Source organism: Ideonella flava (assembly GCF_051857595.1).
Classification (GTDB): Bacteria; Pseudomonadota; Gammaproteobacteria; order Burkholderiales; family Burkholderiaceae_C; genus Ideonella.
Genome location: NZ_JBPZHD010000002.1, coordinates 394,189 through 449,332 on the forward strand (window position 1 = coordinate 394,189; position 55,144 = coordinate 449,332).

The 55,144-nt window shown below is 69.9% G+C and carries 54 protein-coding genes (2 of these 54 running past the window's edge); 33 read left to right on the plus strand and 21 right to left on the minus strand.

Annotated elements, in window-relative coordinates:
* From ACS5PM_RS05500 to ACS5PM_RS05510, 3 genes are all read left to right on the plus strand, one after another.
* A protein-coding gene (locus tag ACS5PM_RS05500; protein ID WP_439386307.1) for a Spy/CpxP family protein refolding chaperone crosses the window boundary here: on the plus strand, window positions 1-475 show its 3' portion. It extends 89 nt beyond the left edge of the window; only the last 475 of its 564 coding nucleotides appear in the window; its start codon lies beyond the left edge, outside the window; its stop codon occupies window positions 473-475.
* 83 nt (window positions 476-558) lie between these two features.
* The gene (locus tag ACS5PM_RS05505; protein WP_439386848.1) at window positions 559-1,281 is read left to right on the plus strand and encodes a winged helix-turn-helix domain-containing protein; all 723 of its coding nucleotides are present in this window, start codon (window positions 559-561) and stop codon (window positions 1,279-1,281) included.
* 7 nt (window positions 1,282-1,288) lie between these two features.
* A complete protein-coding gene (locus tag ACS5PM_RS05510; RefSeq protein ID WP_439386310.1) occupies window positions 1,289-2,890 on the plus strand; it encodes a sensor histidine kinase in 1,602 nt (533 codons plus the stop codon).
* Here ACS5PM_RS05510 and ACS5PM_RS05515 read toward each other — a convergent pair.
* Genes ACS5PM_RS05515 through ACS5PM_RS05525 form a run of 3 tightly spaced genes read right to left on the minus strand, consistent with a single transcriptional unit; the run spans window position 2,808 to window position 5,334 of the window.
* Window positions 2,808-4,247: an MATE family efflux transporter gene (locus ACS5PM_RS05515; protein ID WP_439386312.1), complete on the minus strand. Its 1,440-nt coding sequence runs from the start codon at window positions 4,245-4,247 to the stop codon at window positions 2,808-2,810. The genes ACS5PM_RS05510 and ACS5PM_RS05515 overlap by 83 nt on opposite strands.
* Entirely contained in the window at window positions 4,244-4,714 is a 471-nt protein-coding gene (locus tag ACS5PM_RS05520) for a DUF3717 domain-containing protein (protein ID WP_439386314.1), read from the minus strand. The genes ACS5PM_RS05515 and ACS5PM_RS05520 overlap by 4 nt, the downstream gene beginning before the upstream one ends.
* A gap of 50 nt (window positions 4,715-4,764) precedes the next feature.
* Window positions 4,765-5,334 carry a PaaI family thioesterase gene (locus ACS5PM_RS05525; protein WP_439386316.1) on the minus strand — a complete coding sequence of 190 codons (570 nt, stop codon included), beginning with the start codon at window positions 5,332-5,334 and terminating at the stop codon, window positions 4,765-4,767.
* 55 nt (window positions 5,335-5,389) lie between these two features.
* Here ACS5PM_RS05525 and ACS5PM_RS05530 point away from each other — a divergent pair, with 55 nt between their 5' ends.
* Together ACS5PM_RS05530 and ACS5PM_RS05535 are read left to right on the plus strand one after the other, a co-directional pair.
* The gene (locus tag ACS5PM_RS05530) at window positions 5,390-5,869 is read left to right on the plus strand and encodes a MarR family winged helix-turn-helix transcriptional regulator (RefSeq protein WP_439386318.1); all 480 of its coding nucleotides are present in this window, start codon (window positions 5,390-5,392) and stop codon (window positions 5,867-5,869) included.
* Window positions 5,862-7,097 carry an MFS transporter gene (locus tag ACS5PM_RS05535; RefSeq protein WP_439386320.1) on the plus strand — a complete coding sequence of 412 codons (1,236 nt, stop codon included), beginning with the start codon at window positions 5,862-5,864 and terminating at the stop codon, window positions 7,095-7,097. Before ACS5PM_RS05530 ends, ACS5PM_RS05535 begins: the two co-directional genes overlap by 8 nt.
* On the opposite strand, the gene ACS5PM_RS05540 is transcribed toward ACS5PM_RS05535, so the two are convergent.
* The 3 genes from ACS5PM_RS05540 to bufA2 are packed head-to-tail and all read right to left on the minus strand — an operon-like array spanning window position 7,087 to window position 8,984.
* Complete coding sequence (locus tag ACS5PM_RS05540; protein WP_439386322.1) at window positions 7,087-7,851, minus strand: HvfC/BufC family peptide modification chaperone; 765 nt, start codon at window positions 7,849-7,851, stop codon at window positions 7,087-7,089. The genes ACS5PM_RS05535 and ACS5PM_RS05540 overlap by 11 nt on opposite strands.
* On the minus strand, window positions 7,848-8,696 hold the full coding sequence (bufB, locus tag ACS5PM_RS05545; RefSeq protein ID WP_439386325.1) for an MNIO family bufferin maturase: 849 nt from the start codon (window positions 8,694-8,696) through the stop codon (window positions 7,848-7,850). The genes ACS5PM_RS05540 and bufB overlap by 4 nt, the downstream gene beginning before the upstream one ends.
* An 18-nt stretch (window positions 8,697-8,714) precedes the next feature.
* Window positions 8,715-8,984 carry a BufA2 family periplasmic bufferin-type metallophore gene (gene bufA2 / locus ACS5PM_RS05550; RefSeq protein ID WP_439386327.1) on the minus strand — a complete coding sequence of 90 codons (270 nt, stop codon included), beginning with the start codon at window positions 8,982-8,984 and terminating at the stop codon, window positions 8,715-8,717.
* Window positions 8,985-9,235: 251 nt separating this feature from the next.
* Here bufA2 and ACS5PM_RS05555 point away from each other — a divergent pair, with 251 nt between their 5' ends.
* On the plus strand, window positions 9,236-9,748 hold the full coding sequence (locus tag ACS5PM_RS05555; RefSeq protein WP_439386328.1) for a cupin domain-containing protein: 513 nt from the start codon (window positions 9,236-9,238) through the stop codon (window positions 9,746-9,748).
* 1 nt (window position 9,749) lies between these two features.
* On the opposite strand, the gene ACS5PM_RS05560 is transcribed toward ACS5PM_RS05555, so the two are convergent.
* The gene (locus ACS5PM_RS05560; protein WP_439386330.1) at window positions 9,750-10,874 is read right to left on the minus strand and encodes an aromatic ring-hydroxylating oxygenase subunit alpha; all 1,125 of its coding nucleotides are present in this window, start codon (window positions 10,872-10,874) and stop codon (window positions 9,750-9,752) included.
* Window positions 10,875-11,121: 247 nt separating this feature from the next.
* On the opposite strand from ACS5PM_RS05560, the gene xseB reads away from it, so the two are divergent.
* From xseB to aroQ, 13 genes are all read left to right on the plus strand, one after another.
* Complete coding sequence (xseB, locus tag ACS5PM_RS05565) at window positions 11,122-11,370, plus strand: exodeoxyribonuclease VII small subunit (RefSeq protein ID WP_439386333.1); 249 nt, start codon at window positions 11,122-11,124, stop codon at window positions 11,368-11,370.
* The gene (locus tag ACS5PM_RS05570; RefSeq protein ID WP_439386335.1) at window positions 11,367-12,254 is read left to right on the plus strand and encodes a polyprenyl synthetase family protein; all 888 of its coding nucleotides are present in this window, start codon (window positions 11,367-11,369) and stop codon (window positions 12,252-12,254) included. The genes xseB and ACS5PM_RS05570 overlap by 4 nt, the downstream gene beginning before the upstream one ends.
* A 105-nt stretch (window positions 12,255-12,359) precedes the next feature.
* Complete coding sequence (dxs, locus tag ACS5PM_RS05575; protein WP_439386337.1) at window positions 12,360-14,249, plus strand: 1-deoxy-D-xylulose-5-phosphate synthase; 1,890 nt, start codon at window positions 12,360-12,362, stop codon at window positions 14,247-14,249.
* A 111-nt stretch (window positions 14,250-14,360) separates the two neighbouring features.
* Entirely contained in the window at window positions 14,361-15,164 is an 804-nt protein-coding gene (folE2, locus tag ACS5PM_RS05580) for a GTP cyclohydrolase FolE2 (RefSeq protein ID WP_439386339.1), read from the plus strand.
* Between the two features lie 51 nt (window positions 15,165-15,215).
* Complete coding sequence (locus tag ACS5PM_RS05585) at window positions 15,216-15,911, plus strand: TetR/AcrR family transcriptional regulator (protein ID WP_439386342.1); 696 nt, start codon at window positions 15,216-15,218, stop codon at window positions 15,909-15,911.
* A 128-nt stretch (window positions 15,912-16,039) separates the two neighbouring features.
* Window positions 16,040-16,624, plus strand: a complete 585-nt coding sequence (locus tag ACS5PM_RS05590) for a TRAP transporter small permease (RefSeq protein WP_439386344.1) — start codon at window positions 16,040-16,042, stop codon at window positions 16,622-16,624.
* A gap of 21 nt (window positions 16,625-16,645) precedes the next feature.
* A complete protein-coding gene (locus ACS5PM_RS05595; RefSeq protein ID WP_439386346.1) occupies window positions 16,646-17,926 on the plus strand; it encodes a TRAP transporter large permease in 1,281 nt (426 codons plus the stop codon).
* 41 nt (window positions 17,927-17,967) lie between these two features.
* Window positions 17,968-18,981 carry a TRAP transporter substrate-binding protein gene (locus ACS5PM_RS05600; protein ID WP_439386348.1) on the plus strand — a complete coding sequence of 338 codons (1,014 nt, stop codon included), beginning with the start codon at window positions 17,968-17,970 and terminating at the stop codon, window positions 18,979-18,981.
* Window positions 18,978-19,850: a shikimate dehydrogenase gene (locus tag ACS5PM_RS05605; RefSeq protein ID WP_439386351.1), complete on the plus strand. Its 873-nt coding sequence runs from the start codon at window positions 18,978-18,980 to the stop codon at window positions 19,848-19,850. The genes ACS5PM_RS05600 and ACS5PM_RS05605 overlap by 4 nt, the downstream gene beginning before the upstream one ends.
* Before the next feature lie 24 nt (window positions 19,851-19,874).
* Window positions 19,875-20,756: a 4-hydroxyphenylpyruvate dioxygenase gene (locus ACS5PM_RS05610; RefSeq protein ID WP_439386353.1), complete on the plus strand. Its 882-nt coding sequence runs from the start codon at window positions 19,875-19,877 to the stop codon at window positions 20,754-20,756.
* 121 nt (window positions 20,757-20,877) lie between these two features.
* The gene (locus tag ACS5PM_RS05615) at window positions 20,878-21,951 is read left to right on the plus strand and encodes a porin (RefSeq protein WP_439386355.1); all 1,074 of its coding nucleotides are present in this window, start codon (window positions 20,878-20,880) and stop codon (window positions 21,949-21,951) included.
* 26 nt (window positions 21,952-21,977) lie between these two features.
* Window positions 21,978-22,898 (plus strand): sugar phosphate isomerase/epimerase family protein, encoded by a 921-nt coding sequence (locus tag ACS5PM_RS05620; protein WP_439386357.1) that lies wholly within the window; start codon window positions 21,978-21,980, stop codon window positions 22,896-22,898.
* Window positions 22,895-23,332 carry a type II 3-dehydroquinate dehydratase gene (aroQ, locus tag ACS5PM_RS05625; protein ID WP_439386359.1) on the plus strand — a complete coding sequence of 146 codons (438 nt, stop codon included), beginning with the start codon at window positions 22,895-22,897 and terminating at the stop codon, window positions 23,330-23,332. Before ACS5PM_RS05620 ends, aroQ begins: the two co-directional genes overlap by 4 nt.
* A 1-nt stretch (window position 23,333) precedes the next feature.
* On the opposite strand, the gene ACS5PM_RS05630 is transcribed toward aroQ, so the two are convergent.
* The 8 genes from ACS5PM_RS05630 to ACS5PM_RS05665 all read right to left on the minus strand — a co-directional run bounded on the left by ACS5PM_RS05630 (window position 23,334) and on the right by ACS5PM_RS05665 (window position 30,735).
* Window positions 23,334-24,068 carry a general secretion pathway protein GspB gene (locus ACS5PM_RS05630; protein WP_439386361.1) on the minus strand — a complete coding sequence of 245 codons (735 nt, stop codon included), beginning with the start codon at window positions 24,066-24,068 and terminating at the stop codon, window positions 23,334-23,336.
* 13 nt (window positions 24,069-24,081) lie between these two features.
* Window positions 24,082-25,812 (minus strand): ExeA family protein, encoded by a 1,731-nt coding sequence (locus tag ACS5PM_RS05635; RefSeq protein WP_439386363.1) that lies wholly within the window; start codon window positions 25,810-25,812, stop codon window positions 24,082-24,084.
* A gap of 124 nt (window positions 25,813-25,936) precedes the next feature.
* The gene (locus ACS5PM_RS05640; RefSeq protein ID WP_439386366.1) at window positions 25,937-26,713 is read right to left on the minus strand and encodes a slipin family protein; all 777 of its coding nucleotides are present in this window, start codon (window positions 26,711-26,713) and stop codon (window positions 25,937-25,939) included.
* Window positions 26,710-28,131, minus strand: coding sequence for an NfeD family protein (locus ACS5PM_RS05645; RefSeq protein WP_439386368.1), 1,422 nt, complete (start codon window positions 28,129-28,131; stop codon window positions 26,710-26,712). Before ACS5PM_RS05645 ends, ACS5PM_RS05640 begins: the two co-directional genes overlap by 4 nt.
* An 8-nt stretch (window positions 28,132-28,139) precedes the next feature.
* A complete protein-coding gene (locus tag ACS5PM_RS05650; RefSeq protein WP_439386370.1) occupies window positions 28,140-28,349 on the minus strand; it encodes a dodecin in 210 nt (69 codons plus the stop codon).
* An 88-nt stretch (window positions 28,350-28,437) separates the two neighbouring features.
* The gene (locus tag ACS5PM_RS05655; protein WP_439386372.1) at window positions 28,438-29,208 is read right to left on the minus strand and encodes a VOC family protein; all 771 of its coding nucleotides are present in this window, start codon (window positions 29,206-29,208) and stop codon (window positions 28,438-28,440) included.
* A 31-nt stretch (window positions 29,209-29,239) separates the two neighbouring features.
* Window positions 29,240-30,319 carry an SRPBCC domain-containing protein gene (locus ACS5PM_RS05660; RefSeq protein ID WP_439386374.1) on the minus strand — a complete coding sequence of 360 codons (1,080 nt, stop codon included), beginning with the start codon at window positions 30,317-30,319 and terminating at the stop codon, window positions 29,240-29,242.
* Window positions 30,316-30,735 (minus strand): ArsR/SmtB family transcription factor, encoded by a 420-nt coding sequence (locus ACS5PM_RS05665; RefSeq protein WP_439386377.1) that lies wholly within the window; start codon window positions 30,733-30,735, stop codon window positions 30,316-30,318. The genes ACS5PM_RS05660 and ACS5PM_RS05665 overlap by 4 nt, the downstream gene beginning before the upstream one ends.
* 142 nt (window positions 30,736-30,877) lie before the next feature.
* On the opposite strand from ACS5PM_RS05665, the gene ACS5PM_RS05670 reads away from it, so the two are divergent.
* Both ACS5PM_RS05670 and pbpC read left to right on the plus strand, forming a co-directional pair.
* Window positions 30,878-37,003, plus strand: a complete 6,126-nt coding sequence (locus ACS5PM_RS05670; protein ID WP_439386379.1) for an alpha-2-macroglobulin family protein — start codon at window positions 30,878-30,880, stop codon at window positions 37,001-37,003.
* Window positions 37,000-39,201, plus strand: coding sequence for a penicillin-binding protein 1C (pbpC, locus tag ACS5PM_RS05675; RefSeq protein WP_439386381.1), 2,202 nt, complete (start codon window positions 37,000-37,002; stop codon window positions 39,199-39,201). Before ACS5PM_RS05670 ends, pbpC begins: the two co-directional genes overlap by 4 nt.
* Before the next feature lie 23 nt (window positions 39,202-39,224).
* Here the strand turns inward: pbpC and ACS5PM_RS05680 are convergent, their stop codons facing one another.
* Complete coding sequence (locus ACS5PM_RS05680) at window positions 39,225-40,532, minus strand: ATP-binding protein (protein WP_439386383.1); 1,308 nt, start codon at window positions 40,530-40,532, stop codon at window positions 39,225-39,227.
* A gap of 156 nt (window positions 40,533-40,688) precedes the next feature.
* Entirely contained in the window at window positions 40,689-41,183 is a 495-nt protein-coding gene (locus ACS5PM_RS05685) for a M48 metallopeptidase family protein (RefSeq protein ID WP_439386386.1), read from the minus strand.
* 85 nt (window positions 41,184-41,268) lie between these two features.
* On the opposite strand from ACS5PM_RS05685, the gene ACS5PM_RS05690 reads away from it, so the two are divergent.
* Window positions 41,269-41,922 carry a hypothetical protein gene (locus tag ACS5PM_RS05690; RefSeq protein WP_439386388.1) on the plus strand — a complete coding sequence of 218 codons (654 nt, stop codon included), beginning with the start codon at window positions 41,269-41,271 and terminating at the stop codon, window positions 41,920-41,922.
* 1 nt (window position 41,923) lies between these two features.
* On the opposite strand, the gene ACS5PM_RS05695 is transcribed toward ACS5PM_RS05690, so the two are convergent.
* The 3 genes from ACS5PM_RS05695 to ACS5PM_RS05705 all read right to left on the minus strand — a co-directional run bounded on the left by ACS5PM_RS05695 (window position 41,924) and on the right by ACS5PM_RS05705 (window position 43,356).
* Window positions 41,924-42,277: a DUF1488 family protein gene (locus tag ACS5PM_RS05695; RefSeq protein ID WP_439386390.1), complete on the minus strand. Its 354-nt coding sequence runs from the start codon at window positions 42,275-42,277 to the stop codon at window positions 41,924-41,926.
* A complete protein-coding gene (locus ACS5PM_RS05700) occupies window positions 42,274-42,459 on the minus strand; it encodes a hypothetical protein (RefSeq protein WP_439386393.1) in 186 nt (61 codons plus the stop codon). Before ACS5PM_RS05700 ends, ACS5PM_RS05695 begins: the two co-directional genes overlap by 4 nt.
* 177 nt (window positions 42,460-42,636) lie before the next feature.
* Window positions 42,637-43,356 (minus strand): Crp/Fnr family transcriptional regulator, encoded by a 720-nt coding sequence (locus ACS5PM_RS05705; RefSeq protein ID WP_439386395.1) that lies wholly within the window; start codon window positions 43,354-43,356, stop codon window positions 42,637-42,639.
* Window positions 43,357-43,674: 318 nt separating this feature from the next.
* Here ACS5PM_RS05705 and ACS5PM_RS05710 point away from each other — a divergent pair, with 318 nt between their 5' ends.
* The 6 genes from ACS5PM_RS05710 (at window position 43,675) to ACS5PM_RS05735 (ending at window position 47,329) form a co-directional block, all read left to right on the plus strand.
* Window positions 43,675-44,646, plus strand: coding sequence for a sensor histidine kinase (locus tag ACS5PM_RS05710; RefSeq protein WP_439386397.1), 972 nt, complete (start codon window positions 43,675-43,677; stop codon window positions 44,644-44,646).
* Between the two features lie 243 nt (window positions 44,647-44,889).
* Complete coding sequence (locus ACS5PM_RS05715; protein WP_439386399.1) at window positions 44,890-45,285, plus strand: DUF4398 domain-containing protein; 396 nt, start codon at window positions 44,890-44,892, stop codon at window positions 45,283-45,285.
* Window positions 45,282-46,160: an OmpA family protein gene (locus ACS5PM_RS05720; protein ID WP_439386401.1), complete on the plus strand. Its 879-nt coding sequence runs from the start codon at window positions 45,282-45,284 to the stop codon at window positions 46,158-46,160. The genes ACS5PM_RS05715 and ACS5PM_RS05720 overlap by 4 nt, the downstream gene beginning before the upstream one ends.
* 80 nt (window positions 46,161-46,240) lie before the next feature.
* A complete protein-coding gene (locus tag ACS5PM_RS05725) occupies window positions 46,241-46,576 on the plus strand; it encodes a BON domain-containing protein (RefSeq protein WP_439386403.1) in 336 nt (111 codons plus the stop codon).
* 7 nt (window positions 46,577-46,583) lie between these two features.
* Complete coding sequence (locus tag ACS5PM_RS05730; protein WP_439386405.1) at window positions 46,584-46,805, plus strand: glycine zipper domain-containing protein; 222 nt, start codon at window positions 46,584-46,586, stop codon at window positions 46,803-46,805.
* Between the two features lie 185 nt (window positions 46,806-46,990).
* Window positions 46,991-47,329 carry a hypothetical protein gene (locus ACS5PM_RS05735; RefSeq protein ID WP_439386407.1) on the plus strand — a complete coding sequence of 113 codons (339 nt, stop codon included), beginning with the start codon at window positions 46,991-46,993 and terminating at the stop codon, window positions 47,327-47,329.
* Here the strand turns inward: ACS5PM_RS05735 and ACS5PM_RS05740 are convergent.
* Window positions 47,299-47,760, minus strand: a complete 462-nt coding sequence (locus ACS5PM_RS05740) for a CE1 family esterase (protein WP_439386409.1) — start codon at window positions 47,758-47,760, stop codon at window positions 47,299-47,301. The two genes, ACS5PM_RS05735 and ACS5PM_RS05740, sit on opposite strands and share 31 nt — an antisense overlap.
* Window positions 47,761-48,279: 519 nt before the next feature.
* Here ACS5PM_RS05740 and ACS5PM_RS05745 point away from each other — a divergent pair.
* The 5 genes in view from ACS5PM_RS05745 to ACS5PM_RS05765 are tightly spaced (at most 17 nt apart) and all read left to right on the plus strand, a layout consistent with a single transcriptional unit that may run on beyond the window.
* Window positions 48,280-49,899, plus strand: coding sequence for a DUF1302 domain-containing protein (locus ACS5PM_RS05745; RefSeq protein WP_439386411.1), 1,620 nt, complete (start codon window positions 48,280-48,282; stop codon window positions 49,897-49,899).
* A 16-nt stretch (window positions 49,900-49,915) separates the two neighbouring features.
* Window positions 49,916-51,292, plus strand: a complete 1,377-nt coding sequence (locus tag ACS5PM_RS05750) for a DUF1329 domain-containing protein (protein ID WP_439386413.1) — start codon at window positions 49,916-49,918, stop codon at window positions 51,290-51,292.
* Entirely contained in the window at window positions 51,282-52,322 is a 1,041-nt protein-coding gene (locus ACS5PM_RS05755; protein WP_439386415.1) for a WD40/YVTN/BNR-like repeat-containing protein, read from the plus strand. The genes ACS5PM_RS05750 and ACS5PM_RS05755 overlap by 11 nt, the downstream gene beginning before the upstream one ends.
* Window positions 52,319-54,772, plus strand: coding sequence for an efflux RND transporter permease subunit (locus ACS5PM_RS05760; RefSeq protein ID WP_439386417.1), 2,454 nt, complete (start codon window positions 52,319-52,321; stop codon window positions 54,770-54,772). Before ACS5PM_RS05755 ends, ACS5PM_RS05760 begins: the two co-directional genes overlap by 4 nt.
* A gap of 17 nt (window positions 54,773-54,789) precedes the next feature.
* Window positions 54,790-55,144 carry the 5' portion of a VOC family protein gene (locus tag ACS5PM_RS05765; RefSeq protein ID WP_439386419.1) on the plus strand. 182 nt of this gene lie beyond the right edge of the window, so only the first 355 of its 537 coding nucleotides appear in the window; its start codon is at window positions 54,790-54,792; its stop codon lies beyond the right edge, outside the window.

The window sequence follows — 55,144 nt, forward strand, 5'->3', positions numbered from 1 at the left end:
GGCCTCGGCCCACAGCCGCCCCGACATGCCGCCCGCGGGCACCTGGCGCGGCGGGCCGGGCATGGGCATGGCCGGGGCCGGGCTGCCGCTGGGCGGCCCCATGCTCGACCGCCTGCTGGACGACGTGCAGGCGAGCGATGCCCAGCGCGATCAGCTGCACCGCATCGCCGAAACCGCGCAGGCCGACCTGAAGCCCACGGCCGACGCCGCCCGGGCCGACCACGCCCGCATGGTGGAACTGTTCGCCCAGCCCAGTGTCGATGCCGCGGCGGTGGAGAGCCTGCGCCAGAAGATGCTGGCCCGGCACGACCAGGTCACCCGGCGCGTCAATGTCGCGATGCTCGACGCCGCGAAGGTGCTGACGCCCGAGCAGCGCCAGCAGATGGCCGAGCGCATGCGCCAGTTCGAGCAGCGCCGTTCCGAGCGAGGCGATCGCGACGGCGAGCGCGCACGCCCCGACATGCCGCCGCGCTGAACCGGAGGACCGCCATGACGTATCCTCTTCTCTCGGCCCGGTCGGCGCGTTCGGTGCGCGAGAGCCCCGGCGCCGTTGCTGACATGACCCCTGCCAAGCTGTTGCTGATCGACGACGACTCCCGGCTCACCTCGATGGTCGGGGATTACCTGCGCGGACACGGCTTCGATGTCGACACGGCGGGCTCGCTCAACGCCGGCCGCGACCGCCTTCGAGGCGGCCTGTACGACGCCCTGGTGCTCGACCTGATGCTGCCCGACGGAGACGGCCTGGAGATGACCCGCGAGCTGCGCGGCGATCCGCGCACCCGGCGGCTGCCGCTGCTGATGCTGACCGCGCGCGGGGAGCCGATGGACAGGATCATCGGCCTGGAGATCGGGGCCGACGACTACCTGCCCAAGCCCTTCGAGCCGCGAGAGCTGCTGGCTCGCATCAAGGCCCTGCTGCGCCGCGCGGCGCCCGAGCCGTCGAGCGATGAAGTGCTGCGTTTCGGCCGGCTGGAAATCGACCTCGGCGCCCGCGAAGCGCGGCTGGACGGCAAGCGCTGCGACCTCACCGGCCACCAGTTCGAGCTGCTGACGGTCCTGGCCGGCAGCCCGGGCCGCGTACTCAGCCGCGACCAGATCATGGACGCGCTCAAGGGCCACCCGATGGAGGCCTTCGACCGCTCCATCGACGTTCATGTCTCGCGCATCCGCGCGGTGATCGAGGACGACCCCAAGAACCCCAAGCGCGTGCTCACGGTGCGAGGCACCGGGTACGTGTTCGCCCGCAAGCAGGACCAGGAATCCGCCGGCGAGGAATAGGCGACCGTTGAAGTCGCTCTACCTCCGCATCTGGCTGACCGTGGTGACGGCGCTGGCGCTGTTCGCGCTGGCGTCGGGCTGGCTGCTGAACCGCCACCTCGACCAGGAGCGCCAGCGGGCCGAGGCCCTGCTGACCGAGCGCATGGCCGCCTGGGGCGACCTGATCCAGAACTCCATCCCGGGCCCCGGCGCGCCCGCCGAGGAGCAGACGGCCGCGTTGCGTGAATGGTCGCGGCGGCTGCGGGTGCCGCTGGCCCTGCACGACGCGCAGGGGCAGCGCATCGGCGCCTCGGAGTCCTATCTCCGGCGAGAAGCCGAAGGTCCGGGCGGGCCCCGGCGGCCGTTTTCCATCCACCTCGAGGACGGCCGGACGCTGTGGCTGATGCGGCCCAACATCGTGCGCTTCCAGCGCGGCGAGGTGGGAGGGGAGGCGCCGCCTCCGGCGCTGGCGGGTTCGGCGCCCGATCGACTGGCCGGCGCAGCGGGCACCGGCGGTCCGCGTTCCTTCGAGGAGCGGCCCGACCTGCAAGCCGGCGTTCCGCCCGAGCCGCCGCCCAACGGCGTGCCGGGACTGGGGCCGGGTGGCCCGGGAGGCCCGCCGCCGGACGCAGGCCGACCTCCCGAAGCTTCGGCCCTGACCCTGGCGCTGCCGCCCAAGCCGCCGGAGTGGCTGACCAGTCTCGGCCTGGTGGCGTTGTTGCTGCTGCTGTTCCTGGCGGTGGCGGGCGGTGCGTTCCCGGTGGTTCGCCGACTGACTCGCCGGCTGGAGCAGCTCAAGCGCGGCGTCGAGACCTTCGGTGCGGGGGCGCTGGACCACCGGGTCAATACCGAAGGCAAGGACGAGGTGGCCGCGGTGGCCGCCAGCTTCAACCGGGCGGCCGAGCGCATCGAAGCGCTGGTCAAGTCCAACCAGAGCCTGTTGGCGAATGCCAGCCACGAGCTGCGCTCGCCGCTGGCCCGGCTGAAGATGGCGGTGGCCCTGCTGGGCGATGCGCCGCCGTCCATGCAGGCCTCGCTGCGACGGGAGATCGACACCAACATCGGAGAGCTCGACGCGCTGGTGGAGGAGGTTCTGCTGTCCAGTCGCCTCGATGCGGGCGCCGTGCATGACATGGGGGAGCCCGTCGACCTGGCGGGCGCGGTGGCCGAAGAGGCGGCTCGTGTCGGTGCCGAGCTGGCGGCCTCGCCGGAGAGCGCGAGCCTGCGTGTGCGGGGCAGCGAGCGCTTGCTGCGCCGGGCCGCGCGCAACCTGCTGGAGAACGCCCGCCGCTACGGCGGTGACGACATCAGCGTGGAGCTGGTCGTGGAGCCGCGCGGTACCGTACAGCTGAAGGTGTCCGACCGCGGACCGGGCGTGCCACAGGCGGAGCGCGAGCGCATCTTCGAGCCGTTCTACCGCTTGCCCGGCCACGCCGAGCGCGAGGGCGGCGTCGGGCTGGGCCTGGCCCTGGTGCGGCAGATTGCCGCGGCCCACCAGGGGCAGGTGCATTGCGAGGCCCGGCCGGGCGGCGGCAGTGTCTTCGTGATCACGCTGCCGGCTGCCCTGCCGCCTGTCCAGCGGCCCGCTGCTGCAGCTCTTCGGCCTTCGCCTTCAGCACGAGGCGCATGAAGAGGGTGAGCGCCACGCCGGCAACCACCAGGCCCGCGGTGCTCGCGGCCCAGAAACCGGGGGCACCGCGAAGGGCCGGCGGCGTGGCGCCGGTCAGGTCGAAGCCCAGCGTATAGCCGCCCACCAGGCCGATGCCCCAGAGGGAGCCGGCGTAGATGAACATCGGCAGCGTCGCGATGCGCCAGGCGCGCAGCACGAAGGCCGCGACCGTCTGCAGGGCGTCGGCGAGGTGGAAGACGACGACCCAGGCCAGCAGCGGGAAAGCCGCCGCAGCCACCGCTGCATCGCGGGTGTACAGCGCGATGACCGGCTCGCGCGTCGCGAACATCACCATGCCCAGCACCGCGGCCAGCAGGCCGCCCAGCAGCAGGCCGTGCCAGCCGAGGCGACGCGCGTCGGCCAGGTCGCCCGCGCCAATGCGCTGCGCCACCAGCGTGCCGCTCGCGTTGGCCAGCCCGAGCGGCAGCATGAACATCAGCGAGACGATGTTGACGGCGATCTGGTGGCCGGCGACCGGCAGCGTGCCCAGGCGCGAGATCAGCAGCGCCATCATGCTGAAGCCGGTCACCTCGATCAGGATGGCGGCGCCCATGGGCACGCCCAGCCTGAGCAGGCCCCATAGCGCCTGGCGGTTCGGTGCGTGCAGCCCGCGGCCCCAGAGGCGGAAGCGGTCGTAGAACGCATCGCGCCGCATCATCACGCAGGCCAGCAACAGCTGGATCCACAGCGCCACGGCGGTGGCGATGCCGGCGCCGGTGACCCCCAGCTCGGGGATGCCCCACGCGGGGACTCCGAAGACCAGGGCTATCGACAAGGGCAGCTTGGCGACCAGGCCGCCAATCTGCAGCAGCATCACGACCTTGGGCCGCGAAACGGCCGTGTTGAAGCCGCGGAAGGCGGTGAACAGCAGCGAGGCCGGCAGCGCGACGGCGAGCGCTCGCAGGTAGCCGTGCACCCGCTCGGCGATGTCCGGCCCGGCCTTGGCGATCCACAGGAAGGGCTGCGGGAAAAGCAGCAGCACGATGCCGAGGACTGACAGCGCGAGCGCCAGCCACACCGCCTGATGCATTTCGTCGCCGGCGGCCTCTAGCCGCCCCGCGCCGAAGAGCTGGCCGACGATGGGCGAAACCGCCAGCACGATGCCCATGAAGCCGACGAACACGGTGACATACGCAGCCGCACCTACGGCGAAGGCGGCCAGGTCGGCCGGCGAGTGGCGGCCCACCAGCACGGTGTCTATGGTGTTGAAGGCCAGCACGGCCACCTGGCCGATGACGACCGGCCAGGCCAGAGGCGCGATGCGCCGCACGTCCTCAGCAAAGCCGTGGGCACGGCCCGGCAACGCCGGTGCCGTCATGTTCGTGTACCGCCTGCCGGATGCGGCGCAAGGGTCTCCGGCGCGGGGTGGTCGGCGCCCGTCGCGGCGCGGGCGCGCTCGGCGTAGCGGTTGAAGCGCCAGGCCTTGGCCTCGATCGTGATCCGCCGCCACACGGCGCGCTTCTCGCCGGGGGTCATCACCGGCCAGTGCTGCACTTCATCCTCGGTGCGGCCACAGCCCTTGCAAACCGCGTCGCCCTGCGCGGTGGAGCAGATGGCGATGCACGGGGCGTCCGGGGTTCGGGCGTACCACTGCAGCCAGGCCGCGTGGGCCTTGGGCGGCATGCTGTCCTCGTCGGCCTCGACCTCGCGGTAATAGACCATCAGCGCGTAGACCTCGGCCAGCGCGCGCACCTCGGGGCAGGCGGTCACGCCATCAGGCGAGGGGGAGCTCTCGCGCCACCAGTTGATGGCCAGCTCGATATCGTGGATGTGGATGCCGGCCATGCGTGGACGATCGGGAGGGGCGGCGATTCTATCGACCGCCCGGCACCCGTTCAGCCCGCAGGGGAAGGCGCGCCGGGCACCGGGAACACCAGGCAGGTCGTGGTGCCGTGCGCGTAGAGCTTGCCGTCCGGCCCGACGATGCGGGCCTCGGCCGTGGCGAGTTGCCGGCCGCTGTGCACGATGTGGCCGATGGCACGCAACGGGCCGGTCTTTGCCGTGGCGGCCCGCACGATGTTCACGCTGACTTCGGCGGTGGTGTAGGCCATCCCGGGCGGCAGGGTGGTGTGAACGGCGCAGCCCAGCGCCGAATCCAGCAGCGTGGCATACCAGCCGCCGTGCACCGAGCCCAGCGGGTTGTAGTGCTTCAGCTGCGGGGTGCCCTGGAACACGGCCTGGCCGTAGGCCACCTCGACGAGCTGGAAATCCAGGGTGTCGGCGATGTGCGGGTAGGGCAGGTCGCCCGCGAGCATGGCGTGCAGGGTCTGCAGGCCGGACAGCCCGGCCACCTGGGCCGGTGCAGCCAGGCCGGCACCACGGCCGCCCGCCAGGCGCTTGCTCACTTCGGCCACCTGCTGGCTCCACTGCGACAGGGTTTCTTCGGCGCTCGGTTCGGTGTGCACTCGACGGACTCCATCAGTTGTAGATACAATGATTGCAGATGCAACTAACAGGATCATGACACAAGCGACCCGCTCCGCGCCAGCACGCATCGGCCCTTGCACGCACGATGCGCTGCGGCGCCTGATGCGTCGCCTGTCCGCCCACTACGACGCCCGCCTGCGCCCGGTGGGGCTGAAGACCACCCAGTACTCGCTGCTGGCTCGAGTCGGCTGGCTCGGGCCGGTCCGGCCGGTGGACCTGGCCGAGGCGATGGGACTGGACGCTTCCACCCTGACCCGCAACCTGAAGCCCCTGGCCCAGGCGGGCTGGCTGGTGCAGACGCCGGGCGCCGACGCCCGCAGCCGCCTGGTCAGCCTGACCGACGAGGGGCGCGCCAAGCTGGCCGAAGCGCGTGTGCTGTGGCGCAAGGCTCAGTCGGGCCTGAACGAGATCCTGGGCACGCAGCGGGTAGCGGCGCTGCACGCCATGCTCGAGGAGTCCCTCGACCTGCTGCCCCACGAATCCACCACCGACACCGGAGCGACCGATGACTGAATCCGCATCTCCTGCCCGAATCGCCTGGGGCTGGGTCCTGCTGGCCGCAGCCGGCACCTTCGCGCTGACGATGGGCGTGCGCCAGTCGATGGGCCTGTTCCTGGGCGCACTCAACACCGCCACCGCGCTCGGCCTGGCGAACATCAGCCTGGCCTTCGCCTTCGGCCAGCTCTGGTGGGGCCTGACCCAGCCTTTCGCCGGAGCGCTCGCCGACAAGCTCGGTGCCGGCCGCGTCCTGGTGACGGGCGTGGCGCTGGTGGCGCTCGGCACGGTGCTGACGCCCTTCATGCACAGCACGGCCGGCCTGATCTTCGCCGTCGGCGTGCTCGCAGCCGGTGGCGCCGGGATGGCCGGCCCCGCGGTGCTGATGTCGGCCGCCTCGCGCCTGATCCCGCCCGAGCGGCGCGGACTGGCGACCGGCGTGGTCAATGCCGGCGGGTCCTTCGGCCAGTTCATGATGGCGCCGCTCGCCGGCGCGCTCACCCTGGGCCTGGGCTGGGACCATGCGATGCAGGTGATGGGCCTGCTGGTCTTGCTGGCCTTGCCGGCGGCCTGGGTGCTGCGGGGCAATTCGGTGCATGCGGCCGGTGGCGCATCGGGCAAGCCGGTGAGCACCCGAGATGCGATTAGCGCCGCGCTGCGCACGCCGAGCTACCTGCTACTGGCGGGCGGCTTCTTCGTCTGCGGCTTCCACGTGGCCTTCCTGGCCACCCACCTGCCGGGGGTGGTGGCGGCCTGCGGGCTGCCGCTGCAGTACGGCGCCTGGGCGCTGGCGGTGCTGGGGCTGTTCAACATCATCGGCAGCCTGGCCATGGGCTGGGCGGTGGGGCGCTGGCGGATGAAGTCGCTGCTGTCGCTGGTCTACGCGGCGCGGGGTGTCGCGGTGCTGGTCTTCCTGCTGGTGCCCAAGAGCGGGGTGGTGGTGCTGGTGTTCGCCGGCTTCATGGGCCTGACGTTTCTCTCGACCGTGCCGCCCACCGCCGGCCTGGTTGCCAAGTTCTTCGGCATCGGGAACATGGCGACGCTGTTCGGCCTGGTGATGCTGTCGCACCAGGTCGGCGGCTTCCTGGGTGCCTGGCTGGGTGGCCGTGTGTTCCAGAGCACCGGCAGCTACGACCTGGTCTGGATCGTCGACATCGCCCTGGCCGCCGGAGCGGCCTTGATCCACCTGCCCATCCGCGAGGCACCGCTGAAGCGCGCGCCTGCCCTCGCCGGCGCTACCGCCTGACGAGCAGCCCGTCGTCGACCCAGCGGCGCAGGGCACTGGCCACCCAGGCGGGTGCCGCGTCGCCCTGGAGGGCGGCGGCGTGGGCGCAGAGGGCGGCAAACGGCTCGCCGCCCAGGCAGGCGGCCAGTGCATCGGCCTCTTCGGGTTCGACCGAGCGCCAGCGGGTCTCCAGGCCTTGCCGCCAGACGAGCAGCGTGTGGGCGTGCGCCTGGGGCTCTTCGCTGGCGGCCTCCTCGTCGTCCGTCAGGGCGCGCCAGATCGGCTCGACGGCCCATTCCAGGTTCAGCAGCCCGACCGATGGATGGGCGGCGAAGCTGGCCCCGGGCCAATCCTCGGCGGGCAGTGTCGCCAGTTCGGCGAAGGTGGCAGGCCGCGCGTCGGCGGCGTCGAAGCTCAGCCCCAGGGCCCATTCCATCGCCGCCAGGTCGGCCAGCGCCGGATGCGGCAGGGCCTCGTGCTGCCGCGAGGCCCAGGCGGGCAACTCGTCTCCGAACCATCGGATGGAGGGCCTGCGCGAAGGATGATCCGCCAGGTAGGCCAGCGCGAGGTCGCGGAAGGCCTCGTCGCCCAGCACGTGGTGCAGGACCGGGTAGTTGCTGCGAAGCGCCGCGACGAGGCGGGCGCGGTACGCGTGGTGATAGACGTCGAGCCGGGCCGGGCGGCCGGCCGAGCCACGCAGCAGGTCACCGTCGGGCGCGGGCTCGGCCGCGTCGAGCAGGGCCGCGAAGGCTCGCTGTTGGTCGGCCAGGCTCACGCTGGGACCTCCGCGGTGGCCAATGCCTGCTCAGCCTCCCGGCGGGCTCGGGCGAGCTCGGCCACCAGCTCGCCCAGCGGCGGGATCCTGTCGTCACGTTCGATCATGGTGGGGACGGTGCCGAATCGCATGATGGCGTGGCGGTACAGGCTCCACACCGCCTCGCACACGGGGTGGTCGTGGGTGTCGACGAGAAAGCCGTCCTCGTTCTTCTCGTGGCCGGCGAGGTGGATCTGGCGCACTCGCCCTGAAGGTATTGCGTCGATGAAGCGGCAGGGATCGAAGCCGTGGTTGATGGCGCTGACGTAGACGTTGTTCACGTCCAGCAGGAGCTCGCAGTCGGCGCGGCTCGCGAGCTCGGCGATGAACTGCCATTCGGCCATCTCGTCGGCCACCCAGCCCACGTAGCTCGACACGTTCTCCAGCACGAGCCGGCGGCCCAGCAGGTCCTGCACGCGCATCACGCGTTCGGCCACTTGGCGCATCGTCGCTTCGGTGTAGGGAAGGGGCAGCAGGTCGTGCAGGTTGCGGCCGTCGACGCCGGTCCAGCACAGGTGGTCCGAGATCCACGCGGGCTCGAGGCGGTTGGCCAGGGCCTTCAGCTCGCGCAGATAGCCGAGGTCCAGCGGATCGGTGCCGCCGATCGACATCGATACCCCGTGCATGACCATGGGCGCGTCGCGACGGATGGCCAGCAGATGCGCCAGCGGCTTGCCGCCCGGCACCAGGTAGTTCTCGCTGACGACCTCGAGCCAGTCGACGCCGAGCTGCCGCGCCGGCGTGGCGCGGAACTCGGCGTAGTGATCGGTTCGCAGGCCCAGTCCGAAGCCGGAAAGGGTGCTCATTCGCGACCGTCGCCGGCTTCAGCCCTTGACGACGGTGCCGCCCGCCTTGGTGCATTCATCGCTGGTCTTCTTGGACACCCAGCCCTGGCCCTTGCAGCCGTTCTGGCCCTTGCATTCGCTCTTGGCGGTCTTGCATTCCGACGTGCCCTTGCAGCCGTTGATGCCGGCGCACTTGACACCTGCATCCTCGGCGTGGGCGGCCATGGGAGCGGCGCCGAGGGCGAACAGGGCGGCAGCGGCGGCGGCGACGGAAACGGCAAGGCTGGACTTGGTGGTGATGGCGTTCATGGTTGGCTCCTGAGTGATGGAAAGGGATGACGTGAAGGGCGGACGCCCGGTCGAAGCCCGGCCCCGTGGCCCGCCGCGGGTGGCAGCAGCCCAGGGACCTTGCCGCCGTTCGTCGTGCCGGCGGCCGGGTTCTTACAGCACATACGCACTGACCCTCGAAGTGGACGCAGCAACCTCGTGCTGGAACTGTTTCACGCCATGCGCAGATTCGTCACTCGCCCGGCGATGCCATGACACCAGAATCCCCGCTCATGACGAGACGGACCTTGATCGGCGTGACGGCCGGAGTCTTGCTGGCCCTGGCGGGCATGGCGGCGGTCGACTCCATCCGATACCACCGGGGCGCACCGCCCGCTTCGATCCGGGCGGTGGAGCGTCCGCTGGGCGTGTTCGAGGTGGATCCAAGCTGGATCCTGTCGGGCAAGCCGGTCTTCCGCGGGGCCGAGACCATGCGCTCGCCCGATGGCCGCGTGGTCAGCGGCCTGTGGGCCTGCGATGGGCCCACCTCCTTCGTCTGGCACTTCAGCCATGACGAGACGGTGCACCTGCTCGAAGGCCGCGTGGAAGTGGAATACCAGGGCCGGCGCTTCGTCATCGCGCCGGGCGACACCGCCAGCTTCCATGCGGGCACGCAGGCCGTCTGGCACATTCCCGAGCACGCGAAGAAGGCCTACACGCTGCACCAGCCGGGCTGGCTGGTGCGGGCGTGGCGGAAGCTGGGCAGGCTGTGGGCGGGGCAGGTGAGCGGGCACCAGCCCGCGTAGTTCACCAGCTGGCGCGGCCCAGCCCCATGACGCGCCGGTACCACTCGTGGAAATGGCGCATGCCGTCTTCCATCGGGCTCTGGTACGGGCCGGCCTCGTCGTCGCCACGGTCGAACAGCGCCTTGCGGCCGGCGTCCATCCGCTCGGCGATCTCGTCGTCCTCCAGGCAGGTCTCCATGTAGGCGGCGCGCTGGGCTTCGACGAACTCGCGCTCGAAGGCGGCGATCTCCTCGGGGTAGTAGAACTCGACGACGTTCAGCGTCTTCTGCGGCCCTTGCGGGTACAGCGTCGACACCGTCAGCACGTGCGGGTACCACTCGATCATGATGTTCGGGTAGTACGTGAGCCAGATCGCGCCATGCCGCGGCGGCTGGCCGTCGCCGAGCTTGAGCACCTGGTCCTGCAGGCGGCGGTAGGTGGGTGACCCCGCGCGCTCCAGGCCCTTGTGCACCCCGACCGTCTGCACCGAGTAGTGCTTGCCGAACTCCCAGCGCAGGTCGTCGCAGGTGACGAAGTTCCCGAGGCCGGGATGGAAGGGGCCGACGTGGTAGTCCTCGAGGTAGACCTCGATGAAGGTCTTCCAGTTGTAGGCGCACTCGTGCATCTCGACGTGGTCGAGCACGAAGCCCGAGAAGTCGAGCTGGGCACGCGGGCCGAGGTGGGCCAGGTCGGCGGCGATGTCGCGCCCGTTGTCCTCGAACACCAGGCCGTTCCACTGTCGCACCGGATAGTTGTTCAGGTGCAGACACGGGTCCTGCTTGAAGTGCGGCGCGCCCACGAGTTGCCCGGACAGGTCGTACGTCCAGCGGTGAAGCGGGCAGACGATGTTCGAGCGCGTATGGCCGCGCCCACGCAGCATCACCGCCTGCCGGTGACGGCACACGTTCGAGACGAGCTCCACCCCTTCGCGGGTGCGCACGAGGGCGCGGCCCTCGCCTTCCTGCGGCAGCGCGTAGTAGTCGCCTACCTCCGGCACGGACAGTTCGTGCGCGAGGTAGCGCGGTCCGTGCTGGAAGATGAGTTCCTGCTCCCTGCGGAGCAAGCCCTCGTCGAAGTAGGTGGAGACAGAGAGTTGAGAGCGCGCAGTGCGCTCCAGAGCTTCCAGCGTGATGCTCAGGTCCGACATGATCCCCAGGATCTCCTGCAAACCCCCCACCCGGTGGCCCCGCGGATGGGTTTCAGACAAATGAAACCCCGCTGCATCCGGGTAGGACGCGAGCGGGGGCAGTGATTGTAGCCCGGGGGCGTCGGTTCAGGCGCGAACGGCATCAATTTGCAGCGGGAATTGCGTCCTTTCGATGACAGTCTCAGGCCGATACGGGTTAACGCGAGCCATCGCTGACTACAATCCGCCTTTGATTTCACGAACCGGAATGTCCAGCGACGACACCCCCGCTGCACCGGCCGCCGAGAAGCCGGCAAGCTACGAAGCTGCCCTGGCCGAGCTGGACGCACTCGTGCAAGCCATGGAAGGCGGGCAGCTGCCGCTGGATCGATTGCTCGAAGGTTATAGGCGCGGCGCGCGGCTGCTCGAGTTCTGCCGCGAGCGCTTGGCGGCCGTGGAGACACAAGTGAAGGTCCTGGAGGAAGGGCTGCAAAAGCCCTGGACGAACACACCATGAAGCCAGACGACTTTGACGCCTGGGTTCGGCTGGAGCTGGCCGCCATCGAATCGGCCCTCGACCGGCTCGTGCCCATAGACCCGCCGGCCGGCCTGGGCGATGCCATGCGCTACGCCGTGCTGGACGGCGGCAAGCGGCTGCGCCCGTTGCTGGTGCTGGCCGCCTGCGAGGCGGTCGACGGCCAGTCCGAGGCCGCGATGCGCGCGGCTGCGGCCGTGGAGCTGATCCACGCCTACTCGCTGGTGCACGACGACATGCCCTGCATGGATGACGATGCATTGCGGCGCGGCAAGCCCACGGTGCACGTCAAGTATGGCGAAGCCCAGGCCATGCTGGCCGGCGATGCCATGCAGGCCCTGGCCTTCGAGGTGCTCACCCCGGAAGAGGGGATGGCCCCGGCGCTCCAGGCCCGGCTGGTCGGCTTGCTGGCCCGCGCGGCGGGGCACGAGGGCATGGCCGGCGGGCAGGCGATCGATCTCGCCAGCATCGGCCTGTCGCTCGACGAAGCCGCCCTGCGCGAGATGCATCGCCGCAAGACCGGCACCCTGCTGCAGGCCAGCGTGCTGATGGGCGCGGCCTGCGGCAAGACCACGCCCCAGGCCTGGCAGGCACTGTCCGACTACGGCGCGGCGATCGGCCTGGCCTTCCAGGTCGTCGACGACATCCTGGACGTGACCCAGGCCTCCGAGACCCTGGGCAAGACGGCCGGCAAGGATCTCGAGAACAACAAGCCGACCTACGTGACCGTCCTTGGCCTGGAAGCTGCCCGCCGCCACGCCGCCGAGCTGCACCGGCAAGCCCAGCAGGCATTGGCCCGCAGCGGCCTGTCGCGCACCGGTCGCCTGGCCTGGCTGGCCGACAAGGTGGTCGACCGCCATCACTGAAGAAATGACGCCCCCACGCTCCCTCCCGGCCGCAGCACACCAGGTGTTCCCATGCGGCAGTCCGGCGAAGCGGCGGACGCGAAAGAACCCTGGTTGGAAGGCACCATGACCTATTCCCTGCTGAACACCGTCCGGTCGTCGGCGGATGTGCGCTCGCTGAGCCGCACGCAGCTCAAGACGCTGGCCGGCGAACTGCGGGATTTCCTTCTCGAGAGCGTCAGCCGCACGGGTGGTCACCTGTCGTCCAACCTCGGCACGGTGGAACTGACGGTGGCGCTGCACCATGTCTTCAACACGCCCTACGACCGGCTGGTCTGGGACGTGGGCCACCAGTCCTACCCGCACAAGATCCTCACCGGCCGGCGCGACGCCATGGCCACGCTGAAGCAGCTGGGCGGCATCAGCGGATTCCCGCGCCGCTGCGAAAGCGAATACGACGCCTTCGGCGTCGGCCACTCGTCGACCTCCATCTCGGCCGCGCTCGGCATGGCCCACGCCGCCAAGCTCAAGGGCGAGAACCGCAGGGCGGTGGCCATCATCGGCGATGGCGCGCTGACCGGCGGCATGGCCTTCGAGGCGCTGAACCACGGCGGTTATGCCGGGGGCCACGGCCTGCCCGACATGCTGGTCATCCTGAACGACAACGACATGTCGATCAGCCCGCCGGTGGGGGCGCTCAACCGCTACCTCGCGCGCCTGATGAGCGGCAAGTTCTACGCCGCGGCCCGCGAAGGCGCCAAGAGCGTGCTCAAGCACACGCCGCTGTACGAGTTCGCCAAGCGCTTCGAGGAGCACACCAAGGGCATGGTCGTGCCCGGCACCATCTTCGAGGAATTCGGCTTCAACTACGTCGGCCCGATCGATGGCCACGACCTCGATTCGCTGGTGCCCACGCTGGAGAACCTGCGCGAGGCCAAGGGCCCGCAGTTCCTGCACGTGGTCACCAAGAAGGGCTATGGCTACAAGCTGGCCGAGGCCGACCCGATCAACTACCACGGCCCCGGCAAGTTCGACCCGGCCGTCGGCCTGACCAAGCCGGCGAGCCCGCCCAAGGCGACCTTCACCCAGGTCTTCGGCCAGTGGCTGTGCGACATGGCCGAGGCCGACGAGCGGCTGGTGGGCATCACCCCGGCCATGCGCGAGGGATCGGGCCTCGTCGAGTTCGAGCGCCGCTTTCCCAAGCGCTACCACGACGTCGGCATCGCCGAGCAGCACGCGGTGACCTTCGGCGCGGGCCTGGCCTGCGAGGGCCTGAAGCCGGTGGTGGCGATCTATTCGACCTTCCTGCAGCGCGGCTACGACCAGCTCATCCACGACGTGGCCATCCAGAACCTGCCGGTGCTGTTCGCGCTGGACCGTGCGGGCATCGTGGGGGCCGACGGGGCCACCCACTGCGGTGCCTACGACATCGCCTACGTGCGCTGCGTGCCCAACCTGGCCATGCTCACGCCCGCCGACGAGAACGAATGCCGCATGGCGCTGACCACGGGATTCCGCCATGACGGGCCGGTGGCCGTGCGCTATCCGCGGGGCAGCGGCGCGGGGGTCGCGGTGCAGCCGGGGTTCTCCACGCTGCCGTGGGGGCAGGGCGAGGTCCGCCGCCAGGGCCGGCGCATCGCGATGCTGGCCTTCGGCACGGTGCTGTATCCGGCGCTGTCGGCCGCCGACAAGCTGGATGCCACGGTGGCCAACATGCGCTTTGCCAAGCCGCTGGACACCGAGCTCGTCCTTCAGCTGGCCCGCAGCCACGAGGCGCTGGTGACCATCGAGGAAGGCTGCCTGCCCGGCGGCGCCGGCAGCGCGGTGCTGGAGACGCTGGCCGCTGCAGGCCTTTCCACGCCGGTGTTGCGCCTGGGCCTGCCGGACGAGTTCATCGAGCATGGCGACCCGGCCAGGCTGCTGGCCCTGTGCGGCCTGGATGCGGCGGGCATAGAGCAGTCGGTGCTCAAGCGCTTCGGGGCGCCCTTGTCGCTGGTCAAGCCCGCTGCCGCCTAGAAACGAAACCCTAATTCGTCTAGCACACTGACGATTCACCCCGGCGACAGCAAGTGTCGCCAAAAGCTGCGAAGCTTCGCGGCTGTAGAGCTGAACCTCCCGCGCATTTCGATGAACCACCTGACCGACGCGCTGCACATCCCCGACACCCAGAGCGAACGCGACGAGCGTCACCTGGCGATCCAGCGTGTCGGCGTGAAGGACGTGCGCTATCCGCTCACGCTGAAAGTGGCGGGCGCCCCGCAAAGCATGGCCGCCTTGTGGACCCTCGACGTCGCCCTGCCGGCGGAGCAGAAGGGCACCCACATGTCGCGCTTCGTGGCCTGGCTCGATGCCCGGACCGAGGCGCTCGACCCGGCCGGGCTGCTCCGCGGGCTGGACGAGATGCTCGAGAAGCTGCACGCCGCCGAAGGCCGCATCGAGGCGAAGTTCTCGTTCTTCCTGCGCAAGCGGGCGCCGGTGTCGGGTTTGCAGAGCCTGCTCGACTACCAGGGTGCGCTGGTGGCCGAGCGCCGCGACGGCCGCTCCTCGGTCTGGGCCGAGGTGGGCGTGCCGGTCAAGAGCCTGTGCCCCTGCTCGAAGGAGATCTCCGATTACGGGGCGCACAACCAGCGCTCGCTGGTCACCATCCGGGTCGAGGTCAGGCAGCCCGATTCGGCGCCCATCGAATGGCACCAGCTCGTCCGCTTCGCCGAGGATGCGGCGTCCAGCGAGATCTGGCCCATGCTCAAGCGCGCCGACGAGAAGTGGGTGACCGAGCGAGCCTACGAGAACCCGAAGTTCGTCGAGGACCTGGTCCGCGACGTGGCGCTGGCGCTGAACGCCGATGCGCGCGTGGGCCGCTACTCGGTGGACGTGGAGAACTTCGAGTCCATCCACAATCATTCCGCCTGGGCCCGCATAGAGCGGTCGTAAGCGCGCCGAAACGGTCCGCGTCTGCCGCGCGGCGGCGTATGCTTCCGCACAATGAACCAGACCGTACAAAGTCCCAAGCCGCGGCGCGGGCGGCCGCCGAAGCAGGTGGTGGAGGAGGCGGCCGACGGCGCGCGGACCAACGATCCTGAACGCACGATGGCGGACATCCTGGAGGTGGCCACCGCCGAGTTCGCCGACAAGGGCCTGGCCGGCGCGCGCATCGACGAGATCGCCGCGCTGACGCGCACCAGCAAGCGGATGATCTATTACTACTTCGAGAGCAAGGAGGGGCTGTACGTCCGCGTGCTCGAAGAGGCCTATCGCCGCATCCGCCGCATCGAGGCCGAGCTCCACCTCGAGGACCTGCCGCCGGAGCATGCGCTTCGCGTCCTCGTCGGCTTCACCTTCGACTACCAGCTGGGCAACCCCGATTTCATCCGCCTGGTGATGAACGAGAACATGCACCGGGGCGAGTTCCTGACGCGCTCCAAGACCATCCAGGAACTGAACGTTCCGGTGATCAATGCCGTGCGCTCGGTCTACGAGCGCGGCGTCGCCGCCGGGGTCTTCCGGCCCGACGTCGACCCCATCGACCTGCACATGTCGATCTCGGCGCTGTGCTTCTTCAACGTGTCCAACCGGCACACCTTCTCGCTCATCTTCAAGCGCGAGCTGGACACCCCCGCGGCCATCGCCGCGCGCCGCGAAAGCATCATCGAGATGGTGGTGCGCTTCGTCCGGCGCTGACCCGAACCCTCCCCGGAATCCGCCCCGGATCCGCCGCCGCCGGCGTCTTTCCGGCCGATCAGGGTTTTTGCTCATATAAAAACTAACCAGTTCGTACATTATTCGGTCCACACAACAGGAGACACGTGATGGACCGGGTGCTGGACGGCTATTGCCGCTTGCTCGAATGGCTGCTGGTCGGCCTGCTGGCCCTGATGGTGGTGCTGGTCTTCGGCAACGTCGTCATGCGCTACGCCTTCAACTCCGGAATCACGCTGAGCGAAGAGCTCAGCCGGTGGCTCTTCGTGTGGATGACCTTCCTGGGAGCCATCGTCGCGCTGCGCGAGCGCGGCCACCTCGGGTCGGACATGCTCGTCTCGCGCCTGGGCCCCAAGGGCAAGCGCCTGTGCCTGGCCATCGGACAGCTGCTGATGCTGTACGCCACCTGGTTGTTGCTGTCGGGCTCCTGGGCGCAGACCCGCATCAACGCCGACGTCGAGGCTCCGGTGACGGGCGCTTCGGTGGGGATCTTCTATGCCAGCGGCGTGGTGTTCGCGCTGTCCTCCGGGCTGCTGCTGGTCCTGGACCTGTGGCGCACGCTCACCGGCCGCCTGCGTGACGAAGAGCTGGTGATGGTGCAGGAGTCGGAGGACCTGGCCCAGGTCGAGGCCCTGCACATCGACCAGACGCCGCCGATCGGGCAGGGCCCGCACTCGATGCCGTTCCGCCGCTGACCAGACCCGGGAGTCACCGCCATGACCGTTTTCGTCTTCCTCGGCTCGCTGCTCGCCGTGATGGCCCTCGGCGTGCCCATTGCCTACGCGCTGCTGCTTTCCGGCGTCACGCTCATGTGGCACCTGGACATGTTCGACGCCCAGATCCTGGCCCAGAACGTGATCAACGGGGCGGACAGCTTCCCGCTGCTGGCCGTGCCCTTCTTCATGCTGGCCGGCGAGATCATGAACGTCGGCGGCCTGTCGCGCCGCATCGTCAAGCTGGCCCTCACGCTGGTGGGACACCGGCGCGGCGGCCTGGGCTTCGTCGCCATCGTCGCGGCCTGCCTGCTGGCCGCACTGTCCGGCTCGGCCGTGGCCGACACGGCGGCGCTGGCCTCGCTGCTGCTGCCGATGATGGTGGCCGCGGGCCACGACAAGGCGCGCGCCGGCGGCCTCATCGCCTCGGCCGGCATCATCGCGCCGGTCATCCCGCCGTCGATCGGCTTCGTGGTCTTCGGCGTCGCGGCCAACGTGTCCATCAGCAAGCTTTTCCTGGCCGGCATCGTGCCCGGGCTGCTGATGGGCCTGTCGATAGCGCTGGCCTGGTGGTTCGTGGCCAAGCGCGAGAAGGTGGTGCCGCCGCCCAAGGCCAGCGCCGCCGAGCGGATGAAGGCGCTGAGGGACTCGACCTGGGCCCTGCTGCTGCCCGTCATCGTGGTCGTGGGCCTGAAGCTGGGCGTGTTCACGCCGACCGAGGCCGCGGTCGTGGCCGCTGTCTACGCGCTGCTGGTGTCCACGCTGGTGTATCGCGAACTGAACTGGAAGCAGTTGCACGAGGTCTTCGTCAGCGCGGCCAAGACCACCGCGGTGATCATGTTCCTGGTGGCCGCCGCCATGGTCAGCGCCTGGCTCATCACCGTGGCCGACATCCCCAGCAAGATGATCGAGCTGCTGCAACCCTTCATGGGCAACCAGACCCTCTTGCTGATCGCGATCATGGTGCTGGTGATGGCCGTCGGCACCGCGATGGACATGACGCCGACCATCCTGATCATGACGCCGGTGCTGATGCCGGTGGTCAAGGCCGCGGGCATAGACCCGGTCTACTTCGGCGTGCTGTTCATCATCAACAACGCCATCGGCCTCATCACGCCGCCGGTGGGCACCGTGCTCAACGTCGTGGCCGGCGTGGGGCGCATGAGGATGGACGAAGTCACCCGGGGCGTCCTGCCGTTCATGGCCGCCGAGTTCGGCGTGATGTTCCTCATGGTGGCCTTCCCCTGGCTGGTCACCGGGCCGGCGAAGTGGTTCGCCGCCTGAGCCGATTCCCCGCACGCACAACCCCTACCGTGGAGACACGAATGCATCCGTTCACCCGTCGCACCCTGCTCGCCTGCACCGCCTTCGCCGCCCTGGCCGGCACGGCCCAGGCCCAGGTCAGCGAGCGCACCATCAAGTTCGCCTTCCAGAACCAGGCCGATCACCCGCAGGCGCAGGGAGCGAAGAAGTTCGCCGACCTGGTCGCCGCCAAGAGCGGCGGCAAGATCACCGTGAAGCTGTTTGCCGGCGGCACGCTGGGCGGAGACCTGCAGACCGTGTCTGCGCTGCAGGGCGGCACGATAGAGATGACGGTGCTCAACGCCGGCATCCTCTCCGCGCAGGCCCGCGAGTTCGGCATTTTCGATTTCCCGTTCCTGTTCAACAGTCCGCAGGAGGCCGATGCCATCACCGACGGCCCCTTCGGCCAGAAGCTGCTGGCCAGGCTGGCCGAGAAGAACCTGGTGGGGCTGGGCTACTGGGAGCTGGGCTTTCGCGACCTCACCAACAGCAAGCGGCCGATCGCCAAGGCAGAGGACATCACGGGCCTGAAGGTCCGCGTGATCCAGTCGCCGATCTACATCGACCTGTTCAACGCGCTGGGCGCGAACGCGGTGCCCATGCCCTTCCCCGAGCTGTACCCCGCGCTGGAGCAGAAGGCGGTGGACGGCCAGGAGAACCCGGTCACGACCATCCGCTCGTCCAAGCTCAACGAGGTGCAGAAGTACCTCACCCTCACGCACCACATCTACAACCCGCAGGCCGTGCTGATGAGCAAGAAGCTGCACGATGCGCTGAGCCCGGCCGAGAAGAAGATCATCACCGAGGCGATGGCCGAGGCGACGACCTTCCAGCGCGGTGTGTCGCGCGTCCAGGCCAACGTGGCGCTGGATGAATTGAAGAAGTCCGGCCTGCAGGTCAGCGAGCTGCCGCCGGCCGAGATCGAGAAGCTGCGCGCCAAGGTCAAGCCGGTGGTCGACAAGCACAGCGAGAAGGTAGGCGCCGACACGGTCAAGGAGGTCTACGCCGCCCTGGCCAAGCTGCGAGGCGGCAAGTGACCGGCAGGCCTGCCGAGCCGCGCAAGGTGCTGATAGGCCTGATCGGCGCCGGCATCCAGAAGTCGCTCTCGCCCGCGATGCACGAGGCGGAGGCGGCTCACCATGGGCTGCGACTGCACTACCAGCTGATCGACCTGGACCGTGCGAAGTCCTCCACGAGCGATCTGCCCACCCTGCTCGCGGCGGCGCGGATCATGGGCTTTGCCGGCCTGAACGTGACCTATCCGTGCAAGCAGGCCGTGATTGCGCTGCTGGACGAACTGTCCGACGAGGCCCGCGCGATGGGCGCGGTGAACACGGTGGTCGTGCAGCCCGATGGCCGGCTGGTCGGGCACAACACCGATGGCTCGGGCTGGGCGCGCGGCTTCACGCGTGCCTTGCCACAGGCGGACCTGGGCGTCGTCGTGCTGCTGGGCGCGGGCGGCGCGGGCGCCGCCATCGCCCACGCAGTGCTGCGCCTGGGCGCCGGCGCGCTACGCGTGGTCGACCAGGATCCCGCCCGCGCGGAGCAGCTCGCGGCCGAGCTGAACCGATGGCACCAAGGGGCCCGTGCCACCGCAAGCGTCGACGCTGCGAGCGCCCTCGAAGGCGCCACCGGCCTGATCCACGCCACGCCCACCGGGATGGACAAGCTGCCCGGCCTGCCGCTGGAGCCCGGCCTGCTGCGCCCGTCGCTGTGGGTCTCCGAGGTCGTGTACTTCCCGCTGGAAACGGCGCTTCTGCAGGCCGCGCGTGCCGCGGGTTGCGCCGTGGCTGATGGAGGCGGCATGGCGGTAGGCCAGGCCGTCGGAGCCTTCGAGCTGTTCACCGGCTGCTCGCCCGATGCGCGCCGGATGGAAGCGCATTTCCGCGCCCTCGTCGGACGCTGACACGCACAGATTGGAGCTGCCACGATGGCGCACACCCCATCTCCCGACCGCGAAGCCCTCGGCCCGCTGCCCAACCCGCTGGGGCTGGCCGGCATCGAGTTCGTCGAGTACGAAACGGCCCGCCCGCAGGCGCTCGGCCAGGCACTGGAGCAGATCGGCTTTCGCCCCGTGGCGCGCCACCGCTCGCGCGAGGTGCTGCTGTACCGGCAAGGCGGCATGAACGTGATCGTCAATGCCCACCGGCCGGCCGGTGGCCTGGCACCCGACACTGAGCCGCAGATCGCCGCCATCGCCTTTCGGGTGCGCGATGCGGCGGCGGCATACCGGCGCGTGCTCGAGCTGGGGGCCTGGCCCGTGGCCACCCAGGTCGAACCCATGGAGCTGAACATCCCCGCCATCCACGGCGTGGGGGCCAGCCGGATCTACTTCGTCGACCGCTGGCGCGAGTTCTCGATCTACGACGTCGACTTCGTTCCCATCCCCACCGTCGACCCGCATCCGCCCGCGCTGGCGGGCCTGGGCTGGTTCGGCATCGTGCAGTACATCGGCTTCGACCGCCTGGCCGACTGGATGGCCTTCTACGGCGAGCTGTTCGGCTTCGTCGAGCTGCCGCCGGACAGGCACTTCGGCGTGCTGAACCAGGGCCGCATCCTCGCCAGCCCCTGCGGCAGCCTGCACTGGCAGCTGATAGAGCCCGACATCGACGCTGCCGAGATCGACGCGGCCGAGAGCCTGCACCGCATTGCGCTCGGCACGCCCGACGTGCTCGCCGCAGTGGCCACGCTGCGCGAGCGCGGCGTCGAGTTCGTCGAATCCGGCGAAGGCGTGCGCAGCGGCGTCAAGGGCGCGCTGACCCACGCCGGCCCGCAGGGCACCAGCTTCGAACTGGTGCTGAGGCCCGGATAGCGCAGCAGCCCCACCCACTCATCACCGACTCCCCGCGTGGCCGTGCGCGGGGCATGGCCGCGGCATGCCTGCGCGAGGCCATGGCATGCCACGGCCGTCACCCCATCAACAGAGACAACCGATGAAGAAGCTGACGACAACCCTCGCCCTCCTGGCCGCCGCCGGCGCCGCGCAGGCCCAGTCCAGCGTGAACCTGTTCGCGCTGGTCGACGCCAACCTCACGCATTACAGCGCAGGGTCGAAGTCGGGCGCCGGCGACGACAACGTGGTCAACGACGGCACGGTCAACGGCCTGAACGGCTCGCGCTGGGGCATCAAGGCCAACGAGGACCTCGGCAACGGCCTGCGCGCCGGCGTCCTGCTCGAAAGCGGCGTGCTGGTCGACACCGGCTCGCTGGGGCAAGGCGGCCGCTCGTTCGGGCGCCAGGGCTACATCTTCCTGTCCTCGGCCGACCTGGGCGAGCTGCGCATCGGCCGCCAGTACATCTTCGAGGACTCGGTGATGTGGCAGAGCAACCCCTTCGGCAATGCGCTCACGCTCAACCCGGGCACGGCGGTCACCAACGTCGGCAAGAGCCTGCCCTTCTGGCTGAACGCGCCGCGCGCCGACAACGTGATCCAGCTGCAGAGCCTGAGCTATGGCGGCTTCCAGGCCGGCGTGCAGGTCGCCCCCCAGGAAGGCGCGCAGGACCGCTTCCTCGGCCTGAAGCTGTCCTACGGGGCCGGGCCGCTCTACACCGGACTGTCGTACGAGTGGAACAAGTCGCAGGCCGAAGGCAAGAACGTCAACAAGTCGCTGACGCTGGCGGCGAACTACGACTTCGGTGTGGTCAAGGTGCTGGGCGGCCTGCAGCGCAACAGCGAGCTGCGCACCACCTCCGGCAACGGTGCCTTCATCGGCAGCAACCTGGTCGTCACCGGCCCGGTCAGCTTCACCGCCGACCAGATCAAGGGCTACACGATAGGCGCCGAAGTGCCGTGGGGCCGCTTCACCTTCGGCGCCAACTACACGGGCGTGAAGTACGAGGCCGCCGACGGCCAGAACCTTTCGCTGGGCAAGGTGGCGGTGGGCGTGCGCTATGGCTTGTCGAAGACAGCCTTCCTCTACGCCTCGGCCTCCCAGGCCACCGGCGACCTGAAGGACTACATCGCCCAGGAGGGCGTCAGCCAGGCCGGCCTGCGCGTGTCGTTCTGATCCCTCGATCTTTGGAGGATGACCCGATGAGCTACCCGGCTTCCCACGCCGTGCACATCGCCGACTTCGGCATGGACACCATCACCCTGGCCGGTCCGCTCGAGGCCAAGCTCGCCGCCGTCCGCGCGGCCGGCTTCGGCCAGGTCATGCTGGCGGCGCGAGACATCGTCGGGCATCCGCAGGGCGTGGAGGCGGCGGTGGCCGCGGTGAAGGCGAGCGGCCTGCGCGTCACCGGCTTCCAGGTGCTGCGCGACTTCGAGGGCCTGGCGGGCCATCTGCATGCCTACAAGGTCGACATCGCCAAGCAGATGATCGCCATGGCCGCAGCGCTGGGCGCGAAGGTGCTGCTGGCCTGCAGCTCCACCTCGCAGCATGCGACCGCCGACCCGGACGCCATCGCGCGCGACCTGCGCAAGCTCGCGATGCTGGCCGTGCCGCACGGCATCAAGGTGGCCTACGAAGGCCTGTCCTGGGGCCGCCACATCAACGAGGTCCACCAGGCCTGGGCGGCGGTGCAGATGGCGGACTGCCCCAACCTGGGCCTGGGCATCGACTCGTACCACCAGTTCGCCACGGCCACGCCGCTGCAGGTGCTGGACGACGTCGATCCGGCGAAGATCTTTCTCGTGCAACTGTCGGACTTCATGTGGCAGGAGACGCGCACGGTGCAGGAGCGCATCGAGACCGCGCGGCACTTCCGCGTCTTCCCGGGCGAGGGCGTGCACAGCGAGGCGCTGGCGGCCCTGGTGACGCGGCTCGACGCGCTCGGCTACCGCGGCGACTACAGCTTCGAGGTCTTCAACGACGACTACCAGCAGCTGCCCTTGCCGGCCGTCGCGGCTCGCGCGCGAGACTCGGCGGTGTGGCTTGCCGAGGGCGTGCTGCGCCGCTCCTTGCCGCTGCCGGGGCGGATCCGGCTGCGACAGCCGCTAGCATCGCCACCATGAGCATCCTCCTGTTGAACGGCCCCAACCTGAACCTGCTCGGCACGCGCGAGCCGCAGATCTACGGGGCGGACACGCTGGCCGATGTCGAGCGCCGCTTCGTCGACGAGGCCGCCTCGCTCGGGCTGGTGGCGCAGTGCTTCCAGAGCAACCACGAGGGCGCGTTGATCGACCGGATCCACGCGGCGCGGCTGGACGGGACCCGCGGCATCGTGATCAACCCGGGCGGCCTGACCCACACCAGCGTGGCGCTGCGCGACGCGCTCGCCGGGGTGGCGCTGCCGGTGGTCGAAGTGCACATCAGCAACGTGCACAAGCGCGAGGAGTTTCGCCACCACTCCTACATCTCCGGCGTAGCTGACGGCGTGATCGCCGGCCTCGGGGTGTACGGCTACGGCGCGGCGCTGCGCTACCTCGCGGGCAAGCTGGGCGGCTGAATCAATAGGGCAGGCGGAAGCGCTCGCCCTTGTATCTAAGCACCGCGCTGCGCGGCTCGATCCGCTCGACGACCAGCCCCGGCGCGGGCTGGGCGCCTTCCTTCACCACGTCGCCGTTGAGCATGATGAAGCGGCTGGCCGCGTCGTCCGAGTAGACCGAGCCGCTGACCGTCAGCGCCGGCAACTGCTGGCGAAGGGACGAGGGCAGTTCGGACAGCAGCGGGATCCTGGCGGCTGCCGCTGGCGCGGTGACGCTCGCCGCCGGCGCGGGCGGCGGCGCCGGTGTCGCTGCCACCGGCGACTTGACCGGTGCCACCGCGACGGGCGGCTCGCTGGCGGCGGTTGCCGGCACTCGGGCTTCCCTCGGCGGGCGCGGGGCCGCCGTCACCGGCGGGGGCGCGTAGCTGGGCACTTGCGGAGTGGTGTTGGCCGGCACCGGTGTCGGCGTGACGTTCGGGGCGGGCGCCGCGGCCAGCGGCGCGGGGGCCGTCGCTTCGGCCGGAGCGGGCGGGATCACCACCGGCACCGGCGCATTCGCATCGGCCCCCATGCGCCAGGCCAGCGCGGCCAGCACGACGGCGCCTGCCGCCACGCCGCTCCACAGAGCCCAGCGGGGCAGGCCAGAGGGAGCGTCTGCCCTGCTGCCCTCGCCCAGGGGATGCGCATGCAGGCCGGGCACCTGGCCGCGGTCGCGTTCGGCGTCGGCCCGCTTCAGTGCGTCGAGGATGTAGGACATGGCGGTCTCTTGCTCAGCGGCTGGCCGCCACGGTGGAGGGCTGCAGCCGCGGCTCGTCCACCCCGGTGGCGCGGTTGAGCAGCATCAGCGTCAGCGGGCCGGCGAGCCCGTCGGGCGGCAGGCCCTGGGCGACCTGGAAGGCGGCGATGCGCGAGGGCAGGGGCGCGCTGGCAGCGCCCGAGGGCAACACCTGCGCCAGCCGCCCCGCCAGCCATTGAGCGGCCTCGCCGTTGGCGGCCGTGAAGCCGACCGAGCCGGCATACCCGGCCGGTGCGCGCCAGAAGGTCCCGAACTCGCCGCGCCAGGCCGCGCCCAGCGTGGCGAGAGGCACCGTGACGCTGGCCGCGCCGCGCCGCAGGGTGGCGCTGTCGGCCGTCAGGGAGGTCAACAGCACGTGGTAGGCGCGGCCGTCGCCGTCGTATAGCACCAGCAGGCCGGGGCGGTCGAGCTGGCGCACCACGGCCAGGCTGCCGGGGCCCTTGTAGCAAGGCAGGTCCTGCTTCGCGGCGGCATTGCAGGGATCGGCGCTCGCGGGGAGCTTGAGGCCCCAGGCCGAGGCCAGGGCGCGCCACGCATCGGCCTCGCCGCGCAACTGGGCGTTGAAGACGGCGCGCAGCTCGCTGGCGCCCAGGGCCGTGGCACTGGCCACGGGGGCTGGCGGCGACGCTTCGCCGCGGGTCGGAGCACTCGCGCGCACCGGCGCCGCGCTCGGCATGGCGCTGGCCGTCACCGACGCCAGTGCGGCGCTGGCAGCCGACCCGGGCGAGGGCGTTGCGCCGGATGGCCGCAGCATCCACGCCGACGCTGCAGCGATCGACACCCCGACCAGCACGCCGCCCGCCCAGGGGACGGCGCGCCTCACGTTCGAGGCCCACTCGCCCGATCCACCGAAGCGCCAGGCCGCCGCCCTGCCCGCCGGCGCCGTGCCGAAAACCTCGGCCGCGGCCTGCTCGACCACCTCCGTCCCTATGCGCTGCTGCCCGGTGGCATAGCCGCCCAGCAGCGCCCGGTCGCACAGCAGGTTGATGCGCCGTGGCACGCCGCGCGAGAGCTGGTGGATGCGCTTGAGGGCCGGCTTGTCGAAGGGCATCGCGCCGCTACCGCCCGCGACGCCGAGCCGGTGCTGTACATAGTGGGCCGTCTCGGAGGCGCCCAGGGCGCCCAGGTGGTAGCGCGCGATGACGCGCTGGGCCAGCTGCTCCAGCTCGGGCCGCGCCAGCATATCGCGCAGCTCGGGCTGGCCGATGAGGATGATCTGCAGCAGCTTGCGTTCGGCCGTTTCCAGGTTGGTCAGCAGGCGCAACTGCTCCAGCACGTCGGCCGACAGGTTCTGCGCCTCGTCGATGATCAGCACGTTGGACTGCCCGACGGCATGCGTGCGCAGCAGGAACTCGTTGAGCGGGTCGATGTAGTCCTTGACCGAGCGAACCGTGCCGGCGGGCAGCTCGGTCAGGGGGATGCGGAACTCGTCGCACACCGTCTGCAGCAGCTCGGGCACCGTGAGCTTGGGGTTGAAGATGTAGGCGACGTTGCAGCGCGGCGGCACCTGCTCCAGGAAGCAGCGGCAGACGGTGGTCTTGCCCGCGCCGATCTCTCCCGTCAGCAGCACGAAGCCGCCGCCGCCCTTGAGCCCGTACAGCAGGTGCGCCAGCGCCTCGCGATGGCGCTCGCTCATGAACAGGTAGCGAGGATCGGGTGCGATCGAGAAAGGCTGATGCTTCAGCCCGAAGAACTTCGAATACATGGGGCCCCCACGCTCCCTCTGGTCGCTGCCCCCCGAGGGGGCTCGCGCAGCGGACCGGCAAAGCCGGATCCGCGCACGCCCTTGAAGTGGGCGGCGCTTCGCGCGCCCAAGAAACGGCACTGTATCAGTGGGGTGGAGGTGGGCGCTTCAGTGCCTGCAGCAAGGGCCCGACGATGTCCAGCGGGAGGGGAAACACGATGGTCGAGTTCTTGTCGGCAGCGATCACGGTCAGGGTCTCGAGGTAGCGCAGCTGCAGGGCCTGGGGCTGGCGCGCCAGCACCTCGGCGGCCTGGGCCAGCTTCTCGGAGGCCTGCAACTCGCCCTCGGCGTGGATCACCTTGGCCCGCCGTTCGCGCTCGGCCTCGGCCTGGCGGGCGATCGCGCGGATCATGCTTTCGTTGAGGTCGACGTGCTTGATTTCGACATTCGCGACCTTGATGCCCCACGCGTCGGTCTGGCTGTCGAGGATCTTCTGCAGGTCGAGGTTCAGCCGCTCGCGCTCGGACAGCATCTCGTCCAGCGCATGCTTGCCGAGCACGGCGCGCAACGTGGTCTGGGCCAGCTGGCTGGTGGCGGCGAGGAAGTTCTCGACCTGGATCACCGCCTTCTGCGGGTCGACGACGCGGAAGTACAGCACCGCGTTGACCTTGAGCGTGACGTTGTCGCGCGAGATCACGTCCTGGCTCGGCACGTCCATCACCACCGTCCGCAGATCCACCCGCACCATCTGCTGGATGCCCGGGATGAGCAGCACCAGCCCCGGACCCTTGACCCGCCAGAAGCGGCCGAGCTGGAAGACCACCGCGCGTTCGTACTCGCGCAGGATGCGCAGCGAGCTGGAGACCAGCAGGATCAGCAGCAGGGCGACGGCCGACAGGCCGATGGGGTAGTCGAAGATCATGGGGTCTGGGCTCCTGGCGAAGGGGCGGGTGCTACGACGGGATTCACCTGCAGCATCAGGCCATCGACACGTGAGACGCGCACGCGCTGGCCGGCCAGCAGGACCTCGGTCGAACGGGCGCGCCAGCGTTCGCCTTCGATGGCGACCCAGGCTTCGCCGCCCGAAGGATCGGCCTCGACGATCTCGCCGGTGGCGCCTATCAGCAGCGAAGGCCCGCAGGCCTGCGGCTGCCGCCGCGCCCGCGCCGCCATCGCGGCAATGCCCAGCACCACCGCGCCCGACACCAGCGCGAGCGTGCCGACCAGCGCCGGCGGCACGCCGAAGCCCGGCGCTTCGCTGTCGACCAGCATCAGCGCGCCCAGCGCGAAGGCCACGGTGCCTCCCAGGCCCAGCGCGCCAAAGCTCGGCATGAACGCCTCGGCGACGAAGAAGCACAGGCCCAGCGCGATCAGCGCGAGCCCGGCGAGGTTGATCGGCAGCATCTGCAAGCCCCACATCGCCAGCACCAGGCTCAGTGCGCCGATCACCCCGGGCGCCACCATGCCCGGGTTCATGAACTCGAACAGCAGGCCGTAGAAGCCGATCATCAGCAGGATCAGCGCGAGGCTGGGGTCGCTGATGGCAGCCAGGGCGCGCTCGCGCGCATCGGGTTCGATCGCCATGACGCGCGCGCCGGCGGTGGCGAGGGTGACGGCAGCCCCGCCGGCGGCGGCGGACTGGCTGCCCAATGCCACGCGTCGGCCGTCGACGTGGCGCAACAGGCCGTCGACGTCCTCGGCCACCAGGTCGATCACGCGGCGCGCGGCGGCATCGTGTGCGGGCAGGCTGACGGCCTCGCGCACCGCTAGTTCGGCCCAGGTCGCGTCGCGCCCGCGCAGCTGCGCCAGGGCCCGGATGTAGGCGGCCGCATCGTTGATTCGCTTGGCCGTCATCGCGTCGTGCCCTGGCTCGGCTTTAGAAGCGGCGCTGGCCTGGCGGGACGGTGGCTCGGTGGCCGGCGACGGCGAAGGCATGCCGACGGCGATCGGCGTTGCGGCCCCGAGGTTGGTGGCCGGCGCCATCGCCGCGATGTGGGCGGCGTACAGGATGTAGGTGCCGGCACTGGCCGCGCGCGCGCCGCGCGGAGCGACGAAGGCGGCCACCGGCATGGGCGCGCCGAGGATGTCCTTGATGATGCCGCGCATGGCGGTGTCGAGGCCGCCCGGCGTGTCCAGCTGCAGCACGACGAGCTGGGCCCGCTCCTGCGCGGCGCGGGCCAGGCCGCGGTGCACGTAGTCGGCCGTGGCGGGGCCGATGGGGCCGTCGATGCGCAGCAGGACGACTGGGCGGGCCGCGGGCTCCTGTGCCACCGGCAGCGACGGCCAAAGCGAGCCCGCCAGCAGCGCCAGCGCCGCTGCCCAGGCTGCCCGCAGGCGCACCGCCGCTCCTAGTCTTCGATGCGGAAGCCCAGTTTCAAGGTGACCTGGAAGTGATCGACCTTGCCGTCCAGCACATGGCCGCGGGTCTCGCAGACCTCGAACCAGTCGATGCGGCGGATGGTCTTGGCAGCGGTCTCGATCGCGTTGCGGACCGCGTCGTCGGTGCTGGTGGTGGAGGTGCCGACGATCTCGACCATCTTGTAGACGTGATTGGCCATGCTGGACTCCTCGCGGGCCGGCAAGCGGGCCCGCGAGGGCAGCCTACACCCGAGCCGGCGGTCGTGCCAGCGGCTGGGTCCTCGGTCGCTACTCTGTCGGTTGTGGCTTGAGCATCGCGATCGGCGCGCCTTGCGGGTCGATCACGATGGCGAAGCGGCCAACGCCGGGGATGTCGCTCGGCGGCACGACCACTTGCTGGGCGCCGAGCTTCTGCGCCTTCGCCACTGAGGCGTCGCAGTCGGGCACGTGCACGTAGGGCAGCCACATCGTCGGCATGGGCGACGCCGGCTGGAAGACACCGCCGCGGCCCTTGCCATCGGTCGTCTTGAGGATGTGGTACTGGCCGATCTCGCCGCCCATCTCCATCGTGTCGTGGCTGTAGCCGAAGGCCCTCTCGTAGAAGGCCAGCGCCTTCTTCGCATCGGTGGTCGACAGCTCGTTCCACACGAAGCCGCCGACCGGCACGTCGCTGTCGGCCTCGTCGCCCTTGGTGCTCGTCCACAGGCAGAAGGCGGCGCCGGTCGGGTCGGTGAGGCCGGCACCGCGGCCCACGGGGGCGAAATCGGTGGGCGGCATCGTCACCTTGGCGCCGGCGGCAGTGGCGGCCTTCACGCCGGCGTCCACATCGGCGACGGACATGTAGCTGATCCAGTGGCTTGGCTCGCCGGCCTGGGCCTTGGTGAGGCCGCCTATGCCCTGCTCGCCGTTGAGCAGCATGTGATAGGGCTCGTCGCCCAGGGGCATGCTTTCGGCGTGCCAGCCGAACAGCGGCTCGTAGAAGGCGCGGGCCTTCTGCAGGTCGTTCGACACGTGCTCGAACCAGATGAACTTGCCGGGGATGCGCGGGGTCTTGTCCATGCGTGTCCTTTCTGGCCTTCGTGAGGCGGGATCAGGCGGGTTGAGGGGCGGTGGAAACGAAGCTCGGCCGCTGGCGGATCACGGCTTGCGCGCGCCGGATGGCGGGCATGTCGGTCAGCAGGCGCCTACCTTCGGGGAACTGCTCGACATAGAAGAGGATGGGGGCGACGAAGAGGTCGGCGAACGACAGCCGAGGGCCGGCCAGCCAGTCGCGCGAGCCATAGGCCTTCTCGAGGGCGGCGAGTTGCGCGGGCATCTCGGCCACGGCTTGATCGATCACGCCGCGGTCGGGCTGGTTCCCTTCTTTCGGGAACAGGTACTGCAACACGTAGCGGCGAACCATGGTGTCGTAGAGGTAGCAATTGACTGCGCTCACCCATTGCTCGCACTGGACCCGGTCGGTGATCCGGCCCGGGGTCAGCAGCGGGCCGTCGCCGAAGGATTCGTCAGCGAAGCGCAGGATGGCGCTGGTCTCCCAGATCGCCATCTCGCCATCCAGCAAGGCCGGCATGCGCCCGAAGGGGTGCACCGCCAGCAGTTCGGGCGAGTGCGGCTTGACGGGTTGCAGTGTGATCGCCACGCCCTTTTCGGCAAAGCCCATTCGGGCGGTGCGCACATAGCTGCTGAGCGGGCTGCCGAGCAGGGTGAGCGTGCCGGCCGTGCCTTTCGGATCCAGTGCATCGTTGAGGCGGTTGAAGCACGAGCTCCAGCCGTGGACGTGGTTGTCCCGCAGTTCGGCACTCGGGAAGCCGGTGTGAAGCATGCGCAGCTCGGTGCCGCCGTCACGCTCGACCAGGTCGATCTCGATGAGCGTCTGCATGCCTTCGGGCATGGGCCCGCCGCCTTCCCAGGCCCAGGTGTAGGACAGGCGGGCCGGGCGGTCCAGTTCGACGTACTGCCCACCGACGTCGAAGCGCGTGCCGTCGCGGGCGCGCATCTGCACGCGGTAGGAGCCACCCACCCGCGCGTCGGAGCTGGCCTCGACCACCGACATGCCGCGCGGGCACTGCCAGGCGCTCATCAGCTCCGGCTTGACGAAGGCGTCGTACACGCGTTCGCGCGGGGCGCGGAAGAAGCGGTTGAGCTTGAGTTCGAAGGTCTCGGTCTTCATCGCGGTTTCCTTTTCAGGGGCCGCCTTCGGACCGGCGGCGGGGTGGGGGTGGAGGCGGTGCCGCGCCGCGGCGCCGGGGTGGGCTGGTTCTCGAGCAGCTCGGCCAGGCGATCGAGGCTGGCCTCCCAATAGGCGCGGTATTGCGCCAGCCAGTCGTGCGCGGCCTGCAGGCCCTGCGGGCGCAGGTGGCAGATGCGCCAGCGTGCATCGACCTCCCGCTCGATGAGCCCCGCCTCCTGCAGCACCTTCAGGTGGCGCGAGATGGCGGGCGCGGAGATCGCGAAGGGTTGGGCCAGCTCGCCGACGTGGGTGTGGCCCTGCGCCAGCCGGGCCAGGATGGCGCGGCGCGTCGGGTCGGCCAGGGCGGCGAATGCAGCGCTCAGCGCGTCGTCGGCGAGGTGAGAGGCAGCGGGCATGTCTTCATTTAACGATCAGGTTAAATGAAAGTCAAGGCACTCGTTGAGTGCACCCCTGCCAGATGGGTTGAGCGGCCCGAGTTTCTTCACGTCCGGACCGCCCTCGGGCATGATCCGCGGCCACCAGAAGGGGGAGAACGCCTTGATCGCCAACCACCGCAGCGTCGCCCTGGCGCTGGCCCTCGCGGCCACACTCTTCGCTTCAACGGCCCAGGCCTTCACCGTCCAGACCTTCTCGCCGCAGGGCGAGGTCGCGCAGATCCGGCAGGTGCGCGCCACCTTCTCCGAGCCGATGGTGCGCTTCGGCGACCCCAGGCTGCCGGCGCCCTTCGAGCTGCACTGTCCCACGCCGGGCAGCGGCCGCTGGGTGGACGACAAGACCTGGGTCTTCGACTTCAAGGTCGACGTGCCGGCCGGTACCGCATGCAGCCTGTCGCTCAAGCCGGGCCTGCAAGCGCTCGCCGGCTCGGCCGCCAGCGGCAAGGCACGCTTCGACTTCAGCACCGGCGGTCCGTCGGTGGTCCGCGCCTATCCCTACGCCAGCGACGACGGCAGCAGCCGCATCGAGGAGGAGCAGGTCTTCGCGCTCGTGCTCAACGGCCCGGCCACCACCGAAAGCATCCAGCGCTTCGGCCATTGCCAGTCGTCGGCCGTCGGCGAGAAGCTGCCCTTGCAAGTCATCGAAGGCGCGGTGCGCGACGAGATCCTCAAGGCCGTCAAGCTGCAGCCCCAGCGCGAGCGCGTAGCCACCGTGAAGTGCGCGCGGCCCTTGCCTCCAGGCGCGAAGGTCGAAGTCGTCTGGGCCAAGGGCATCGCCACGCCATCGGGCGTACCCAACTCGGCGGACAAGCGGCTGGCCTACACCGTGCGGCCGCCTTTCACGGCGAGCTTCACCTGCGAGCGCGAGAACGCGCGGGCCGACTGCATGCCCATCCGTCCGCTGCGGCTGGAGTTCTCGTCGCCCGTGCCGCGCGGCGTGGCCGAGCGCATCGTGCTCGTCACGCCCGGCGGCGAGCGACTCGCGCCGCAGGTGGAGACGGGCCGCGGCGAGCAGACCGAGCAGCTGCTGTCGTTCTGGGACCGCGGCGTGCGCCGCTTCCTGCTGCTCATCGGCCGCGCCAAGGGCGAGGTCAAGGATGCCGAGAAGGCCCGCGCCGAAGAGGGCGTGAGCGCCGTGCAATGGAAGACGGTGCTGCCCGAAAGCGTGGCCCTGCGCATCGAGCTGCCGGCGGCGTTGAAGGACGACGCGGGCCGCACGCTCGTCAATGCCAGTCTCTTTCCGCTGACCGTGCGCACGGCCGCCGCGCCGCCGCTGGCGAAGTTCGCCGCCTCGCCCTTCGGCGTGCTCGAGCTGCACGACGAGCCGATGCTTCCGGTGACCGTGCGCCACGTCGAGCCGGACCTGGTGGTGAAGGGCGCGAACGTCACGGCCAGCCCGGGGCAAGTGCGCGACCTCAAGGTCACGGATGACCAGCAGATCATCGCCTGGCTGGCCAAGGTCCGCCGGTACCACGAGAACGTGCTGCCGCGTGCGGACGTGGAATCCGAGCTCGGCATCAAGCTGCCGCCGCCTCCTGCGAAGCAGAAGCCCGCGCGGCCCGCGAAGCGCTATGGCGAAGAAGAAGGCGAGGGCGAAGAAGGCGAGGGCGGCCTGGACGAGACCCGCGATGTGCAGACCCGCGCCGTGAGCCTGCTGTCCACCGACAAAGCCGCCCGCCGCCTGGCCCTGCCGCCCACGGACGCCAAGGACCAGCGCCCCTTCGAGGTCATCGGCATCCCGCTGGCCGAGCCGGGCCTGCACGTGGTGGAGATCGAGTCGCCGCGCCTGGGTCGCTCGCTGCTGGATCGCGATGCACCGATGTACGTCCGCACCGCCGCGCTCGTCACGAATCTGGGCGTTCACTTCAAGTGGGGCGCCGTCAACTCGGGCGTCTGGGTGACCACGCTCGACAAGGCGCAGCCGGTGGCCGGCGCGCAGGTGCAGGTGTCCGACTGCCTCGGCGAGCTGAAGTGGAAGGGCGTCACCGATGCGCAGGGCTTCGCGCGCATCGAGCAGGTGCTGCCCCAGCTGAACTGGGAGACCTGCCACGGCGAGGATGCAGGCGAGGCGGGCTACTTCGTCAGCGCCCGCCAGCGCGACCCGGCCACCGGCCAGCCCGACCTGGCCTTCGTCTGGTCGACCTGGAACCAGGGCCTGGAGGCCTGGCGCTTCCACCTCGGCTATGGCGGCCGCTATAGCGATGAGGCGTCCCGGGCCCAGCGCCTGCACACGGTGCTCGACCGCACGTTGCTGCGCGCCGGCCAGACGGTGTCCATGAAGCACTTTGCCCGAAACGAGCAACTGGCCGGCCTCGGGCTGCCGCTGGCCGGCACGCTGCCCACGCAGTTGCGCATAGAGCACCAGGGCTCGGGCCAGCACTTCGACTTCCCGCTCGAATGGCGTGACGGCCGCTATGCCGAGAGCCGTTTCGAGCTGCCGCGCGATGCACGGTTGGGCCTGTACGCGGTGATGCTCACCGGCGCCAGGGGCTTGCAGGTGCGCACGGGTGCCTTCCGTGTCGAGGAGTTCCGCCTGCCGGTGATGACCGGCCGCCTGGTGCCGCCCAAGGGCGCGCTCATCAGCCCGCCCGAGCTGCCGCTGAGCGTGCAGGTCAGCTATGGCAACGGCGGCGGTGCGGCCGGGCTGGAGGTCAAGGTCTCGGCGCAGTTGCGGCCGGCCACGGGCGCGCTGTCGCAACGCGCCGAGGCCTGGCCAGGCTTCCGCTTCGACCCGCCGCGCGAACCGCGCAGTGCCGGCCAGCCCGCGTTCACCGAGGAAGACTACGTCGACGAGGACGACGACGAGCGCAGCGTTCGCTCGCAGGGCGGTCCGGACGCGAAGCTCGTGGCCGACAAGCTCGCCGTCACGCTGGACAAGAACGGCGCCGGCAGCGTCAAGCTCACCGGCCTGCCCACGGTGCAGAAGGCTTCGGAGCTCTTGTTGCAGGCGACTTACGCCGATCCCAACGGCGAGATCCAGAGCCTGACGCAGACGCTGCCCGTCTGGCCAGCGGCGGTGGTGCTCGGGGTCAAGACCGATCGCTGGGTCTCGGTGCGGCAGAAGCTGCCGACCCAGGTGCTGGCGCTGGACACCGCCGGCAAGCCGGTCGCCAACCAGGCGGTCACGCTGCGCGCGCTGCTGCACAAGACGCAGTCGACGCGCCGGCGGCTCGTGGGAGGCTTCTACGCCTACGACAACGAGCGCGCCGAACAGGACCTCGGCGAGGTCTGCCGCGGCAACACCGATGCACGCGGGCTCCTGCTGTGCGACGTGGCGCTGAAGGAGGCCGGCGACATCGAGCTCATCGCCAGCGCCACCGACGCCGCCGGCCACACCGCACGCGCCGCGGCGGGTGCGTGGGTGACGAGCCAGGGCGAGCTGTGGTTCGGCGGCGAGAACGACGACCGCATGGACGTCATCCCCGAGCAGCGTTCGTACGAGCCCGGGCAGACGGCGAGGTTGCAGGTGCGCATGCCCTTCCGCAGCGCGACGGCGCTGGTGGCGATAGAGCGCAACGGCATCCTTGAAACGCGCACCGTGCAGCTCAACGGCAAGGATCCGACCATCGAGCTCCCGGTCAAGGCCGAGTGGGGGCCGAACGTCTACGTCTCGGTGCTGGCCGTGCGCGGGCGCCTGCGCGAGGTGCCCTGGTACTCCTTCTTCCAATGGGGCTGGAAGACGCCTGGCGAGTGGTGGGGCCAGTGGCGCGGCGACGGGCAGGTCTACCAGCCGCCCACGGCGATGGTCGATCTGTCCAAGCCGGCCTTCAAGTACGGCATCGCCGAGATCGCGGTGGGCATCGCCGGCCACAAGCTCAAGGTCGAGGTGAGCACCGACAAGCCGGCCTACCCGATCCGCGCCAATGCGCAGGTCAGGCTCAAGGTGAGCCTGCCCAACGGCCAGCCGGCGCCGGCTGGCACCGAAGTGGCGGTGGCCGCTGTCGACGAGGCCCTGCTGGAGCTGATGCCCAACGACAGCTGGGACCTGCTCTCGGCCATGGTGCGCCGCCGCCTCTACGACGTGGAGACCTCGACCGCGCAGATGCAGATCATCGGCAAGCGCCACTTCGGCAAGAAGGCGGCGCCGGCGGGTGGGGGCGGCGGTGCCTTCCCGACCCGGGAGCTCTTCGACACCCTGCTGTTGTGGAACCCGCGGGTGGTGCTGGATGCCAATGGCCAGGCCACGCTCACCGTCCCGCTCAACGATGCGCTGACGAGCTTTCGCATCGTCGCAGTGGCGGATGTGGTCCAAGGCGCCAACGCGTCGCTGTTCGGCACCGGCCAGGTGAGCATCCGCAGCACGCAGGACGTGCAGATCGTCTCCGGCCTGCCGCCCATGGTGCGCGAGGGTGACCGCTACCGCGCCAGCGTGACGGTGCGCAACACGACGGCGCAGGCGATGGAGGTCAACGTCGCCGCCAACCTCGCGAGCAGCGAGGGCACGCAGGCCCTGGCGCCGCAGAAGCTGCGCATCGATGCCGGCGGCGCGCAAGAAGCCGCATGGGACGTGCAGGCGCCCTACAACGCCAGGAACGTCGACTGGACGATCAGTGCGGAAGGCCCCGCGGCTCGCGACCGCATGAAGCTCAGCCAGAAGGTGGCCGAGGCCGTGCCGGTGACGGTGCAGCAGGCTACGCTCGCGCAGCTGGAGAACAAGTCCGCCTCCGTGCCCGTTGCGCCACCGCAGACGGCGTTACGCGACGACAAGGGCGCGATGCGCGGCGGCGTGAGCGTCGCCCTCAAGCCCAGGCTCGCCGACGGCCTGCCCGGCGTGCGCGAGTACTTCTCACGCTACCCGTGGACCTGCCTGGAGCAGCAGGCCTCGGTGGCCATCGGCCTGCGCGATGCCGAGCGCTGGCGGGCGCTGATGGACAAGCTGCCGCTGTACCTGGACGAGGACGGCCTGGCGCACTACTTCCCGCCGCGCGCCGGCGCCAACCACGACGGCAGCGACACGCTGACCGCCTACCTGCTCTCGCTCAGCGCCGAGGCCGGCAGCGACTTCACCATCCCCGACGAGGCGAGAAGCCGCATGGAGGCGGGTCTCGCCGCCTTCGTCGAGGGACGGACGAAGCGCAACTTCTGGGTTCCTTCGGCCCTGCGCAACGGCGACCTGGACGTGCGCAAGCTCGCCGCGCTCGAAGCCCTGTCGCGCCACGGCAAGGTGCAGCCTCGGCAGCTGCAATCGCTGCAGATCCTGCCCAACCAGTGGCCCACCGGCGCGGTGATCGACTGGCTGATGCTGCTGGACCGCACGCCCGCGCTGCCCGAGCGCGACAAGCGCATCGGCGAGGCCGAGAACATCCTGCGTGCGCGCCTGAACCTGCAGGGCACGCGGATGGGCTTCTCCACCGAGCGCGACGACAACTGGTGGTGGCTCATGGCCAACGGCGATGTCAACGCCGTGCGCCTGCTGCTGGCCGTGAACGAGCGGCCGGCGTGGAAGGACGACGTGCCGCGCCTGGTGGCCGGTGCGCTGCAGCGCCAGCAGTTCGGCCACTGGTCCACCACGCCGGCCAACGCCTGGGGCGTGCTGGCGGTCGAGGCCTTCTCGCGCCGCTTCGAGAGCGAGGCGGTTGGCGGCCGCACGACGGCGGGCTTCGACGCGGGCAAGCCGCAATCGCTGGATTGGGCGGCGCAACCGCAGGGCGGCACGCTGGCGATGGGGTGGCCGGTGCCGAAGCTTGGTGGGGCGTCCGCGCCGCTGTCGGCTGGGGACCTGAAGGTCGTGCACGAAGGCACCGGCAAGCCATGGATGACGGTGGTGTCCAAGGCCGCCGTGCCCGTCGTGCAGCCCTTCTCGGCGGGCTATCGGATCACCAAGACCGTGACGCCGGTCGAGCAGAAGGCCAAGGGTTCCTCGAGCCGCGGCGACGTGGTCCGCGTGACCCTGCAGATCGACGCCCAGGCCGACATGACCTGGGTGGTGGTGAGCGACCCCATCCCCGCCGGCGCCACGCTGCTCGGCAGCGGCCTCGGCCGCGACAGCGCACTGCAGACAGAAGGCGAACGGCGGGACGATCGCGGCTGGCTGGCCTACGAGGAGCGCAGCTTCGAGGCCTTCCGCGCCTACTACCGCTACCTGCCCAAGGGCCCGCTGACGCTGGAGTACACGCTGCGCCTGAACAACACCGGCGACTTCGGCCTGCCGCAGACGCGGGTCGAGGCGATGTACGCGCCGGAGATGTTCGGCGAATCGCCCAACGCCAGGCTGGTGGTCAAGCCGTGAAGAAGGCGCTCCTGCTCGTTGCGCTGCTGGCCGCCTCGGCGGGTGCGGCCGAGCTGCCGCGCTACGAGCAGGTGAGGGCGCAGTACCGCCCGTCCGACAGCGTGCTGCTGGATCGCCACGGCGAGCCCATCCACACCCTGCGCACCGACGCGAGCGTGCGCCGGCTGGACTGGGTGCCGTTGGCCGAGGTGTCGCCTGCGCTGCGCACGGCGCTCGTGCTCTCGGAAGACAAACGCTTCTACGAGCACAGCGGCGTGGACTGGCCGGCCGTCGGCGCGGCCGCCTTCGGCAACCTGTGGAACAGCCGCACGCGCGGCGCCTCCACGCTCACCATGCAGCTGGCCGGCCTGCTCGACGCCGACGCCGCCAGTCGCGCGGGCGGCCGCAGCTTCGCCGCCAAGCTCGCCCAGGCCGGTGGTGCCTGGGAGCTGGAGCGCCACTGGCGCAAGGACCAGATCCTCGAGGCCTACCTCAACCTCGTGCCCTTCCGCGGCGAGCTCGTCGGCATAGGCGCGCTCTCCGCCACGCTCTTCGCCAAGCACCCGAGCGGGCTGGACGCGCAGGAGGCCGCGCTCGCCGCCGCGTTGCTGCGGGCACCCAACGCGCCGGCAAGCAATGTGTCCCAGCGCGCCTGCGGCATCCTGCAATCGCAACGCCTGGGCTGCGAGGGCCTGGAAGGCCTGGCCGCGCTCGCCCTCGCACGCAAGAGCGCCATGCGGCTGGAGCCAGACGCGCAGATCGCGCCGCACGTTGCGCAGCGACTGCTCCCGGGTGACAAGCGCCCGCGCGTGCCCAGCACGCTCGATGCGCGGCTGCAGCGTGTGGCGCGCGATGCCCTGCGCCAACAGCTCGCGGAACTCAGCGGCCGCCAGGTGGAGGACGGGGCGGTGATGGTGATCGACAACGCCACCGGTGAGGTGCTGGCGTGGGTGGGATCGAGCGGCGCGGACTGGTCGCGCGCACCGCAGGTGGATGGCGTGCTGGCGCGCCGCCAGGCCGGCTCGACCCTCAAGCCCTTCCTCTACGAACTCGCGCTCGAGCAACGCTGGCTCACCGCCGCCTCGCTGCTGGACGATTCGCCCCTCGGCCTGGAGACGCTGGGCGGCCTGTACATCCCCGAGAACTACGACCACGGCTTCAAAGGCCCGGTCTCGGTGCGTACGGCACTGGCCAGCTCGCTCAACGTGCCGGCGGTGCGCACGTTGGTGGCCGTCTCGCCCGAGGCCTTCCACCAGCGCCTCCAGGCCTTGGGCTTTGACCTGCGCGCCAGCGGCGGCACCTACGGCTACAGCCTGGCGCTGGGCTCCGCCGAGGTCACCCTGGCCGCCCTGACCAACGCCTACCGCTCGTTGGCCAACGGCGGCCGCACCGGTCCCTGGCGGCTGCAGCCGGCAGGGCCTCGCCCGACTTCGACGACGGCCGCGATGGACGCCGCCGCCAGCTACATCGTGGCCGACATCCTCGCCGACCGCGAGGCGCGCGCTCTCACCTTTGGCCTCGACAACGCACTTGCCGCGCGCCGCTGGGCGGCCGTCAAGACCGGCACCAGCAAGGACATGCGCGACAACTGGTGCGTCGGCTTCACCCGGCGCTACACGGTGGGGGTGTGGGTCGGCAACGCGAGCGGGCAGCCGATGGCGGACGTGTCCGGGACCAGCGGCGCGGCGCCGGTGTGGCGGGGGGTGGTGGATGAACTCATGCGGCGGGAAGAGGGCGCCGGTGCGGCGGCCCGGACGGCGAAAAGCTCACCGCCGCCACCGCCCGGCCTGGTGCGACAGGCCGTGCGATACGAAGCGGCCATGGAGCCGCCGCGCGCCGAGTGGTTCCTCGCCGGCACCGAGCAGGCCCGCCTGCAGCGCGCCATTGCCGCGCCGTCCACCAAGCTCATCGCTGCCCCCATCGACGGCACCGTGCTGGCGCTCGATCCCGACATCCCCCCCGCCGCGCAACGCCTGCGCATCGCCGCAGCGCGCCCGCTGCCTGCGGGCTGGCGCTGGCGTCTGGACAAGCGTGTGCTAGGACCCGCGACGCCCAGGCACGTGCTGCCCTGGCCGGGCCTGCATCGGCTGGATCTGGTGGACGAGAACGGCTCGGTGCGCGAGACGCTGAGCTTCGAGGTCCGGGGGGCGCGCACCCGCGGCGCCGACCGCCGGATGGCACGGGCAGGGCAGGCCCCGCCGGGGCTTCTGGCCGACTGACCGGCCTGGCGATCCGAGCGCCGTCAGGCGTACTTCCGTGGCAGCACGATCCGAAAGCTCGTCCCCACGCCGATCTTGGACTCGACCTCCAGCGTGGCGTCGAGGAGCTCGCAAAGACGCTTGACGATCGACAGCCCTATGCCTTCGCCGGCGTTCTGGTGGACCGGGCGCAAGTCGCCACGCTCGAGTGGACGTGTCTCGGCGAGCCGGCCGTCCGCATGGGTGACCTCGCCCTGGGCGGCGTCCGTCGAGATCTGACGGGCCTGGTCGGTCGCCTCTTCCAGCGCGCCGGCCAGCTGCGACCCGGGGCCGGCGTGGAAGCCCGGGCCGGTGTCCTTCACCTGCACGAACCAGCGCTCCGCGTCGCCGCCGACGCTGTCGCCCCAGCTCACGGTGACGCCGCCCTGGTCGGTGTACTTGATGGCGTTGAGCACCAGGTTCTGGACGATGCGTCGCGTCTTCACCGGATCGCCTTCGACCCACAGCGCGGCCGGGCCGTCGAAACGGAGGTACAGGTCCTGCTCCTGCGCGGAGGCCTGCAGGCCCTCGCACACGTCGCGCAGGACGGCGGCCGCATCCATCTCCTCGGCGTGGCGATGCTCCTGCCCGCCTTGCAGGCGCGCGAGGCTCGTCACGTCGTTCAGCAGCAGCCGCAGGGCGGTCACGTTGCGGTCGAGCATGCGCAGGAACTTGGCCCGGGCCAGGTCGGATGCATTAGGGGACGCCAGGCCGGCGGTGGCGTTCGCGACCACGCCCAGGTTGCCCCGCAGGTCGTGCGCGGCCTGCTGCCAGAGGTGGGCGCGGTTCTGCTCCAGCTCGCGCAGCGCTTCCAGCGCGTGCTCCAGGTCCTTGATGTGGCTGTGGGCCTCGAGCTGCTGCAGGCGGAAGTACTGCGAAGTGCTGGCGCCCATGGCGGCGCCGAACTGCTGTGCCCAGATCTTCCGCGCCGAAGGCATCACGCCGGGATCGAGCCGCGGGTTCGCCAGCGCATAGGCATCGAGTTCCACCACCACGCACTCGTTGAGCTGCGACAGCTCTCGCGTGACTTCCGCCAGGTCGAAGCCCTGCTGCCATCGGTGCAGGCCGTGGGCGGCGGCGTCCCCCTTCTGCACCTTGCGCGCGTCCTTGGCGTCGGCCGTCCTGGCGTCCGCCGCCTGGCCGGAACTCGCGGCGGTCAGCCTCTGTTCGAAGTCGACGAGCAGGGCCGGGATGTGGTCGTGAAGCTGGGCGCGGGGAAGAGACGCACCGGAGGTGAGGGTGGGATCGGCGGTCACCGCCTTGCGCCAGGCCTGCAGGATGGCCCCGCGGCGCTGCGAAATGTGGGTGGCCAAGGCCGCAAGTTCAGTCTCCCGCGATGGCATTGCGGCGCGCTCCTGTCACCAGCCGGGACGGCTGCCCGACGATTGTCGTGTGCGAACGGCCGTCGATCGCCCCGGCCACCATGACGATGGCAAGGGCAACAGCAGCCGGGCGCCTTTCCATGCCCGTCAGACCCCCTGCGCGGTCAGCCACAGCCTCAGGTCGAACTCCAGCTGGTGGTATTCGGGCTCCATGTGGGCACACAGGGCGTAGAAGGCCTTGTCGTGCGCCGGCTGCTTCAGGTGCGCCAGCTCGTGCACCACGATGGCCCTGAGGAATTCCGGCGGCGACTGCCGGAACAGCCCGGCGATGCGGATCTCGCGCTTGGCCTTGAGCTGGCCGCCCTGCACGCGCGAGATCTGGGTGTGCGTGCCCAGGGCGTTGTGCAGCACGTGCAGGCGGTTGTCGTAGACGACCTTGGACAGCGGCCCGGCGTTGCGCATGTGGCGGCTCTTGAGCTCGGCGACGTAGTCGTAGAGCGCACCGTCGGTGCGGACGTCGTGGGTGTCGGGATAACGCTGGCCGATGTGCTCGGCCAGGCGGCCTTCGGCGACGAGCCGACGGACCTGCTCGATCAACTCGGGCGGATAGCCGGCCAGGTAGGGCAGCCGTGGATTCGTCATCGAGGGATTGTCCGCCTCGGATCGGTGGCCCTCGGCCAGGCGCGGCGCGTAGACTTTCCACGGTCATCCCGCGGAAGGAGACGCCATGGCCCACGGTCTTCTGCGTGCGTTGTCGGCGGCATGGGCGCTGATGGCCGGCTGCCCGGTTTGGGCCGCAACGCCTTTGGCCGGCGTGCCAACCGGCACGGTGCTCTGGTTCCAGAACGACGACGACACCGGGATCGGCATCACGTCGCAGAACTTCGAGCCGCAGTTCGATGCCTACGACGACGAGGCGGCCGACGATTTCGTGGTGCCGCCAGGCGAGGTCTGGGTCGTCAGGAAGGTCCAGGTGACGGGCACCTACTTCGCCGGCATGGGGCCGGCGGTGTCCGAGAACCTGGTCTTCTACCGCAGCGAGGGTGGGGCGCCCGGCCGCGTCGTCAAGGCCTACACCGCCTTGCCCGGAAAGGACGAGACGGGTTGGGGCTGGTTCGTCATCGTCTTGCCCGAACCCCTGAAGTTGAAGCCGGGCCGGTACTGGCTCTCGGTGCAGGTCAACATGGATTTCGAGTCGTCGGGCCAATGGGGCTGGGAGTCGACCGGCACCCTGCGGGGCAAGGCGGCGATGTGGCGCAATCCGGGCGATGGCTTCGAGACCGGCTGCGTCGCCTTCCGGCCCGAGCGGGACTGCGTTCCCGTGGGTCAGGGGCCCGACCACATGTTCGCCCTCATCGGGACGCGCAAGGCACGGCCGTAGCTCAGAGCTTTGGCGCCTCACGCAGGTCGTACTCGCGCAGCATCACCGGCTCCAGCGATCCGGCCGCCACCCGGCGCCGAACGGCATCGTGGATGTCGTCCTGGAAGCTGCTGTAGGTGTGCAGGGGGTCTTCGTCGATCGCATTCGGCCGGAAGCGATGGTGCAGCGCGCGGCAGCTGATCATGGCGCCCACCCACTGCGTGCCGACGAGCACCCAGAAGCGCACGCTCTGCGACTCGGCGTGCAGATAGGGCGGGTCGATCACGGAAGAGCCCGGACCGGGGCTCTGCTCGTCGACGGCGGCGGGCCCCGCGCTGCTGACCCCGGCATCGGCCTTTTCCGGCGAGTCGATCATGGCAGCGGCCGCTCGGCGGCCAGGTGGTTCATGAACTTGTCGAGCTGCAGGGTCAGGGCCTCGACCAGGAAGTAGGCCTCGAGATACTTCTCTTCCGGCCCGGCGACGCGCCAGGCGTCGCAGTCGGTCTGCACCTTGTCGATGCGGGCCTTGAGGGCTTCGATGTCTTGTTCGATCGTCATGGGGGAGGTCGCGCCGGACCAGGCCTGCACGAGCATTTGGGACGAAAGCTTGCGCTGGGCGCTCTGCAGGCGAGCGGGACTGCGAACGGGGTGCTTTCGGGCCATCGATCGACAGCCTGGGCTTCGGCCGCGCCGTGGTCTGTGCGCCAGCGCACAGAAAAACGCAAGGGCCTGCGGTCAGCTGGCCGCCAGGCGGGGCAGCAAGCGGGCGTATTCCTTGCGGACCACGTCGTAGCACTCGCAGGTCCGGCCTTCCAGGCCGGCCCGGTCCAGCACCTGGATGTGCCCTCGCGCATAGCGGATCAGGCCGAGCTTCTGCAGCTTCAATGCCGCCTCGGTCACGCCTTCGCGGCGCACGCCCAGCATGTTGGCGATCAACTCCTGCGTCATCACCAGCTCGGTGCCTTCGAGCCTGTCCAGGCTCAGCAGCAGCCAGCGGCACAGCTGCTGGTCCAGCGAATGGTGGCGGTTGCAGACGGCCGTTTGGGCCATCTGCGTGATCAGGGCCTGCGTGTAGCGCAGCAGCAGGTGCATCACGGGGCCGGCGCGGTTGAACTCCTCTTTCATCGAGGCCGCCTTCAGCCGGAATCCTTCACCGGCGCTCTGGACGACCGCGCGGCTGGGCGTCGATTCGCCTCCCATGAAGAGGGAGATGCCGACGATGCCCTCGTTGCCGACCACCGCGATCTCCGCCGACGAACCGTCCTCCATCACGTACAGCAGCGAGACGATGGCGGTGGTCGGGAAGTAGACGTGGTTCAACGGCCGGCCGGATTCGTACATCACCCGGCCGAGCGGCAGGTCCGCCCACTCCAGTTGGGGCTGCCAGCGTTTCCATTCGGCTTCGGGCAATGCCGCCAGCAACTGGTTCCGCCGCGGATCGGTCGTTGCGTTCATGAAGATCCTGATCGGTGGGAGCAGCGATCGGTGCGACGAGTGGTTGCAACCACCGGCACGCGCGTCGATCCGGGCGTTCAGCGTACTCCATCTGTGCGCCCACGGACAGACCGGCAGCCGTCACGACGCGCCCAGGCACGCCTTCGAGGTTGTGGTGGACCCCCTCCGTGCCGGTCTGTGCGCCGGCGCACCGAACACCCGAGTGTGACGGGGCACGATGCACCTGGAGTCGTGACCGGTATCCCCTCCGGGTCGATCTCCACCCCCGAACCCCCGCCGGGGAGCCTCGGGGTGTCTCGAAGCAAGCGCAGGACCATCATGTTCGCCCAGATCCCATTGCGAAGTCAGTCCACGTCCGATCCGTCGGACCAGTGGCACTACACGACCGTCCCCGAGGCCAGCCCGGGCTGGACTGTGCCGGGCACCTGGCGTCTGGCGCCAGGGGCCGTAGCTCAACTGGTGGCGGCTGTCGCACGAAGAGAGCCGGTTCTGAGCGTCGAGCGCGTCGACGAAGACGCCGGTCCGCTGAGCCGGCTCGAGCAACTGGAATTGATCCGGTCGTCACGCGCCCAGAAGGAGTTCCTGGCGATGCTGTCCCACGAGCTCCGCAATCCCTTGCAAGCCCTCTCCTCCGCGGCGGCGCTGCTGGCGTTGACCTGTGCGCAACGGACAGTCACCGAGCGGATGGCGGTCTCGATCATCCGGCGACAGGTGGACCAGGTCGCGCGGCTGGTCGACGATTTGCTTGACGTGTCCCGCGTGGGCGTGGCCAAGCTGCGCCTGCACGTGAAGGCGACGCGCATCGACGAGGTTCTCGACGCGGCCGTGTGCGCCAACCAGGTCCTGATCGACACCAAGCTCCTGCAGCTGCGCTTCACCGGGCTGCCCGGCGCGGTCTGGGTGCAGGGGGATCCGGTGCGCCTGACCCAGGTGTTCGGCAACCTGCTGCACAACGCCGCCAAGTTCAGCCTGCCCAATGGAGTCATCGAGATCGGCGTCCTGGCGGTCGAAGGCAGCGGCCAGGTGGCGGTCTCCATCCGTGACGAAGGCATTGGCATAGCGCCGGACCTGATCGCTTCGGTGTTCGAGCTTTATGTGCGGAAGGCACAGGCTTCGTCGTGCGACGACGGCGGCTTGGGCATAGGCCTGTCGGTGGTCCGCAGCCTGGTGGAGCTGCACGGTGGTCGGGTCTCGGTTCGCAGCGACGGCCTCGGTCGAGGCAGTGAGTTTGTCGTGAGCCTGCCGGCCACGGCCGTGAGCGAAGTCGCGCCACCGACCCAGGCTTGCTAGGGCGCGGCGGGGCGCTGATCCGGCTTCCTCGCGTGCCGCGGGCGCGGGACGAGGCCCCGCCGCCCGAGTCGGTGCGCTGGCAGACAGACGCCCGTCGATGCAGGCCTCAATGTGCGGCATCAGCAGCCCCGACCGGCATCGTCCTCGGGGTTTGCATGCCTCACGGGTGCATCGGCTGTCCATGCCCCCAAGCCACGCCTCGTGGCCGGCACCCCTTCCACACTTTCCCCTGAGGAGTCTTTGATGACCTCCCGATACCTGCTTCTGCCCGTCGCGGCAGGCGCGTTGGCGATCGCTCTCGCCGGCTGCGCATCCACCCCACCGCCCACCGTCCAGATGACCGTGGCCACCGCCTCGGTCGAAGCGGCCCATGCCGCCGGCGCCCAGGCGCTGGCACCGACCGAACTTCGCGTCGCCAGCGAAAAGCTGGCCACCGCCCGCAAGGCCCTGGCCGACAAGGATTACGACGCGGCCCGGCGGCTTTCCGAGCAGGCCGACACGGATGCCCAGTTCGCCCTGGCCAAGACCCAGGCGATCAGGGCGCGCAGCGCCGCCGATGCGGCCCGCCTCGACGCACGCGCCTCGCGTGAAGAACTCGACAACAAGGCCGCTCGCCCGGCCGCCGGAGGTCCCCAATGAACACCTCGATGAAGTCCCGCTCCGCGCCTGCTCTGCTGGCAGTCGCCGCTGCGCTGGCCCTCGTGGCCGCCTGCTCGACGACGGCCGAGCCGAACCGCACGCTGGACCGCGCCCATGCCGACTACCGGGCCCTGCAGGCCGACCAGCAGGCCATGCTGTTGTCACCGACCGAAATGTCGCAAGCCAGCGAGGCGCTGCGCACGGCCGATGCCGCCTGGACGCAGAGCGCGCGGTCCCCGAACGTCGAGCACCTCGCCTACCTGGCTCGACAGCGCGTGGCGATCGCCCGCGAAACCACGGCCACCCGGACCTGGGAGAAGGCCACCACCACGGCGAAGGCCGGCAGCGTGGCCGACAAGGCCCGCTCCGACGTGACGGCCGCGCGCGAGAAGACGCAGCAGAAGTCGGACCAGCTGGCCGTGGCCCAGGCCGGCGCGCAGCAGGACAGGGCGCGCTCGACCGACCTGGAGATGCAGCTCAAGGACCTGAATGCCAAGCAGACGGACCGGGGCGACATCGTCTCGCTGGGCGATCTGCTGTTCGATACGAACCGCTCCGAGATGCTCGGTGCGGGACAACGTGACCTGTCCCGCCTCGCCGCCTTCTTCAAGATGCATCCGAAGCGCACCGCGCTCATCGAGGGCTTCACCGACAGCCAGGGTGACCGCGAAGCCAATGTCGGCCTGTCGCAAAGACGCGCCCTGTCGGTGCGCGATGCGCTGGTCGAGCAAGGCGTGCCGGCCGACCGGCTGAGCGCGCGCGGCTACGGAGATGCCTACCCCGTCGCCAGCAACGCGACCTCGTCCGGCCGCCAGATGAACCGCCGGGTGGAGATCGTGCTGTCGCGCGATGACGGGCGGGTCCAGGAGCGATGAGCCGATCCGATGTCCACCCCCCACCCCATCCTCGCCCGCGAACCCGGGCCATCCCTTTCCCCCCACTCCAGGAGTTCAAAATGAACCAACGCTTCTTCAACCTGCCGGCGTGGCAACGAGCCGCCGCCATTGCCGTGTTCGCCGGCGTCTCGCTGACGAGCGTTTCGTGCGCTTCGACAGCCACCCGCGAGGGCACGGGCGAATACGTCGACGACAGCGTCGTCACCACCCGCGTCAAGGCCGCGATCCTGGCCGACTCCTCGCTCAAGTCGACGGAGATCAACGTCGAGACCTTCAAGGGCCGGGTACAGCTGAGCGGATTCGTCAATTCGCGGACCGACATCGACCATGCCGTGAGCGTCACGCGCTCCGTCAAGGGCGTCGCTTCGGTGACCAACGACATGCGTCTGAAGTGAGGCCTGCATGTCTGACATCACTGCCCACGACGAAACGGTGCGCGAAGGCTTCACCGATGAGCTGCCCCAGGTGCGCGAGGACCTGGCTGACCTGACCAACCGTGCCAAGGAGAAGGCACGCCGTTCGCTGCTGACCGCTGACCGGTCGGTGACCGAGCATGTCTACGGCGCGATCGGCATCGCTGCGGTGCTGGGCCTGCTGGTCGGCTTCCTGACGCGCCGGCGCTGATCCCGCGATCCTGGCGTTTGCCACGGGCCGCCCTTCGCGGGGTGGCCCGTTTTTCATGGAGAGCGCCGAGTAGCGACTCCACCGCGGCCTCGGGCCGCTCGGGCGCGAAGGCGCTCCAAGGCCTGGGGCGCACTTGCGTATGGCAGCGCACCGACGACAGCTTGGCCGTGGCCCAGGATCGAACAATGACCGATACCTTGCCAACGCCCAGTTTTGCGGCCCTCGCCCAGCTCGTCGATCCCTTCGCGCTGGATGGCATGGCCCGCGACGCTGCGGACGTGGCAGCCGTGCCATCCATCGTGGACGTTGCACAGAACGGCGCGCTGCCCTCGGTTGGGTGCCGGTCCGCTGTCTTTCGCCAGGTTGCGGGCAATGTGCTGGCGCTCGGCGACATGACGTGCCACCTTCTGCGCCTGCTCGTCCAGCCGGTCCAGGGGGGAGTGCAGCAGCCGGGTCGCGATGTCTTCGGGATGGTGGCGCATGACCCGGGCCTTCAGCCGCTGTCCGCCGGTGCTGCCAGGTGATGTCGCAGGAACGATTGCAGCATTTCTCGTGAGGCATCGGGCCTGCTTGGATCGGGGCCGCCGGACGCCGCGAACAGGCCCGGATAGTCCCTCGCCAGGACGGCGGCGAACTCCGCCCCGGCAGACCGGCCGGCCACATAGATCCGGGCCGTATCGAGTTCGTGCCGGTGCGTGATCAGGCGCGTCAGCGCCGCGATCGACTCTGCATCTCCGCCGCCGGGTGGCCCGTCGGCCAGGGACGGCCCATTCCAGCAGCGCAGCCCGCCTGCCGACAGCGCTTGCTCGGGGTAGAGAACGAACACGCCTTGCTCCTCGGCGGCGACATTCATGCGGGTGGCGTCGGCGAAGCTCTCGGCATCCTGCCGGCCATCGTGGAGCATCACGACCAGGGGTGAGCGGCCGCGCGAGCGGGACGCCGGCTCGTAGAGCATGAAGCGTCTTGTCGCGTCCGTCCCGAAACGGCCTTCGCCGAAGTGCCCGACCGCGGGCGGCGCGAAGCGCTGAGCCGGCCTCATCTCTGCGGCCAGGCGTTCAAAGCGCCGGCGGTGCCAACGCGCCCGGCCTGCCCACATCCATTGCCGGGCACGATGCCTCCAGCGGGCGAGCCAGGCGATCTCTTGCATGAGACACGTTTATCGCGTCGCGACGCCAAGGTCTGTGCGATGCCGCACACACTGCGCCCGGCGACCCGGGCGAGTGGCCGAGAGCGCCATCGTGCACACCATGGCGCCCGACCCCAGCTTGATAAGGGTCAACGATAGTATTCGCGCCCCGGTCGCCGCGTTACTCTAAAAAAAACGAACAGGATCGTTTGTTAATGAACGGGCCGCGACCAGCCGCACAGGGCTGGCAGACGGCCCGCGCGGGGCCTTTCGACACTGCCACCAGGAGACAAGTCCGTGAGCAAAGTGGTTGCATACCGACCGGCGTGGAGCCGGCCGAGGTCACTCGTGGGTGCCGCCGCAGCGGTGCTGTTGGCCGGCTCGGCCGGTGCCTTCCAGATCGACGTCGGCAACCCCGAGGCGGAGCTGCGGTTCGACAACACGCTGCGCTACAACGCCGGCTGGCGGATGGAGGAGCGCGACCGCACCCTCGCCGACACCTGGGGCCTGCAAGGCGGTGAGTACAAGTTCGGCAAGGGCGACATGGTCACCAACCGGATCGACCTGCTGACCGAGCTGGACTTCGTGCTCGCCAAGCGCATGGGCTTCCGGCTTTCCGGCGCGAGCTGGTACGACGCGGCCTACGACGACAAGGTCAACGGCAATCCGGCCTACCAGGCCGCCGGCCTCGGCACCGCCTACCCGAACAACCGCTACACCGATCCCGTCAAGCGCGCCTACCTGCACTCGGGCGAGCTGCTCGACGCCTTCGTCTTCGGCCGCGTCGACCTCGGCGACATGCCGCTGGACCTCAAGGGCGGCCGCCACACCGTGATCTATGGCGAGGCGCTGTTCACGCCCATCCACGGCGCCTCCTATTCGCAGGGCCCGGTGGACTTCCGCAAGGCGCTCGCCACGCCGGGCGTTGAAGCGAAGGAGCTGTTCCTGCCGCTGAACCAGATCTCGGCCCACCTGCAGGCCAGCGAAGACCTGTCGGTCAACGCGCAGTACTTCCTGCAGTGGCGGCCCTACCGCATCTACGAGGGCGGCACCTACTTCACCTATGCCGACCCGTTCTTCCAGGCCGGCACCAACTACCTCGGCATCCCGTACGACGCCGACCTGAAGACGGGCCCGGACGCCGTGCCGGACAACGCCGGCAACTGGGGCCTGAACTTCAAGTGGTCGCCCGCCTGGCTCAACGGCACCGCCGGCCTGACGCTGCGCGAGTTCGACGACAAGGTGATGGGCGTGCTGAGCCCGGGCGGCGCCTTCGGCGAGTTGCACAACGCCTACGCCAAGGACGTGAAGCTCGTCGGCCTGAGCTACTCCACGCAGGTGGCCGGGGTGTCGATCGGCAGCGAGCTGGTCTACCGCAAGGACACCGCGCTCAACACCAGCTTCGGCTCGGCCGGACTGGCCCGCGGCGACAGCTTCCACGCGCTGGTGAACGCGCTGGCCTACATCGGCAAGACGCCGCTGTTCGATTCGTCCACGCTGCTGGCCGAGATCACCTTCAGCAAGCTGCAGAAGGTCACCCCGGGCACGGGGGCGTACTTCAGCCACGTCGACTACAACTGCCCCGTCGGCGGCAAGGACGCGGGCTGTTCCACCAACACGGCGTGGGGCCTGGCGCTGTCGGCCACGCCGACCTGGTACCAGGTCTTCCCGAGCGTGGACCTGACGATGCCGATGTCGTACAGCACCGGCCTGTCCGGCAACTCCCCCGTGCCCTTCGGCGGCAACGAGGGCAGCGGCAGCTGGAGCCTCGGTATCGGAGCCGAGTACCAGGGCAAATACAAGTTCGACCTGGCCTACACCGACTACTTCGGCAGCTACACGGCCGGTCCGAATCCCTTCGCCACCGTGCCCGGCATCGGGCCGAACCAGATGGCCTATTCGAACGGCGGCAATGCCGTGCTGCACGACCGCGGCTGGTTGTCCTTCACCTTCAAGACCGCGTTCTGAGCCCCAGGAGACCAGCATGAAGCACACGCCCACGATCATCGCGGCGGCCCTGTCGTTCGCCCTGGCCGGCCCCGCCGCCGCCACCGCCACGCCGGAAGAAATCAAGACCCTCGGCACCACCCACACCCTGTGGGGAGCCGAGATGGCCGGCAACAAGGACGGCACCATCCCGGCCTACACCGGCCCCATCAAGCCGCCGGCCAGCTACGACGCCAAGAACCCGGGCGTCCGCCCCGACCCGTTCGCCGCCGAGAAGCCGCTGTTCTCGATCGACGCGAAGAACATGGCGCAGTACGCCGACAAGCTCAGCCCGGGCATCCAGGCGGTGCTGAAGAAGTACGCCACCTATCGCCTCGATGTCTACCCCAGCCACCGCACGGCGAGCTACCCGAAGTTCTTCACCGACAACACGCTGAAGAACGCCACTGGCGGCTGCAAGACCGTCAACGACGGCCTGCAGATCGCCGGCTGCCATGGCGGCATGCCTTTTCCCTTCCCCAAGACCGGCAACGAGGTCATGTGGAACCGGCTGCTCAAGTACGACGCGTATGCATTGATGTCCGCCAACATGACGGGCTCGGTGGTGGACACGCAGGGCAACCGCACCGTCACCGGCATGGGCACGATGTGGATCCAGTACGACATCTTCGACCCCGAGCGCACCACGCCGATCGCGGAGCAGGAGATCTACGAGCGCCTGCGCATCGACTACAACGAGCCTGCCCGCAAGGCCGGCGAGAAGCTGATCGTGCAGGACTCGGTCGACATGGTGAACGTGGGCCGCCGCGCCTGGTCGTACCTGCCCGGCATGCGCCGCGTGAAGCTCGCGCCCGACATCGCCTACGACACGCCCAGCCCCACCGGCGGCGGCGCGGGCACGGTGGATGAAGCGGCCGTCTTCTACGGCTCGCTGGACCGCTACGACTTCAAGCTCGTCGGCAAGCGCGAGCTCTACATCCCCTACAACAGCTACAAGGTGCGCGACCCCAGGCAATGCCCGAGCTCGGTGTCGATGAGCACCAGGAACCACCTGAACCCGGATTGCGTGCGCTGGGAGCTGCACCGCGTGTGGGAGGTGAAGGCCACGCTCAAGCCCGGCAAGCGCCACGTGTACCCGACGCGAACGCTGTACTGGGACGAGGACCTGCCCGGCGTCGGCATCGCCGACAACTACGACTCGACCGGACAGGTCTTCCGCGTCACCCACACGCTGCCCATCACCCTGTACGAGACGGCCGCACACTCCACCGACGAGTGGGTGACCATGGACCTGGCCACCGGCAACTACGCCCGCCAGGAGGACGTGACCGACAAGGGCGGCTGGGTCGCGATCCCGTTCAAGCCCAAGACCTTCTTCGCCTCCGAGGCGCTGGCGGGCGAGGGTGTTCGCTGACAGCGGCGAGGGCGTGGTGATGGACTTCGTTCGCTGGGCTGCGCGGGCCGGGGCTTTGGCGGTCACGCTGGTGGTGTTGCTGCTGGCGGTGTGGCCGGTGGCGGCCACCACGCCTGCCTTCACCCACCCGCAGGACCGTCCCGCCGAGCCCAGCGCGCAGGCGGCGCTGAGCCCGCTGCTGGCCGTCACGCAGGCCGGCACCCGCATAGTCGCCGTCGGCCTGCGCGGGCACATCGTGCTGTCCGATGACGGCGGCCGGAGCTGGCGCCAGGCTGCGGTGCCGGTCAGCAGCGACCTGCTGGCTGTCTCCTTCCCCACGCCCTCGCAGGGCTGGGCGGTGGGCCATGGCGGCGTGGTGCTGCACAGCGCCGATGGCGGCGCCACCTGGCAGCGCCAGCTGGGTGGCGAGGCGGCAAGCGCCGAGGGCGGGACGCCGAGCTTTCTGGACGTGCACTTCGAGAACGAGCGTACCGGCTACGTGGTGGGCACCTTCAACCGCATCCTGCGCACCGACGATGGCGGAAAGACCTGGGCGCCGTGGATGGACCGCACGGACAACCCGCAAGGGCTGCACTTCTACGCCATCCGGGGCGGCGCTGCCGGCCTGTACCTCGCCGGTGAGCAGGGCATGGTCTGGCGGCTGGACGAGGCCACGCAGCGCTTCGTCGCCATCCCCACGCCCTACAAGGGCACGCTGTTCGGCCTGGTTACCGCCGGGCGTGACGAGCTGCTCGTGTTCGGCATGCGCGGCAGCCTCTTCCGCAGTGGCGACCGGGGCAAGAGCTGGGCTCGCATCCCGACCGGCAGCTCGGCCGGCATCACCGGTGGCGCAGCGCTGCCGGACGGCCGCCTGCTGCTGGTCAACCAGGCCGGCGGGCTGGACCTGAGCGGCGACCGCGGCCAGAACTTCCATCCGGTCAAGCCCGCGCATCCGATGCCGTACTTCGGCGTCGCGGCCCTGGGCGGCGGCCGCATCGGCCTGGTCGGGGCGCAAGGCGTGCGCCTCGAAGCGCTGGGGACTGAACCATGAACCTGCACGACCTTCCGGCCGAGGGCGAAGCGGCCTTCGACGCCCGCTTCGACGCCGCCTCCGGCAACCGCCTCGAACGCCTGGTGTTCAACCACCGCTGGTGGCTGCTGCTGGCCTGTGCGTTGCTGACCGCGTTCTGCAGCTGGCAGCTGCGCGGGCTCGTCGTCGGCGCGAGCTTCGACAAGATGCTGCCGCAAGGCCAGCCCTACATCCAGAACTACCTTGCCAACCGCGGGCAGCTGCGGGGCCTGGGCGATTCGGTGCGCGTTGTCGTCGAGGCGAGGCAGGGCGACATCTTCGACCGGGCCTTCCTCGACACGCTGGCGAAGATCAACGACGAGATCTTCACCCTGCCCGGCGTCGACCGGGCGTGGATGAAATCCATCTTCACGCCGGTGGTGCGCTGGGTCGAGGTCACCGAGGACGGCTTCAGCGGCGGCCCGGTGCTGCCCAACGATTTCAACGGCTCGCCCAGGTCCATCGACGACCTGCGCATCAACATCGCCCGCGCCGGCGTGGTGGGCAGCCTGGTGGCCAACGACTACCAGTCCAGCATGATCGTCGTGCCGCTGCTGGCGGCCGATGCGCAAGGCAAGCCGGTGGACTACCGCCGCCTTTCCGAATCGCTGGAGAGCATCCGTGCCCGCTATGCCGGGGCGCCGGACGCCAAGGTGCGCGTCTACGTCATCGGCTTCGCCAAGCTCGCGGGCGACCTGATAGCCGGGCTGGAGAAGGTGATGGCCTTCTTCGGCATCGCCGCCGCGGTGGCCACGCTGGTGATCTTCGCCTTCACGCGTTGCGTGCGCAGCACGGCGCTGGTGCTGCTTTGCTCGCTGGTCGCGGTGGTGTGGCAACTGGGCATCGTCGCCACGCTGGGCCTGGGGCTGGACCCGTTCTCCATGCTCGTGCCCTTCCTCGTGTTCGCCATCGGCGTGAGCCACGGCGCGCAGAAGATGAACGGCATCATGCAGGACGTGGGCCGCGGAGCGCACAAGTGGGTGGCGGCGCGGCTGACCTTCCGCCGCCTGTTCCTGGCCGGCCTGACGGCGCTGCTGGCCGATGCGGTGGGTTTCGCGGTGCTGATGGTGATCGACATCCCGGTCATCCGCGAGCTGGCGCTGACCGCCAGCCTGGGCGTGGCGGTGCTGATCTTCACCAACCTGCTGCTGTTGCCGGTTCTGCTGTCGTACGTGGGCGTGAGCCCGGCCGCGGCGCGGCGCAGCCTCGCCCAGGAGCGCGACGAGTCCCGCGGTCGCGGCCTGGCGGCGCTGTGGCATGGCCTCGATCGCTACACCGAGCGCCGTTGGGCCACTGCCGCCATCGTGGTGGCGCTGCTGCTCGGCGCGGGCGGTTTCGCGATCAGCCAGCGCCTGCAGGTGGGCGACCTGGATGCCGGGGCGCCGGAGCTGCGGCCCGACTCGCGCTACAACCGGGACAACGCCTTCATCACCGCCCACTACGGCATCTCGAGCGACGTGTTCGCGGTGATGGTGAAGACGCCGCCGGACCAGTGCCGTTCGTTCGAGACGCTGACCGAGACGGACCGCCTGAGCTGGCGCCTGGCCCAGCTGCCCGGGGTGCAGCGCACCGCATCGCTCGCCGACACGGTGCGCGCCTACACGGCCGGCGGCTTCGAGGGCAACCCGAAGTGGATGACGATCAGCGACACCCAGGGCCTGATCGATGCGCAGGTCAGCAACGCGCTGAGCTGGAACTCCGAGTTCATCGACCCGCCGTGCTCGCTGATCCCGGTGATGGCCTATTTGGCCGACCACAGGGCCGAGACGCTGGATCGCGTCGTGCAGGCCGCCAGCGCCTTCGCGGCCGAGCACGACACGCCCGACCGCAAGTTCCTGCTCGCCGCCGGCAGCGCGGGCGTGGAGGCGGCCACCAACATCGTCGTGCGCGAGGCCAACCGCACCATGCTGCTGTACGTCTACGCCGCCGTGGTGGTGCTCTGCGCCATCACCTTCCGCAGCTGGCGGGCGGTGGTGGTGGCGGTGCTGCCGCTGGTGCTCACCTCCATCCTGGCCGAGGCGCTGATGGTGCTGCTCGGCATAGGCGTCAAGGTGGCGACGCTGCCGGTGGTGGCGCTGGGCGTGGGCATAGGCGTGGACTACGCGCTCTACCTGCTCAGCGTGCAGCTGGCGCAGCAACGCGCCGGCTGCACGCTGGCCGAGGCCTACCGCCGCGCCGTGGCCTTCACCGGCAAGGTGGTGGGGCTGGTGGGCGTGACGCTGGCGGCCGGCGTGGTCACCTGGGCCTGGTCGCCCATCAAGTTCCAGGCCGACATGGGGATCCTGCTGACCTTCATGTTCGTGTGGAACATGCTCGGCGCGCTGGTCCTCATCCCGGCGTTGTCGCACTTCCTGCTGCAAGGGCAGGGGCCGCGTGCGGCGACGCAGCCGGCCGCTGGTTGCACCACTGTCGTGCCCGCCTCGGCCACCTGACCCGAATGGACTCCACGATGAACCAGCCCCTGATCTCGCAGCTCGGCCCCGTGATGCAACTGGCCTTCGTGCCCAGGGACTTCGACGCGGCCTTGCGCCACTGGACCGAGACCATGGGCGTCGGCCCCTTCTTCAGGATGGAGCACATCCGCCTGCTCGACTGCCGCTACCGCGGCGAGCCCTGCGATGCCGATTTCTCGATCGCGCTGGCCTATTGGGGCGACGTGCAGATCGAGCTGATCGAGCAGCACAACGAGGCGCCTTCGATCTACAAGCGCTGGCGCGACGAGGGCCGCGAGGGCCTGCACCATGTCTGCATCACCGTGAGCGACCTGGCGCGGGCACGCCGGGTGTGCGCGCAGGCCGGCGCGC

Excerpts from the sequence above, each read along its gene's own strand:
- bufA2 (WP_439386327.1), bottom strand. The coding sequence starts at position 8,984 with ATGAACGCCATCACCACCAAGTCCAGCCTTGCCGTTTCCGTCGCCGCC.
- aroQ (WP_439386359.1), top strand. The coding sequence starts at position 22,895 with ATGAGCATCCTCCTGTTGAACGGCCCCAACCTGAACCTGCTCGGCACG.
- ACS5PM_RS05560 (WP_439386330.1), bottom strand. The coding sequence starts at position 10,874 with ATGTCGGACCTGAGCATCACGCTGGAAGCTCTGGAGCGCACTGCGCGC.
- ACS5PM_RS05520 (WP_439386314.1), bottom strand. The coding sequence starts at position 4,714 with ATGGCCGGCATCCACATCCACGATATCGAGCTGGCCATCAACTGGTGG.
- ACS5PM_RS05530 (WP_439386318.1), top strand. The coding sequence starts at position 5,390 with ATGACACAAGCGACCCGCTCCGCGCCAGCACGCATCGGCCCTTGCACG.
- ACS5PM_RS05585 (WP_439386342.1), top strand. The coding sequence starts at position 15,216 with ATGAACCAGACCGTACAAAGTCCCAAGCCGCGGCGCGGGCGGCCGCCG.
- ACS5PM_RS05665 (WP_439386377.1), bottom strand. The coding sequence starts at position 30,735 with ATGCCCGCTGCCTCTCACCTCGCCGACGACGCGCTGAGCGCTGCATTC.
- xseB (WP_439386333.1), top strand. The coding sequence starts at position 11,122 with ATGTCCAGCGACGACACCCCCGCTGCACCGGCCGCCGAGAAGCCGGCA.
- ACS5PM_RS05715 (WP_439386399.1), top strand. The coding sequence starts at position 44,890 with ATGACCTCCCGATACCTGCTTCTGCCCGTCGCGGCAGGCGCGTTGGCG.
- ACS5PM_RS05630 (WP_439386361.1), bottom strand. The coding sequence starts at position 24,068 with ATGTCCTACATCCTCGACGCACTGAAGCGGGCCGACGCCGAACGCGAC.
- ACS5PM_RS05620 (WP_439386357.1), top strand. The coding sequence starts at position 21,978 with ATGAGCTACCCGGCTTCCCACGCCGTGCACATCGCCGACTTCGGCATG.
- ACS5PM_RS05705 (WP_439386395.1), bottom strand. The coding sequence starts at position 43,356 with ATGAACGCAACGACCGATCCGCGGCGGAACCAGTTGCTGGCGGCATTG.
- ACS5PM_RS05735 (WP_439386407.1), top strand. The coding sequence starts at position 46,991 with ATGACCGATACCTTGCCAACGCCCAGTTTTGCGGCCCTCGCCCAGCTC.
- ACS5PM_RS05505 (WP_439386848.1), top strand. The coding sequence starts at position 559 with ATGACCCCTGCCAAGCTGTTGCTGATCGACGACGACTCCCGGCTCACC.
- ACS5PM_RS05640 (WP_439386366.1), bottom strand. The coding sequence starts at position 26,713 with ATGATCTTCGACTACCCCATCGGCCTGTCGGCCGTCGCCCTGCTGCTG.
- ACS5PM_RS05700 (WP_439386393.1), bottom strand. The coding sequence starts at position 42,459 with ATGACGATCGAACAAGACATCGAAGCCCTCAAGGCCCGCATCGACAAG.
- ACS5PM_RS05710 (WP_439386397.1), top strand. The coding sequence starts at position 43,675 with ATGTTCGCCCAGATCCCATTGCGAAGTCAGTCCACGTCCGATCCGTCG.
- ACS5PM_RS05595 (WP_439386346.1), top strand. The coding sequence starts at position 16,646 with ATGACCGTTTTCGTCTTCCTCGGCTCGCTGCTCGCCGTGATGGCCCTC.
- dxs (WP_439386337.1), top strand. The coding sequence starts at position 12,360 with ATGACCTATTCCCTGCTGAACACCGTCCGGTCGTCGGCGGATGTGCGC.
- ACS5PM_RS05615 (WP_439386355.1), top strand. The coding sequence starts at position 20,878 with ATGAAGAAGCTGACGACAACCCTCGCCCTCCTGGCCGCCGCCGGCGCC.
- ACS5PM_RS05635 (WP_439386363.1), bottom strand. The coding sequence starts at position 25,812 with ATGTATTCGAAGTTCTTCGGGCTGAAGCATCAGCCTTTCTCGATCGCA.
- ACS5PM_RS05750 (WP_439386413.1), top strand. The coding sequence starts at position 49,916 with ATGAAGCACACGCCCACGATCATCGCGGCGGCCCTGTCGTTCGCCCTG.
- ACS5PM_RS05695 (WP_439386390.1), bottom strand. The coding sequence starts at position 42,277 with ATGATCGACTCGCCGGAAAAGGCCGATGCCGGGGTCAGCAGCGCGGGG.
- ACS5PM_RS05555 (WP_439386328.1), top strand. The coding sequence starts at position 9,236 with ATGACGAGACGGACCTTGATCGGCGTGACGGCCGGAGTCTTGCTGGCC.
- ACS5PM_RS05685 (WP_439386386.1), bottom strand. The coding sequence starts at position 41,183 with ATGACGAATCCACGGCTGCCCTACCTGGCCGGCTATCCGCCCGAGTTG.
- ACS5PM_RS05655 (WP_439386372.1), bottom strand. The coding sequence starts at position 29,208 with ATGGACAAGACCCCGCGCATCCCCGGCAAGTTCATCTGGTTCGAGCAC.
- ACS5PM_RS05760 (WP_439386417.1), top strand. The coding sequence starts at position 52,319 with ATGAACCTGCACGACCTTCCGGCCGAGGGCGAAGCGGCCTTCGACGCC.
- ACS5PM_RS05535 (WP_439386320.1), top strand. The coding sequence starts at position 5,862 with ATGACTGAATCCGCATCTCCTGCCCGAATCGCCTGGGGCTGGGTCCTG.
- ACS5PM_RS05720 (WP_439386401.1), top strand. The coding sequence starts at position 45,282 with ATGAACACCTCGATGAAGTCCCGCTCCGCGCCTGCTCTGCTGGCAGTC.
- ACS5PM_RS05590 (WP_439386344.1), top strand. The coding sequence starts at position 16,040 with ATGGACCGGGTGCTGGACGGCTATTGCCGCTTGCTCGAATGGCTGCTG.
- ACS5PM_RS05725 (WP_439386403.1), top strand. The coding sequence starts at position 46,241 with ATGAACCAACGCTTCTTCAACCTGCCGGCGTGGCAACGAGCCGCCGCC.
- ACS5PM_RS05610 (WP_439386353.1), top strand. The coding sequence starts at position 19,875 with ATGGCGCACACCCCATCTCCCGACCGCGAAGCCCTCGGCCCGCTGCCC.
- ACS5PM_RS05690 (WP_439386388.1), top strand. The coding sequence starts at position 41,269 with ATGGCCCACGGTCTTCTGCGTGCGTTGTCGGCGGCATGGGCGCTGATG.
- ACS5PM_RS05660 (WP_439386374.1), bottom strand. The coding sequence starts at position 30,319 with ATGAAGACCGAGACCTTCGAACTCAAGCTCAACCGCTTCTTCCGCGCC.
- ACS5PM_RS05730 (WP_439386405.1), top strand. The coding sequence starts at position 46,584 with ATGTCTGACATCACTGCCCACGACGAAACGGTGCGCGAAGGCTTCACC.
- ACS5PM_RS05650 (WP_439386370.1), bottom strand. The coding sequence starts at position 28,349 with ATGGCCAATCACGTCTACAAGATGGTCGAGATCGTCGGCACCTCCACC.
- ACS5PM_RS05515 (WP_439386312.1), bottom strand. The coding sequence starts at position 4,247 with ATGACGGCACCGGCGTTGCCGGGCCGTGCCCACGGCTTTGCTGAGGAC.
- ACS5PM_RS05600 (WP_439386348.1), top strand. The coding sequence starts at position 17,968 with ATGCATCCGTTCACCCGTCGCACCCTGCTCGCCTGCACCGCCTTCGCC.
- ACS5PM_RS05570 (WP_439386335.1), top strand. The coding sequence starts at position 11,367 with ATGAAGCCAGACGACTTTGACGCCTGGGTTCGGCTGGAGCTGGCCGCC.
- bufB (WP_439386325.1), bottom strand. The coding sequence starts at position 8,696 with ATGAGCACCCTTTCCGGCTTCGGACTGGGCCTGCGAACCGATCACTAC.
- folE2 (WP_439386339.1), top strand. The coding sequence starts at position 14,361 with ATGAACCACCTGACCGACGCGCTGCACATCCCCGACACCCAGAGCGAA.
- ACS5PM_RS05740 (WP_439386409.1), bottom strand. The coding sequence starts at position 47,760 with ATGCTCTACGAGCCGGCGTCCCGCTCGCGCGGCCGCTCACCCCTGGTC.